We start from the raw sequence: 57,199 nt of genomic DNA on the forward strand, positions 1-57,199 counted from the left end.
GGATGTCGTACTGGTCGGCGACGCTCAGGCAATTGTCGATTGCCGCCGGCGTGGTGCCCCAGTCCTCGTGCAGCTTGAGGCCAATCGCGCCGGCCTTGACCTGCTCGATCAGCGGCTCGGGCAGCGAGACGTTGCCCTTGCCGGTGAAGCCGATGTTCATCGGGAAGGCGTCGGCGGCCTTGAGCATCATCGCCATGTGCCACGGCCCCGGGGTGACGGTGGTGGCGAAGGTGCCGGTGGCCGGGCCCGTGCCGCCACCGATCATGGTGGTGGTGCCGCTCATCAGGGCTTCTTCGATCTGCTGCGGGCAGATGAAGTGGATATGGGTGTCGATGCCGCCGGCGGTGAGGATCATGCCCTCGCCGGCGATCACTTCGGTGGCGCCGCCGATGGCGATGGTGACGTCGGGCTGGATGTCCGGGTTGCCGGCCTTGCCGATGGCGGCGATGCGTCCGCCCTTGAGACCGACGTCGGCCTTGACGATGCCCCAGTGGTCGATGATCAGCGCGTTGGTGATCACCGTGTCGACCACGTCCTTGGCGCACAGCTGGCTCTGGCCCATGCCGTCGCGGATCACCTTGCCGCCACCGAACTTCACTTCGTCGCCGTAGGTGGTGAAGTCTTTCTCCACCTCGACCCACAGGTTGGTATCGGCCAGGCGCACCTTGTCGCCGACGGTGGGGCCGAACATGTCGGCATAGGCTTGGCGGCTGATTTTCATCGGGACTCCTGAATTGATCCGTGCTCAATATCGCCCTCACCCCAGCCCTCTCCCGGGGGGAGAGGGGGCGTCCGGTGCGCTGGCTCATTCCCGCCGTGGCGGGTTGCATGTCTCCCTCTCCCCTTGGGAGAGGGCCGGGGTGAGGGGCCCTAAAGATCGCCCATCACCCGTCCGGCGAAGCCGAATACCCGGCGCTCACCAGCCAGCTCGACCAGCTCCACCTCGCGCGACTGCCCCGGCTCGAAGCGCACGGCTGTGCCGGCGGCGATATTCAGGCGCATGCCCCGTGTGGGCTCACGCTCGAAGGCCAGTGCGTCATTGGTCTCGAAGAAGTGAAAGTGCGAGCCGACCTGGATCGGCCGGTCGCCGCTGTTGGCCACGGTCACGCGCAGGGTGCGGCGGCCGACGTTGAGTTCGATCTCGCCGTCCTGGATCTGGTATTCGCCGGGAATCATGGCTGGGGCCTCGACAGGGTCTTGTAGTAGATGGCGTTGGCCCGGTAGGTACCGTCCGGGCCGCAGGCGTAGTCGGGCAGGCCGCCGATGCTGGTGTAGCCCAGGGCCTGGTAGAAGGGTTCGGCAGCGCTGCCGGCTTCGGTATCCAGATAGAGCAGGCCGCGCTTGAGTTCAGCGGCTTCGCCCTGCAGCTGGAGCATCAGCGCACGGGCGATACCACGCCGGCGGGCGCCGCTGTGTACCAGCAGCTTCTGCACCTCGGCACGGTTGCGGCCGTTGCGCTTCTGGCATAGGCCCAGCTGCACGCTGCCCAGTACGCGACCGTCAGCCACGGCGACCCAGAGCAGCAGCGAGCCATCACCCAGGCCGGCCAGCACCTGGTCGAAATAGGCGTTGGCCTCGGCCTGGTCGAGGTCGGCGAGAAAACCCACCGAGGCGCCATGGGCTACGGCATCCAGCAGCAGCTCGATCAGGCCGGCGCGATGGGCCGCGAAGTCGTGGACGCCGAGGCGCTGGATCAGCGGCATCATGGTGCGCTGCGCTCCGGGGTGAGGATCAGCTGCATGAAGGTCAGATCCAGCCAACGGCCGAACTTGCGGCCCACCTGTGGCATCTGCCCGGTGGTGACGAAGCCGAGGCGTTCGTGCAGGCGGATCGAGGCGGCGTTGCCGCTCTCGATGGCGGCGACCATCACGTGTTTGCCGCAGGCTTTGGCGCGCTCGATCAGCGCTCTCATCAGCAGCGGGCCGAGGCCATTGCCACGCTGATCGGCGCGCACGTAGACCGAGTGTTCGACGGTGTGGCAGAAGCCGTCGAAGGGGCGCCAGTCGCCGAACGAGGAGTAGCCGACCACTTCACCTGCGGCGTTCTCGGCCACCAGGATCGGGTAGCCCTGCTGGGCGCGGGCGGCGAACCAGGCCTGGCGGTTGGCCAGGTCGACCACGTTGTCCATCCAGATCGCGGTGGTGTTGAGCACCGCGTCGTTGAAGATGTCGCGCAGGGCGGGCAGGTCGGCCTCGGCTGCGTCGCGAATGATCATTCTTCAGGGTCTCCAGGAAGTCGTTCAAGGTCGTAGCGAGCGCAGCTCAGGCAAGGCGCAAGTCGGCGAGGATGCGCAGTTGACGTCTGTCAATGAGCAATCCGAGCCGGCTTGCAACGCAGCATGGGCAAGCGCAGTAGACATTGGACGATTTCCTCAGGCAATTGGTTGGTGGACGGTCACTAGCTTGGTGCCGTCGGGGAAGGTGGCTTCGATCTGGATTTCCGGAATCATTTCCGGCACGCCCTCCATCACCTGCTCGCGGCTCAGCAGGGTGGTGCCGTAATGCATCAGCTCGGCCACCGTGCGGCCGTCGCGGGCGCCTTCGAGCAGGGCGGCGGAGATCAGCGCCATGGCTTCCGGGTAGTTGAGCTTGACCCCACGGGCCAGGCGGCGCTCGGCCACCAGGCCGGCGGTGAAGATCAGCAGCTTGTCCTTCTCGCGGGGCGAAAGATCCATCAGGTACTCCAGATTCGCGGGGGCACGGCCTCACGGCCGAGCAGGGCAGGGCGCAACAGGCGCCAGAGTTCGATCAGCCAGGCGCGGGCGTGCAGCGCCTCGCTAGCCAGGCAGCGGCCGACCAGCAGGCCGGGCAATTGGCTGAGGTCGCCACGGCCGGCGCAGGGCAGCTCGCGGCAGCGTTCCAGCAGTTCGGCGTCGATCTCGCCGGTGATCAGCAGGGTGGCGAATACCGGCTGGCCGGCCAGGCCGATGGGTGAGTCGAGCAGGCCGTCGCCACCGACTACGCGCTGGCGCTCGTGCCACAGCAGCTGGCCGTCGCGGCGGATATCCAGGGCGGACTGGAAGTGGCCGAGGTCGAAGCGTTCGCAGGCTGCCGGACGGCCGAGGGCGACCATGTCCCAGTAGCACAGGCGCGCGTCGCCTTCGAGCTCGATGCGGGTGCTCAGCTCGGCCTGGGCGCCGGAATAGACGATGGTTTCCTGCGGCAGCCATTCCAGGGTGGCGCCGGCGGCCACGCGCAGCTGCACCTGCTGGTGCGCCGGGCAGGCGGCGCGGTACCACTTGGCGGCGCCGGGGCTGGTCAGCTGGGCCCAGGCCTGCTCACCGACGCTGGCGCTGATATTCAGGCTGTCGCCCCCGGCGATGCCGGCCGGAGGATGCACGATGATGTGCTGGCACACCTGTGGGCCTTCGGCGTGCAGGTGCTTCTGTACGCGCAGCGGGCCGAGGTGGCGGCGCAGGATCGGGCGCGTCCAGTCCTGCTGGCGGGCATAGGCCAGCTCCAGCTCGGCGTGCCAGGCGGGGGTAAAGAGAGTGGGGCTAACGGGGGCGTTCATCGAAGGCATCCAGCCGGGGCGAGCGGTGCGCCAGTGTATAGCGCGCTGACGAATGGCTGCATAGGTTCAGGCTGTAGGTGCCTGCAGCCATTGCCGCGGGCTGGTGTCGAACCAGCGGCGGAAGGCTCGGGAGAAGGCGCTGGTTTCCGAGTAGCCGAGCAGCGGCGCCAGTTCGCTGACCGGCAGGCGCCGGCGCAGGTAGTGCAGGGCCAGCTCGCGGCGTACCTGGTCGATCAGCGCCGAGTAGCTGAGGTTCTGTTCGCGCAGACGGCGCTGCAGGCCGGCGCCGCTGAGGCCGAGGCCGGCGGCGAGCTGCTCCAGGCCCGGTTCGCCCAGCGGCAGGGCGTCGCGCAGCAGGCCGCGGGCCTGGTCGACCAGGCTGTGGCTGTGCTGGCTCTGGGCGCCGAGGCGCTGGATGGCATCCTGCACCAGCATCAGCAACACCGGGTCGCGCTCGGGCATCAGCTGGCCGAGCAGGTCGCGCTTGGGCACCAGCAGGGCGTTGCACGGCTGGTCGAACAGCACCGGCGCGTCGAACACCTGCTGGTGCTCGCGCCAGCCTTCCGGCCGGGCATGCTCGAACAGCACGGCGCGCGGCGCCCAGCTCGGGCCCAGCACATGGCGCAGCAGGTTGAGCGCCATGCCCATGGTCAGTTCGGCGTCCTGGCGCTTGTCGAGGATCGCCGGATGCCGCACCTGGTAGTCGAAGCGGTAGCACTCGCCGATATCCACCAGGCGGATCAGGGTGTCGTGCTGGTGGAAGGGGAAGGCCTGGGCGAAGTTGCGCAGCGCCTGTTCCAGGGTCTCCGAGCACAGCCCGACATAGCCGAGCAGGCCGAGGGCGCGCGGCTGGAATTGCTGGCCGTAGTGCAGGCCGAAGTTGTCGCAGCCGGACTGCACCGCCGCTTCCTCAAGCACCTTGCAGTAGTTGCTCAGGCTCAGGCTGAGGGTCGGGTGCTGCAGCAGCTCGGGGTCGATACCGGCCACGCCGAAGATCCGATCCACATCGCCGCCATGCCGGCCGATGCATTGATCCAGGCCGCTGGCGGCAGCCGACAGCACGCCAAGGTTGGCGGCCGGATTGGCGCTCAGGGCCAGCGGATGGGCAATGTTCAGGGACATGCGCGGCGCGTCGTCGAGTGGAGATGAAGCTGACATAGCAATAGTCATGCCTCGACTTTGCGCCGCTCTGCCATCCGCCTCTTTCAGTTGGCACCGGATGATTCTGCATCGCCTTGGGGCGGGCTAGTCGCGGCTTGCACCGGGTTGGCGCAAAAGCCCGTCGCAGAGCGCTCTGCAGGCCGTTCGGCGACTTGACTCTGCAGCTGTGCGCGGAGTTTGCAAGGTCAAGTCTCGGCAGCAGGACGTTGGCTATCCTCGCCAAGCGATCGACGTTTGGTCTGTTCGAGCCGTGCGGCTCTCAACCGAGGAATTACTAATGACGACAGCGAAACTAAAACCAACCCTCGGCACTTTGCACCTCTGGGGCATTGCGGTGGGTCTGGTGATTTCCGGGGAATATTTTGGCTGGAGCTATGGCTGGGGTACGGCGGGCACCCTGGGCTTCCTGGTCACCACGCTGCTGGTGGCGACCATGTACAGCTGCTTCATCTTCAGCTTCACCGAACTGACCACGGCGATTCCCCATGCCGGCGGCCCCTTTGCCTACAGCCTGCGTGCCTTCGGCCCCACCGGCGGGATGATCGCCGGCCTGGCCACCCTGATCGAATTCGTTTTCGCCCCGCCGGCCATCGCCATGGCCATCGGCGCCTACCTCAACGTGCAGTTCCCCGGGCTCGACCCGAGGCTGGCGGCGGTAGGGGCGTACATCGTGTTCATGACCCTCAACATCCTCGGCGTCAGCATCGCCGCCACCTTCGAACTGGTGGTCACCGTGCTGGCGGTGGTCGAGCTGCTGGTGTTCATGGGCGTGGTCGCGCCGGGCTTCAGCTTCAGCAACTTCGTGCTCAACGGCTGGGCCGGTAGCGAAGTGTTCGGCATGCCGGCGGTGGCCGGGATCTTTGCCGCCATCCCGTTCGCCATCTGGTTCTTCCTCGCCATCGAGGGCGCGGCCATGGCCGCCGAAGAGGCGAAAGACCCGAAACGCACCATCCCGCGTGCCTATATCGCCGGCATCCTGACCCTGGTGTTCCTGGCCATGGGCGTGATGGTGATGGCCGGTGGCGTGGGCGACTGGAAGGCCCTGTCCGGGATCAACGACCCGCTGCCGCAGGCGATGAAAACCGTGGTCGGCGAAAGCTCCGGCTGGCTGCACATGCTGGTGTGGATCGGCCTGTTCGGCCTGGTCGCCAGCTTCCACGGCATCATCCTCGGCTACTCGCGCCAGTTCTTCGCCCTGGCTCGCGCCGGCTTCCTGCCGCCGGCCCTGGCCAAGCTGTCGCGCTTCCACACCCCGCACCGCGCCATCATCGTCGGCGGCCTGATCGGCATCGCAGCCATCTACAGCGACGGCCTGATCGCCCTGCAGGGCATGGGCCTGACCGCGGCGATGATCACCATGAGCGTGTTCGGCGCCATCGTCATGTACATCATGAGCATGCTCAGCCTGTTCAAGCTGCGTAAGAGCGAACCGAACCTGGAACGCAGCTTCAAGGCGCCGGGCTATCCGCTGGTGCCGGGTATCGCCCTGGTGCTGGCGCTGGTGTGCCTGGCCGCGATGGTCTGGTTCAACGGCACCATCGCCCTGCTGTTCCTCGGCCTGATGGCCGTCGGCATGGTGTACTTCCTGTTCACCGGTGCGCAGCGCAACTCGGTACCGGCCGACGCTTTGCTGCAACCTTGATCCACCCGCGCCCGCCGGCAACGGCGGGCGCCTGTTCGTGCAACACACCTGTTTCTGCAACAACTCTGTTTCTGTAACAACGAGGAGCCCAGTCATGGCCACTTTTGCTCATTCGGTAGGCCACCAGACCTGGCGTTTCGACAGTCTGCGCGAGGTCATGGCCAAGGCCGGCCCAGCCCGCTCCGGCGACTACCTGGCCGGTGTGGCTGCCGGCAGCGATGCCGAGCGCGTCGCCGCGCAGATGGCGCTGGCCAATATCCCGCTCAAGCATTTTCTGAATGAAGCCCTGATTCCCTACGAGAGCGACGAGATCACCCGGCTGATCATCGACACTCACGATACCGCCGCCTTTGCTCCGGTCAGCCACCTGACCGTCGGCGGCTTTCGCGACTGGCTGCTCAGCGAGCAGGCCGACGAAACCAGCCTGCGTGCCCTGGCCCCCGGCCTGACCCCGGAAATGGCTGCCGCCGTGTCGAAGATCATGCGCGTGCAGGATCTGGTGCTGGTGGCGCAGAAGATCCGCGTGGTCACCCGCTTTCGCAACACCATGGGCCTGCGCGGACGCATGTCGACGCGCCTGCAGCCCAACCACCCGACCGACGACCCGTCCGGCATCGCCGCCAGCATTCTCGACGGCCTGCTGTACGGCAACGGCGACGCCATGTTCGGCATCAACCCGGCCACCGACAGCCTGGGCGCGCTCACCGATCTGCTGAAGATGCTCGACGCGATCATCCAGCGCTACGAGATCCCCACCCAGGCCTGCGTACTGACCCACGTCACCAGCTCCATCGCCGCCATCGAGCGCGGCGCGCCGGTCGACCTGGTGTTCCAGTCGATCGCCGGCACCGAGGCGGCCAACGCCGGATTCGGCATCAACCTCAAGGTGCTGCAGGAAGGCTACGAGGCCGGGCTGTCGCAGAAGCGTGGGACGCTGGGCGACAACCTGATGTACTTCGAGACCGGCCAGGGCAGCGCTCTGTCGGCCAACGCCCACCACGGCGTCGACCAGCAGACCTGCGAGGTGCGCGCCTACGCGGTGGCGCGTCACTACCGGCCGTTCCTGGTGAATACCGTGGTCGGCTTTATCGGCCCGGAGTACCTGTACAACGGCAAGCAGATCATCCGCGCCGGCCTGGAAGACCACTTCTGCGGCAAGCTGCTTGGCGTGCCCATGGGCTGTGACATCTGCTACACCAACCACGCCGAGGCCGACCAGGACGATATGGATACCCTGCTGACCCTGCTCGGGGTGGCCGGGATCAACTTCATCATGGGTATCCCCGGCTCCGACGACGTGATGCTCAACTACCAGACCACCTCCTTCCATGACGCGCTCTACGCTCGCCAGACCCTCGGCCTGCGCCCGGCGCCGGAGTTCGAAGCGTGGCTGGAGCGCATGGAAATCCTTCACCAGCAGGGTGGCCAGGTACGCCTCGGCAGCAACCTGCCGCCGGCCTTCCGCCAGGCCCTGGCGCAACTCGGATAAGCCCTATGCACGATGACAAACCCGGCCCGGCCATTGCCAACCCCTGGCAGGAGCTACGGCGCCTGACCCCGGCGCGCATCGCCCTGGGCCGTGCCGGCACCAGCCTGCCGACGAGCGCGCAGCTGGACTTTCAGTTCGCCCATGCGCAGGCGCGCGATGCCGTGCACCTGCCGCTGGATTGCAGCGCACTGGCCGCCCAGCTGGCTGGCGATGGCCAGCAACCGCTACTGCTGCATAGCGCGGCGCCCGACCGGCATACCTACCTGCAGCGCCCGGATCTGGGCCGCCGGCTGGATGCCGCTTCGGCCGAACGGCTGCGCCAGCACCGCGAGCAGCATGCCGACGGCTACGACCTGGCCATCGTCATCGCCGACGGCTTGTCTGCGCTGGCCGTGCAGCGCCACAGCGCACCCTTCCTGCAGCGCCTGCGCGAACAGATGAGCGCGGATGGCTGGTCGCTGGCGCCGCTGTGCCTGGTGCAGCAGGGGCGGGTGGCGGTGGCCGACGAAGTGGCCGAGCTGCTCGGCGCGAAGATGGTGGTGATCCTGATCGGCGAGCGCCCCGGCCTGAGTTCGCCGGACAGCCTTGGCCTGTACTTCACCTACGCGCCCAGGGTCGGCCTCACCGATGCCTACCGCAACTGCATCTCCAATGTGCGCCTGGAGGGCCTGAGTTACGGCCTGGCCGCGCACAAGCTGCTGTACCTGATGCGCGAGGCCTGCCGGCGCCTGCTGTCCGGGGTCAGTCTCAAGGACGAGGCCGAGCTGCCCAGCCTGGGCGGCGAGCAGCCGGTGCGGCTGAATTTTCTGGTGGATTCGCTGCAGTAGGGACGGGGGCTACAGGCTTAACCCTTGTCATCCCCGCGAAGGCGGGGAGCCAGTTATCGGCAGTGCGGCAGGACTCCTGCTTTACTGTGCTGGCTGAGGCTTTCTGGGTTCCCGCCTGCGCGGGAACGACGGGGTAGGGCGGGTGGAACCCGCGTTGCGGATCACGCGGGTTGCACCCGCCCTACCTGCTCATGCGGCTCCGTGCTTGCCGCCTGCAGCCTGGGGCCGCTAGATCGCCACCAGCCCGCGCACGCCATCCGCCTCCATGGTTTCGCCACGGCCCTGCTGGATGATCTCGCCACGGCTCATCACCAGGTACTGGTCGGCCAGCTCGGCGGCGAAGTCGTAGAACTGCTCGACCAGCAGGATGGCGATGTCGCCGCGCGCGGCGAGCTTCTTGATGACGGCGCCGATCTCCTTGATCACCGAGGGCTGGATGCCTTCGGTGGGTTCGTCGAGGATCAGTAGGCGCGGCCGGCTGGCCAGGGCGCGGCCGATGGCCAGCTGTTGCTGCTGGCCGCCGGAGAGGTCGCCGCCGCGGCGATCCTTCATCTGCAGCAGCACCGGGAACAGCTCGTAGATAAAGGCCGGAACCACCTTGGCCTCGCTGCCGGGAAACCGCGACAGCCCCATCAGCAGGTTCTCTTCCACGGTCAGTCGCGGAAAAATCTCGCGCCCTTGCGGCACATAGGCGATACCGGCGTGCACCCGCTGGTGCGGCTTGTAGCTGTTGATCGCCTGGCCTTCCCAGGCGACCTTTCCTTCTTTGGCCGGAATCAGGCCCATCAGGCATTTGAGCAGGGTGGTCTTGCCCACGCCGTTACGCCCGAGCAGGCAGGTGACTTCGCCGACCTTGGCCTCGAACGACAGGCCGCGGAGGATATGGCTGCCGCCGTAGTACTGATGCAGTTGTTGGACTTGCAGCATGGTTCAGCGCCCCAGATAGACTTCGATAACCCGTTCGTTGGCCTGCACGTCTTCCAGTGCGCCTTCGGCCAGCACGCTGCCCTGGTGCAGCACGGTGACGTGGTCGGCGATCGAGCCGACGAAGCCCATGTCATGCTCCACCACCATCAGCGAGTGCTTGCGCGCCAGCGACTTGAACAGCTCGGCGGTGAACTCGGTTTCGGCGTCGGTCATGCCGGCCACCGGCTCGTCGAGCAGCAGCAGCTGCGGATCCTGTACCAGCAGCATGCCGATCTCGAGGAACTGCTTCTGGCCGTGGGACAGCAGCCCGGCCGGGCGATGCCGTGAGGCTTCCAGGCGGATGGTGCTGAGCACTTCCTCGATACGCTCCTTCTGCGCGCCGGAAAGCCGGGCGCGCAGGCTGACCCACACCGACTTGTTGGTCTTCAGCGCCAGTTCGAGGTTCTCGAACACCGACAACGCCTCGAACACCGTGGGCTTCTGGAACTTGCGGCCGATGCCGGCCTGGGCGATTTCCACTTCGCTCATCTGGGTCAGATCCAGCGTTTCGCCGAAGTAGGCGTGGCCGTTATCGGGGCGAGTCTTGCCGGTGATCACGTCCATCATGGTGGTCTTGCCGGCGCCGTTGGGGCCGATGATGCAGCGCAGTTCGCCAACGCCGATGTACAGGTTGAGGTCGGTCAGGGCGCGGAAGCCGTCGAAGCTGACGTTGATTCCTTCCAGGGTCAGGATGGTGCCGTGACGCACGTCCAGGCCCTTGCCGGCGGCGCTGCCGAGGCCGACCGCATCGCGGCTGGTGCCGGCGTCCTGGTTGGGGTTGTAGGCGGGTTCGAGCATGAAGTCGGGTACCGGGGTGGCGCGCATCATTGCTCTCCCTTCTTGCGTAGCAGGCCGATCACCCCTTTCGGCAGAAACAGGGTCACGACGATGAACAGGGCCCCCAGGGCGAACAGCCAGTACTCGGGGAAGGCTACGGTGAACCAGCTCTTCATGCCGTTGACCAGGCCGGCGCCGAGCAGCGGGCCGATCAGGGTGCCGCGCCCTCCGAGGGCGACCCACACGGCGGCCTCGATGGAGTTGGTCGGCGACATTTCGCTGGGGTTGATGATGCCCACCTGCGGCACATAGAGCGCCCCGGCCAGGCCGCACAACACGGCGCTCAAGACCCAGATGAACAGCTTGTAGCCGCGCGGGTCGTAGCCGCAGAACATCAAGCGGTTCTCCGCATCGCGCAGGGCGGTGAGCACCCGGCCGAACTTGCTCTTGGCCAGCTTCCAGCCCAGTAGCAGGCTGCCGACCAGGAGCAGCACGGTGGCCAGGAACAGGGTGGCGCGAGTGCCCGGCGCGGTGATCTCGAAGCCGAGGATGGTGCGGAAGTTGGTGAAGCCGTTATTGCCGCCAAACCCCGTTTCGTTGCGGAAGAACAGCAGCATGCCTGCAAAGGTCAGCGCCTGGGTCATGATCGAGAAGTACACGCCCTTGATTCGCGAGCGGAAGGCGAAGAAGCCGAACACCAGGGCCAGCAGGCCGGGCGCCAGTACCACCAGGCACAGGGCGTAGAGGAAGTTGCTGGTGCCGTACCAGTACCAGGGCAGCTCGCTCCAGGCGAGGAAGCTCATAAAGGCGGGCAGGCCGTCGCCGGCGCTCTGGCGCATCAGGTACATACCCATGGCGTAGCCGCCGAGGGCGAAGAACAGGCCATGGCCGAGCGACAGCAATCCCGCGTAGCCCCACACCAGATCCAGCGCCAGGGCGACTATGGCGTAGCAGAGGATCTTGCCGACCAGGGTCAGGCTGTAGGCCGAGATGTGCAGGGCGTGGTCGGCCGGCAGCAGGTGCAGCAGCGGCATGGCCAGCAGGATAAGCAGGATCAGCCCGCCGACCGCCAGCGAGGCCTGCGGGCCGATGGCGTTGCTGGCGCGGGCCAGCAGCGTTTGATTGAGTGGCATGGTCATCAGTCGATCACCCGTCCCTTGAGAGCGAAGAGGCCTTGCGGACGTTTCTGGATGAACAGAATGATCAGCGCGAGGATCAGGATCTTGCCGAGCACGGCGCCGATCTGCGGCTCCAGCAGCTTGTTGGCGATGCCGAGGCCGAAGGCGGCCATCACGCTACCGGCCAGCTGGCCGACGCCGCCGAGCACCACCACCAGGAAGGAGTCGATGATGTAGCTCTGGCCGAGATCCGGGCCGACGTTGCCGATCTGGCTCAGGGCCACGCCGCCGAGGCCGGCGATACCGGAGCCGAGGCCGAAGGCGAGCATGTCCACCCGCCCGGTCGGCACGCCGCAGCAGGCGGCCATGTTGCGGTTCTGCGTGACGGCGCGGACGTTGAGGCCGAGGCGGGTCTTGTTCAGCAACAGCCAGGTCAAGGCCACCACAAAGAGGGCGAAGCCGATGATCACCATGCGGCTGTAGGGCAGCACCAGGTTCGGCAGCACCTGCACGCCGCCGGACAGCCAGGCCGGGTTGGCCACCTCGACGTTCTGCGCACCGAAGATCACCCGTACCAGCTGGATCAGCATCAGGCTGATGCCCCAGGTGGCCAGCAGGGTTTCCAGCGGGCGGCCGTAGAGATGGCGGATCACCGTGCGCTCCAGGGCCATGCCGATGGCGGCGGTGACAAAGAAGGCGATGGGCAGCGCGGCCAGCGGATACAGCGCCAGGTAGCCGGGGGCGAAGTTCTGAAAGGCGATCTGCACCATGTAGGTGGTGTAGGCACCGAGCATCAGCATCTCGCCGTGGGCCATATTGATCACGCCCAAGAGCCCAAAAGTGATGGCCAGGCCGAGGGCGGCGAGCAGCAGGATGCTGCCCAGACTCAGGCCGCTGAAGGCCTGGCCGAGCAGCTCGCCGACCAGCAGGCGGCGCTTGACCTGGCCCAGGCTGGTTTCGGCGGCGGTGCGAACCGCGGCGTCGCTTTCCACACCTTCGGCGAGCAGGCCCTCGAGGCGAGTGCGAGCCTGCGGGTCGCCGCTCTCGCCGAGCAGGCGCACGGCCTTCAGGCGAATGGCCGGATCCTGGTCGACCAGCTGCAGGTTGGCCAGGGCCAGGGCCAGGGCGGCGCGCACTTCGTCGTTCACTTCGCTGGCGACGCGGCTGTTGAGCAGTTCCAGCTGCGCCGGCTTGGCGCTCTTCTGCAGTTGCTGGGCTGCGTTGAGGCGGCTGGCGACATCTTCGGCGAGCAGTTGCTGGCTGGCCTGGGCAATGGCCAGCAGGCCGCGCAGGCGGTTGTTCAGGCGCAGTTTTTTCGGCGCGCTGGCCGGTGTGGCAGTGCCTTCGGCGGCGACGAACTGGCCGTCCTGCTCGATAAAGGCGGTTTTGCCGCTGTCGGCGGCCAGGTGGCCGTTCTGCAGGGCATCGAGCAGCGGCTGGCGGGTGGGATCGGGTTGCGCGGCCCAGCTCTCGAGAAGCCTGGCCTGCTGCGCCGGGTTGGCGGCGACGAAATCATTGGCGTCGCCTGCCTGGGTGGTCAGCGGCACCACGAGCAGTGCCAGTGACAGCAGAAAGGGAATCAGGGCAGTGGGCATGTTGGAACAGTCCTTGGATTGCCGGTGCCCGGATTGCATCCGGGCTACGAGCCCGAGAGAGGTCGGTGTCGGCTGACACACCCTCTCCCCTGGCCCCTCTCCCGCAGGAGAGGGGAAGGTATGGCCTCGCGCCGTCACCCCTCTCCCCTTGGGAGAGGGGCAGGGGTGAGGGACTTCGGGCCACGCGAGCCGTCAGTTGGACTTCACCGCGTAGTCCGGCTTCTTGTCGTTGCCGGGGATGAACGGGCTCCACGGCTGGGCGCGCAGCGGGCCTTCGGTCTGCCAGACGATGGAGAACTGACCGTCTTCCTGGACTTCGCCGATCATCACCGGCTTGTGCAGGTGGTGGTTGGTCTTGTCCATGGTCAGGGTGTAGCCGCTCGGTGCGGCGAAGGTCTGCCCGGCCAGGGCTTCACGCACCTTGTCGACGTCGGTGGTGCCGGCTTTTTCTACCGCTTGCGCCCACATGTTGATGCCGACGTAGGTGGCTTCCATCGGGTCGTTGGTCACTGCGGTCTGGTAGTTCGGCAGGTTCTTGGCCTTGGCGTAGGCCTTCCACTTGCTGACGAAGGCGCTGTTGACCGGGTTGTCCACCGACTCGAAGTAGTTCCAGGCGGCCAGCTGGCCCACCAGTGGCTTGGTGTCGATGCCGCGCAGTTCTTCTTCGCCCACCGAGAAGGCCACCACCGGGATGTCGGTGGCTTCGATGCCCTGGTTGGCCAGTTCCTTGTAGAACGGCACGTTGGAATCGCCGTTGACGGTGGAGATCACCGCGGTCTTGCCGCCAGCGGAGAACTTCTTGATGTTGGCGACGATGGTCTGGTAGTCGCTATGGCCGAAGGGGGTGTAGACCTCTTCGATGTCCTTGTCGGCCACACCTTTGCTGTGCAGGAAGCTGCGCAGGATCTTGTTGGTGGTGCGCGGGTAGACGTAGTCGGTGCCGAGCAGGAAGTAGCGCTTGGCGGCGCCGCCGTCTTCGCTCATCAGGTATTCCACCGCCGGGATGGCCTGCTGGTTCGGCGCCGCGCCGGTGTAGAACACGTTCGGCGACATCTCTTCGCCTTCGTACTGCACCGGGTAGAACAGCAGGCCGTTGAGCTCCTCGAATACCGGCAGCACGGATTTGCGCGATACCGAAGTCCAGCAGCCGAAGACCACGTCGACCTTGTCCTGGGTCAGCAGCTGGCGCGCCTTCTCGGCGAACAGCGGCCAGTTGGAGGCCGGGTCGACCACCACCGGCTCGAGCTTCTTGCCGTTGACCCCGCCCTTGGCGTTGATCTCGTCGATGGTCATCAACGCCATGTCTTTCAGCGAGGTTTCGGAAATGGCCATGGTGCCGGACAGCGAGTGCAGGATGCCGACCTTGATGGTCTCGGCGGCCTGCAGGCTGTACGGGAACAAGCCGCTGAGCAGCAGAGCGCTGGCGGCGAGGGTGGACTTCAGAAATGGACGGCGTTTCATCTTGTTAGGGCTCCATGCGCATCAATGAGGACCGAAGGGGGTCGTCAGTCCTTTGGCAGCATCCGTGCCAAGCCCGGCAAAGCCTTGTACTTGAAAGGTTTGTCGACCTTTCGTCCGAATTTCGCGGGGAAGCTGCTGCACGCATGTGGTGCGCGAAAACCAGGGTGGAGCGGCTTTATTCGGGGCCTGCACCCTTTTGTGGCGGCCCTACTGCAGGTAGCCCTTGACCCCGGTGAAGATGATCTGCGCGGCCAGGGCACAGACGAACAGACCCATCAGCCGGCTGAGGATCTGCAGGCCCTGCTGACCGAGCAGGCGCTCGACCCGGTCGGACAGATAGAGCACGGCGCCCACCGTGGCACTGGCGATGGTGATGGCGAGGATGGCGGCCAGTTTGTCTTCCCACTGCGGCTGGTTGATGCCCATCACCAGCAGCGCACCGATGGTGCCGGGGCCGACGGTGAGGGGGATGGTCAGCGGCACTATGGTGACGTCCTGCTGCACGTTGTCGGCCTGCACCGCCGACTTGCCCTGGGCCATGCCCAGGGCGGAGATGAACAGCACGGAACCGGCGCCGATGCGGAAGGCGTCGGGGGTGATGCCGAAGATCTCGAAGATGGTCTGGCCGAACAGGTACAGCAGCACGCTGGCGATCAGGCTGCCCAGCGCCACTTTCCAGGCCAGCTTCTTGCGTTCCTTGACGCTGTAGCCGGGGGTCAGGCCGATGAAGCAGGACAACACGAAGAACGGGCTATAGAGCACCAGCATCTTCAGGTACACGGTGAACAGCAGGGAGAGCATGGGCAAGGCTCGTCAGAAAGCGATGGCGCAAGCATAGCGGCCTGCGCCAGGGGCGTCAGGAGGGCAGCACGTCGTGCTGGTCGCGGCGCTGCTTCTCGCCGACCCAGTGGGCGATCAGCTCGCGCAGCTGGGACATTTCCACCGGTTTGGACATGTGTCCGTCCATGCCGACCTGGCGCGCGCGCTCCTTGTGCTCGGCGAGGATGTGTGCGGTAAGCGCCACCACCGGGGTGCGGCTGCGCCGCTCGCGCTCTTCCCAGGCACGCAGCTGGGCGGTGGCGGAGAAGCCGTCGAGCACCGGCATTTCGCAGTCCATCAGCACCAGGTCGTACTGCTGCGCCTGCATCGCCTGCAGGGCTTCCTCGCCGTTGCTGGCGGTGTCCGGCTGCAGGTTGAGCTTGCTCAGCATGCCGCGGATGACCTTGGTGGAGATGCTGTTGTCCTCGGCCACCAGGATGCGGAAGTCCTCCGGCACCTGGATGGCGCCGTTGTCGCCAGCCAGGTTCGGCGACGGAGCGAGGCTGCCGCTGCTGCGCTGAGCCAGCTCGTCGGCGAGGGTGGTCTTGAGCGTGTAGCCGGCCACCGGCTTGGCCAGGATGCGCTTGATCCCGGCATTGCGCGCGATGATCTTGCTCGGCGCATTGCTGATGCCGGTGAGCATGATCAGCAGGATGTCGTGGTTGAGGCTGGGGTCTTCCTTGATCTTGGCCGCCAGTTGCATGCCGGTCATGCCGGGCATGTCCTGGTCGAGCAGCACCACGTCGAAGAACTCGCGCAGGTGCGCCTTGGTGCGCAGCAGGGCCAGGGCTTCCTTGCCGGAGGCCACGGCGCTGGCCTGCAGGCCCCAGGCGCCGCACTGCTGTACCAGCAGCTTGCGGCAGGTCTCGTTGTCGTCCACCACCAGCAGGCGCGCACCCTGCAGCGGGCTGTCGAGGTCGGCGGTGGGGTGCTCCAGGCGCTCGGGATCCAGCGGCAGGTTGAGCCACAGGGTGCTGCCCTGGCTGCCGCCGCTCTGGATGCCGAACTCGCCATCCATCAGGCGGATCAGCTGGCGAGCGATGATCAGGCCCAGACGCCCGCCGAGCTTGGTGGCGCTGAGGAAGTCGGTGCTGTGCAACTCGGTGTTGAGCAGTGCATCGCGCTCGCGCGCTTCCAGCGGGCGGCCGCTGTCCTGCACGGCGATGCGCAGGCGTGGGCTCTTGCCATCGTTGTCCAGCGCTACCACCAGCAGGATCTCGCCTTCGTCGGTCTGGCGGAAGGCGTTGTCGAGCAGGCTCATCAGCGCCTGGCGCAGGCGTGTCGGGTCGCCGCTGATCACTCGCGGGACTTGCGGCTGCATAAAGCTGATCAGCTCGACGCGCTGCTGCTCGGCCTTGGCGCGGAAGATGTCCAGGCAGTCGTCGACCAGGGCGTTGAGGTCGAACTGCACGTCGTCCAGCTCGATCTGCCCGGACTCCAGCTTGGAGATGTCGAGGATCTCGTTGATCAGGGTCAGCAGCTCGTTGCCGGCGCTGTGGATGGTCTGCACATGGTCGCGCTGCTTGGCCGACAGCGGCGTACCGAGCAGCAGCTCGGTCATGCCCAGCACGCCATTCATCGGGGTGCGGATCTCGTGGCTGATCTTGGCCAGGAATTCGGCCTTGGCCTTCAGCTCGGCGCTGGTGGCCGCTTCGCTGGTGCGCTGCTGCAGGGTGTCGCTCTGGATCAGGCGCTGGCGCTCGGCCAGGGCGATGCTGAGGATCAGGCCGCAGAGCATGGCCACGCTGAAGGCGCTCAGCACCAGCCAGCCGGGGTTGAGCTGGTCGAAGCCGAACAGCACCGGCACCAGGGCGCCGAAGCCGAGGTCGAAGATCAGCAGGGCGGCGACGATCAGCCGCGCCGGCTGGTAGCCGCGCAGCCAGTGCACGCAGGCTACGGCCGGCACGGTCACGGCGGTCATGATCACCAGGCTGTAGATCAGCCAGCTGTGCCAGAACAGGCCGGTGCTGATCAGTAGGGCGAACAGGCCGATCAGCAGGATCTCGCCGCGCAGCAGGTGGCGCAGCGGGCTGCGTTCGGCGGCGGTGTCGCGGAAGAAGCACAGGGTGAAGGCCAGCAGGCAGAGGGAGGTGGCGAGGGCTGCGAGGTCGGCGATCAGTGACTGGTTGTAGCTCTGCTCGGGCAGCCACACGGCCAGCAGGCCGATGTTACAGGTGGCCGACAGCGCCAGCCCGGCATGCATGCCGGCCAGCCACAGGCTGCTGGCGGTGGGCGAGTAGGCCATGCGCAGCAGGTTGAACAGGCACAGCAGGAGCAGGCCGCCGAGCAGGGCGCCGAACAGGTAGGCCGGTTTCTCCTGGGTCACCAGCTCGCGCTGGTCGATGACCTTGAACCACAGCATCAGCGCGTGGTTGGAGGTCATGCGCAGGTAGGCTACGCGCGGCTGGTTGTCGTTCGGCGTGGGAAACAGGTAGGAGCGCGACGGCAGTGGGCGCGAATCCATCGGCAGCGCTTCGCCGGTCTGCAGTTGCTGCTCCAGGGTGTCGCCCTGCAGCAGGTAGTAGTCCAGGTGCTGCACCCGCGGGGCGAACAGCCACAGCCAGTGCGGCTGCTGGTAGGCCGGCAGCTCGATGCGCAGCCAGGCGGCCTGGTTCGAGGCGGGGTAGGTGATGGCGCGGCGGTCGAGGGGCTGGAAGCGTGAAGTCTGGCTGCGGACTTCGGCGAAGGTCATGCGGGCGCTCTTGTCGAGCAGGATCGACCAGTTCTCCCTGCTGTCCGCGGCGGGTGCCGGGCTGGCCTGCGCTGGTGCCATTGCCAGACAAGACAGGCTGAACAACAGACTGACGAGGAGTCCTGTGGCGATCCTGAGCCGTCGCACGGGCGAAGTCCCTTCGATAGTGAATCCCCCGATTATAGCCATGGCTAATGCACAAAAGGCAGCCGCGAGGCTGCCTTTTGTGGGGGCTTTACCGGATATTTACCCGGCTATCACTCAGTTCTTACCCTGCTCGCGGGCAATGGCGCGGTAGCCGATGTCGCTGCGGTAGAAGCTGCCGTTCCAGCGGATCTGCTCGGCCAGGCGGTAGGCCTGCTGCTGGGCATCGGACACGCTGTTGCCGATGGCGGTGGCGCACAGCACGCGACCACCTGCGGTGACCACTTCACCGGCTGCGTTCAGCGCGGTGCCGGCGTGGAATACCTTGCCGTCGATCTTGGCGGCGGCGTCCAGGCCTTGGATCACGTCACCCTTGGCGTAATCGGCCGGGTAGCCACCAGCGGCGATCACCACGCCCACGGTCGGGCGCGGATCCCAGGTCGCTTCGACCTTGTCCAGCGCCTTGGCCAGGGCGGCTTCGACCAGCAACACCAGGGAGCTTTCCAGGCGCACCATGATCGGCTGGGTTTCCGGGTCGCCGAAGCGGCAGTTGAACTCGATGACCTTGGGCGCACCGCTCTTGTCGATCATCAGGCCGGCGTAGAGGAAGCCGGTGTAGACGTTGCCTTCGGCTGCCATGCCGCGCACGGTCGGGTAGATCACTTCGTCCATCACGCGCTTGTGCACGTCTGCGGTGACCACCGGGGCCGGCGAGTAGGCGCCCATGCCGCCGGTGTTGGGGCCGGTGTCGCCGTCGCCAACACGCTTGTGATCCTGGCTGGTGGCCATCGGCAGCACGTTCTCGCCGTCGACCATAACGATGAAGCTGGCTTCTTCGCCGTCGAGGAATTCCTCGATCACCACGCGGGCGCCGGCGTCGCCGAAGGCGTTGCCCGACAGCATGTCGCGTACGGCTTCTTCGGCCTCTTCCAGAGTCATGGCGACGATCACGCCTTTACCGGCGGCCAAACCGTCAGCCTTGACCACGATCGGTGCGCCTTTCTCGCGCAGGTAGGCCAGCGCCGGCTCGACTTCGGTGAAGTTCTGGTAGTCGGCAGTGGGAATCGCGTGACGCGCGAGGAAGTCCTTGGTGAAGGCCTTGGAGCCTTCCAGCTGGGCGGCTGCGGCGGTGGGGCCGAAGATGTCCAGCTTGCGCGAACGGAACAGGTCAACCACGCCTTTGACCAGCGGCGCTTCCGGGCCGACGATGGTCAGCTGCACGTTCTTCTCGGCGAAGTCGGCCAGCTGTTCGATGGCCAGCACGTCGATGGCGACGTTCTCGCACTTGGCTTCGGTGGCGGTGCCGGCGTTGCCCGGGGCGACGAAGACTTTCTCGACGCGCTTGTCCTGCGCCACTTTCCAGGCCAGGGCGTGCTCACGGCCGCCGCTGCCTATGATCAATACGTTCATGGGGTATCTCCTGACCGTAGCCCGGATGCAATCCGGGGCTTTTGAGTGGGGTGTCCCCGGATTTCATCCGGGCTACGACGCAAATCTTTCGGGCCGCGATGGAGCGGGTGGATGCTAGGCGCGGATGGCTTCGATAAGCGCAGTTGCCGACTGGCAATGAGCATTAGCGAAGTCGTCCGCAACAACGCAGACGCCTGCTACAGCGCGGCCATGCCAATCAATGGCGGAAGTGGCGCATGCCGGTGAAGACCATCGCGATGCCAGCTTCGTCGGCTGCGGCGATGACTTCCGCATCGCGCATCGAGCCGCCCGGCTGGATCACCGCGGTGATGCCGACCTTGGCCGCATTGTCCAGGCCGTCGCGGAACGGGAAGAAGGCGTCGGAGGCCATGACCGAACCGGCGACCTGCAGGCCGGCGTGCTCGGCCTTGATCGCGGCGATACGCGCGGAGTTGACGCGGCTCATCTGGCCGGCGCCGACGCCGATGGTCTGGCGGCCCTTGGCATAGACGATGGCGTTGGATTTGACGAACTTGGCCACTTTCCAGGCGAAGATCAGGTCATGGATTTCCTGCTCGCTCGGCGCACGCTTGGTCACGATCTTCAGGTCTTCGGCCTTGATCATGCCGATGTCGCGGCTCTGCACCAGCAGGCCACCGTTGACGCGCTTGAAGTCCCAGCCAGCGGCGCGTTCGGCCGGCCACTCGCCGCACTCGAGCAGGCGCACGTTGGCCTTGGCAGCGACCACGGCACGGGCTTCGGCGCTGATTTTCGGGGCGATGATCACTTCGACGAACTGGCGGTCGACGATGGCCTTGGCGGTCTCGCCATCCAGCTCGCGGTTGAAGGCGATGATGCCGCCGAAGGCCGACTCGGTGTCGGTGGCGTAGGCCAGGTCGTAGGCCTTGCGGATGCCGCCTTCGGCGTCGGTGGCCACGGCCACGCCGCACGGGTTGGCGTGCTTGACGATGACGCAGGCCGGCTTGACGAAGCTCTTCACGCACTCCAGCGCGGCGTCGGTGTCGGCCACGTTGTTGAACGACAGTTCCTTGCCCTGCAGCTGGATGGCAGTGGCGACGCTGGCCTCGCCTTTCTGTGCTTCCACGTAGAACGCCGCGCTCTGGTGCGGGTTCTCGCCGTAGCGCATTTCCTGGGCCTTGATGAACTGGCTGTTGAAGGTGCGCGGGAAGGCGCCACGCTCTTCAGTGGACAGGGTGTCGCGGCTCTGGTCGATGGTGCCCAGGTAGTTGGCGATCATGCCGTCGTAGGCAGCGGTGTGCTCGAAGGCCTTGAGGGCCAGGTCGAAGCGCTGGGCGTAGCTCAGGCCGCCGGCTTTAAGCGATTCGACGATGCCGGCGTAGTCGCTGGCGTTGACCACGATGGCCACGTCTTTGTGGTTCTTCGCAGCGCTGCGCACCATGGTCGGGCCGCCGATGTCGATGTTCTCGATGGCGTCGGCCAGGTCACAGCCCGGCTTGGCCACTGTGGCGGCGAAGGGGTAGAGGTTGACCGCGACCAGGTCGATCGGCTTGATGCCGTGCTGCTCCATCACGTCGCCGTCGAGGGCGCGACGACCGAGGATGCCGCCGTGGATCTTCGGGTGCAGGGTCTTCACGCGACCGTCCATCATTTCCGGGAAGCCGGTGTAGTCGGCGACTTCCACCGCGGCCACCCCGTTGTCCTTGAGCAGCTTGTAGGTGCCGCCGGTGGAGAGGATTTCCACGCCCAGGGCGACGAGCTCGCGGGCGAACTCGAGGATGCCGGTCTTGTCGGAGACGCTGATCAGGGCGCGGCGAACGGGGAGGCGGGTGGTCTGGTCGGTCATTGCAAAGTCCATCAGAGCTGGGAAATTCAGTAAAAAAGGGCGGCTTGTGCAGGCCGCCCTTTTCCAGGCATTCGATTGATTACAGCAGATCGTATTGCTTGAGCTTCTTGCGCAGGGTGCCGCGGTTCAGGCCGAGCAGCTCGGAAGCCTTGGTCTGGTTGCCCTTGACGTAGTTCATCACGGTTTCCAGCAGCGGCGCCTCGACCTCGTTGAGCACCAGGTTGTAGACGTCGGTGACGTCGGCACCTTCCAGGTGAGCAAAATAGTTGTGCAGCGCTTTTTCCACGCTACCGCGCAGGGTCTGACCCTCTTCGCTGGGCGTGGTCAGGTGCTGCTTCAGGTTGGTGTTGTCGCTCACGGGTACTGCCCCATCAAAAGCTGATTGATCAAAAAAAGGCTCGGTCATCCTCGTCATGCGGCCACCTCGGTTTCCTTGTTATGGCGTTCGGCGAAAAACTGCCGAACGGCGGTGTACTGCGTGTCCGTACCATCCAGACGATTGAACTCGGCGCGAAACTCCCTGGCGCCGGGCAGGGTGGCGAGATACCAGCCAACATGCTTGCGAGCGATGCGCACACCCATCACATCGCCATAGAAGGCGTGCAGGGCGGCCAGGTGCTCCAGCAGAATCCGTTCGACTTCATGCAGCGCTGGTGCCGCCAACTCCGTGCCGGTCGCCAGGAAGTGGGCGATCTCGCGGAAGATCCACGGCCGCCCTTGCGCCGCACGGCCGATCAGCAGGGCATCGGCGCCGGTGGCGTCGAGCACGGCCTTGGCCTTGTGCGGCGAATCGATGTCGCCATTGGCGAACACCGGAATGGATACCGCCTGCTTGATGGCGGCGATGGTGTCGTACTCGGCCTCGCCGGTGTACAGGTCGGCGCGGGTGCGGCCGTGTACGGCGAGGGCGGCGATGCCGGCCTGCTCGGCGATCTTGGCCACGTTCAGGCCGTTCTTGTTGCTGCGATCCCAGCCGGTGCGGATCTTCAGGGTGACCGGTACGTCGACTGCCTTGACCACGGCGTCGAGGATGGCGCCAACCAGATCTTCGTCTTTCATCAGCGCCGAGCCGGCGGCCTTGTTGCAGACCTTTTTGGCCGGGCAGCCCATGTTGATGTCGATGATCTGGGCGCCCATTTCCACGTTGCGGCGGGCGGCTTCGGCGAGCATCTCGGGGTCGCCGCCGGCGATCTGCACCGAGCGTGGCTCGGGATCGCCGCTGTGGATCATGCGCAGGCTGGACTTGCGGCTGTTCCACAGGCGCACATCGCTGGTGACCATCTCCGATACCACCAGGCCCGCGCCGAGGCGCCGGCACAGCTGCCGGAACGGCTGATCGGTGACGCCCGCCATGGGGGCGAGGATCAGCGGGTTGGGCAGTGTGTAAGGGCCGATGCGTACCACCGGTGGTCTTCCCTGTCTTGTGGTTAGGTTCTGGACGAACAGTGCCTGGGCTCGGTGCTACTGCGTTAACCGCAGGAACCACCTTCGCTCGGCGACTTTTCGTGCAGATTCCGTGAAGTCGTCAGGGAAAGGCGTGGCCAGCCTGTGCTCGAAACGGCTTCATGGGAGTGCGAAAAAGGGAGGGCATGATACCCGCTCTCGGTGACCGGATAAAGGCTGTTTTGAACAAATTATGAGCAGCTGACGGGTTATCGCCGTTGGTGCGGACGTATGGGGGAGGTGCCGGAAATCCGCCGCCTGCAGGCTATTCCGGCGAGTGGAAACTTAGGCTGTAGTTGACGGCCTTGGTGCCCGGATCGCTGATTTCCAGAGACACGTGGATCGGCGTCTGCGGCGGCATTTCCGCCTGGCCGGCAAGCTCGCCACCGAGGTACTGGCTGGGCTTGAAGCGGCTGCTGGCGAGCAGCTGGCCATTGATGTCGGCGAAGCGCAGTTCCAGCAGGGGGAAGGGCTGGGCGAAGGGGGCGCGGTTGTAGATGATCGCGTCGACCATCAGCGCGTTCATGTAGTCCGGGTGGCTGCGTACCACCAGGTTGGTGCTCTTGATCTGCTCGATGTCGACCTTGGATGGCAGGCTGCAGCCCAGCTCCGGACACAGCTGCTCGAACCAGGGGCGGTATTCGTCCTGGCGCGCCAGTTCCTCGAAGTGGTAGAGCACGTACTGGCTGGTCAGGGCACCGGCGGCCAGCAGGTTGAGCAGGCCCCAGCCGATCCAGCGGCCCCAGGGTTTGCGCGCTTCCTGCCAGTCGAGCTGCAGAGGTTCTTCGGCCAGTTCGAACAGGCTGTCGTCGCGCAGAGCCGGCTCGCTGCGAGCCGGCGCGGCGGGCGTAGCGCTCAGGCGGGCATAGTTGGCGTCGTCGATTTCGTCGATTTCGTCGGCGGCAGGCTCATCGTCGGCATCCAGGGCGCTGAACGACGGCTCCTCGCGCGGGGGCAGAACGCTGCTGGCGGCTGGGCTGCCCAGCGCCGGTTCGCGGCGAGGTGCGACGGGCGCTGGCGCTTCGCTGGCAGCCAGGGTGTCGCTGGCGCGCGCCACCAGTGGTGCGCTCACAGGCGCCTCGACGGGCGGGCGTGGCGCCGGTACGGGCGTCGGTGCGCTACGCGGCTTGGCGTCGTCCTTGAGCAGGGACTCGGCCCAGCTCTCGTCGTGGCGGTCGCGCTCTTCGGTGGGGCGATGGAGCAGGCTCTCGCCGGGCTGTGGGGCGCGGTCGAGTGCGAGGAAATCCTTGGAGAGCTGCATCTCCTGTTCTTCCAGTTTGGCCAGTTCCTCATCGAGGTCGAGGCTGTCGAGATCGAGGTCGTCGTGGATCCACAGGGTGTCGACGGACTTCTTCTCGCTGGCCGGCGCAGCGCTCAGGCTGGCCGCTGGAGCTGGAACTGGAGCTGCCCGGGGCTCGACTGCCGGCGCTGGCGGAGCAGTCGGGCGGGCGGGCGCTGCGCTGGCTGCAGGGGCCGGGTGCGGCTGTGGCATGGCCGGGGCGCTTGGCGCGGGGGCGGCCGGTTTGCTGGCGCGCGACTGATCCACCAGCAGCTGCTGGGCCGCATTGAACACGTGCAGGCAGGCCCCGCAGCGCACCACGCCATGGGCTGCGCCCAGCTGGCCGCGACTGATGCGGAAGCTGGTACGGCAATGGGGGCACTGGGTGACGAAACTGTCGGTCATGCGGGGATCCGGGTAAACGAGGGGCTAGTTTACCCAAGCACAGGGTGGAAAGCACAGGCTTGGCGCCGCGCAGGGGCTGAACCTGCTGCATGATCCCCGGTTCGCGAGGTCATGCAGCGACTTCTTAGCGCCGCACGCCGCTGATGCGTACCCAGCCGTCCTTGGTCGCGGTCGGGTCGAGGTCGAAGGCGTCCTGGTAGGCGGCGCGCACTTCTTCGGCCTGCTCGGCGAGGATGCCGGACAGCGCCAGGCGCCCGCCGGCCTTGACCAGGGCGGTGATCTGCGGAGCCAGCGACACCAGCGGGCCGGCGAGGATATTGGCGACCACCACGTCGGCGGCCTGCTGCGGCAGGTCTGCCGGCAGGTAGACCGGGAAGCGGGCCGGGTCGATGCCGTTGCGCGAGGCATTGTCGCGCGAAGCCTCCAGGGCCTGCGGGTCGATGTCGGTGCCGACCGCCTGCGGGGCGCCGAGCAGCAGGGCGGCGATGGCCAGGATGCCGGAGCCGCAGCCGAAATCCAGCACGCTGCAGTTGTCCAGCGCCTGGCCGTCCAGCCATTCCAGGCACAGGGCGGTGGTCGGGTGGGTGCCGGTGCCGAAGGCCAGGCCCGGGTCAAGCAGCAGGTTGACCGCCTCCGGCTCCGGTGCGGCATGCCAGCTCGGCACTATCCACAGGCGGCGGCCGAAACGCATGGGCTGGAAGTTGTCCATCCAGCTGCGCTCCCAGTCCTGGTCGGCGATCTGCTCGATCTGGTGCTCGGGCAGCGGGCCGCCGGTCAGCAGTTCCAGGTGGGCGACCAGGTTGCTGGCATCGGTGTCGGCCTCGAACAGGGCCAGCAGGTGGGTATGCGACCACAGCGGGGTGGTGCCCAGATCCGGCTCGAAGATCGGCTGGTCTTCGGCGTCCATGAAGGTCACCGATACGGCGCCGACGCCGAGCAGGGCGTCTTCGTAGGTTTCCGCCTGATCCGGGGTGATGGCGATGCGGACTTGTAACCAGGGCATGGGAAACCTCGTGGACGATGGGGCGCTAGTGCAATTGGCCGCGCAGCTTACTTGAGGGGCGCCGCGGCTGCCACCGCAGGCGCCAGCCGGAAACGACAAGGGCCGCCCGTGGGCAGCCCTTGTCGATGCGCCAAGCCGCAGCTTAGTGCTTGTCCATACCCAGTTTCTTTTCCAGGTAGTGGATGTTCACGCCACCCTTGGCGAAACCCTTGTCGCGGGTCAGGTCGCGGTGCAGCGGGATGTTGGTCTTGATACCGTCGACCACCAGCTCGTCCAGGGCGTTGCGCATGCGTGCCATGGCCTCGGCGCGATCCTTGCCGTAGGTGATCAGCTTGCCGATCAGCGAGTCGTAGTTCGGCGGTACCGAGTAGCCGCTGTACAGGTGCGAGTCGACCCGCACGCCATTGCCGCCCGGAGCGTGGTAATGCTTGACCTTGCCCGGGCAGGGCATGAAGTTGTCCGGGTCTTCGGCGTTGATCCGGCACTCCAGGGCGTGACCGCGGATGACCACGTCGCTCTGCTTGATCGACAGCTTGTTGCCGGCGGCGATGCTGAGCATTTCCTTGACGATGTCGATGCCGGTAACCATCTCGGTGACCGGGTGCTCGACCTGCACGCGGGTGTTCATCTCGATGAAGTAGAAGCGGCCGTCTTCGTAGAGGAACTCGAAGGTGCCGGCGCCACGGTAGCCGATCTCGATGCAGGCATCGACGCAGCGTTGCAGCACTTCGGCGCGGGCCTTCTCGTCGATGCCCGGGGCCGGCGCCTCTTCCAGTACCTTCTGGTGGCGGCGCTGCAGCGAGCAGTCGCGGTCACCCAGATGCACGGCGTGGCCCTGGCCGTCGGAGAGTACCTGGACTTCCACGTGGCGCGGGTTGCCGAGGAACTTCTCCAGATAGACCATCGGGTTGCCGAACGCGGCACCGGCTTCGGTGCGGGTCAGCTTGGCCGACTTGATCAGGTCTTCTTCCTTGTGCACCACGCGCATGCCGCGACCACCGCCGCCGCCGGCGGCCTTGATGATCACCGGGTAGCCGACTTCGCGGGCAATCGCCAGGGCGGTTTCCTCGTCTTCCGGCAGCGGGCCGTCGGAGCCCGGTACCACCGGAACGCCGGACTTGATCATGGCGTTCTTGGCGGAAACCTTGTCGCCCATCAGGCGGATCACGTCGCCGGTGGGGCCGACGAACTTGAAGCCGGACTTCTCGATCTGCTCGGCGAAGTCGGCGTTCTCGGCGAGGAAGCCGTAGCCCGGGTGGATCGCCGTGGCGCCGGTGACTTCGGCGGCGGCGATGATCGCCGGGATGTTCAGGTAGGACTTGGCGCCCGGCGCCGGGCCGATGCACACGGTTTCGTCGGCCAGGCCCAGGTGCATCAGGTCGCGGTCGGCGGTGGAGTACACGGCCACCGTCTTGATGCCCATTTCCTTGCAGGCGCGCAGGATGCGCAGGGCGATTTCGCCACGGTTGGCGATCAGGACTTTTTCCAGCTGCATCGCAGGTTCCCCGCGCATCAAACGATGGTGAACAGGGGCTGGTCGTATTCCACCGGCTGGCTGTTATCGACCAGGATGGACTCGATCACGCCGCTGGCTTCGGCCTCGATGTGGTTCATCATCTTCATCGCTTCGACGATGCACAGGATGTCGCCTTTCTTCACGCTCTGGCCCACTTCGACGAAGTTGCCCGAGGTCGGCGAAGCGGCGCGGTAGAAGGTGCCGACCATCGGCGAGCGCACCACGTGGCCGTTCAGCTTGGCAGCGGCCGGAGCGGCTTCGGCAGCGGCCGGAGCGGCGGCAGCAACCGGGGCGGCGGCCGGGGCTGGCGCGGCGGCGTAGACCGGCTGGGCAGCATAGGCCGGCTGCTTGCTGTGACGGCTGATGCGCACGGACTCTTCGCCCTCGCGGATCTCCAGTTCGTCGATACCGGACTCTTCCAGCAGCTCGATCAGTTTTTTGACTTTACGGATATCCATAGCTTTGCAACTCCCAAGGTGAGGTCGTCAGGGGCGTTCTAATTGTTCCAGGGCAGCCTCCAGAGCCAGCCGGTAACCGCTGGCGCCAAGGCCGCAGATCACTCCCACGGCAACATCGGAAAAGTAGGAGTGATGGCGGAATGCTTCACGTTTGTGCACGTTGGACAGGTGCACTTCGATGAATGGGATGCTCACTGCCAGCAATGCGTCACGTAAGGCGACGCTGGTATGAGTGAAAGCGGCCGGATTTATCAGAATAAAGTCGACACCTTCGCCTTTTGCGGCGTGAATGCGCTCGATCAGTTCGTACTCGGCATTGCTCTGCAGGTACTGCAGATGGTGGCCGGCGGCGCGGGCGCGCTGCTCCAGATCCTGGTTGATCTGGGCCAGGGTGGTGGCGCCATAGACGCCGGGTTCGCGGGTGCCCAGCAGGTTGAGGTTGGGGCCGTGCAGCACCAGAAGGGTGGCCATGCGCGCTGTCCTTGTTATGTCCTGGGAATGGCCGGGACTATGCCGAATGCGCTGCACACTGTCCAGTTACCGGCAATAGTCGGCACGATGGCCGAAATTTGCGGCAGAAATATGACGATCTCAGTTCTGGCGGGCGTGCGCGCGGGTCAGGCGTTCGGCAAAGTCGGCGGCGCCGATCTCACCTACGACACGCAAATCGGCGATTTCGTCACCGCTGCTGGCAAAGAACAGGATCGCCGGCGGGCCGAACAGCTGGTAGCGATCAAGCAGGGCGCGCTGATCGGCGCGGCTTTCGGTGATATCGAAACGGATCAGTCGGTAGTCGCCCAGCTGAGCCGTTACCTCGGGTGCGCTGAACACTTCGCGCTCAATCACCTTGCAGCTGATGCACCAGTCGGCATACCAGTCCAGCAGCAGGGGGTGGCCGGCGTTCTTCGCCGCAGCCAGGGCGGCGTCCAGCTCGGCCGGGCTGGTCACGGTCTGCCAGCTGGCGCTGGCCGGCGCGGCTGCTGTAGCGCTGCTGGTCGCGAGCTGCCCGAGCGGGCGCAGTGGGTCGCTGTGGCCCTGCAGGGCGCCGAACCAGGCGGCGATGGCGTAGATCAGCAGCGGCAAGCCGAGCAACTGGGCGAATTTCTGGTGATGGGTCTTCGGCGTCAGTTCCAGTGCGCCCAGCCACAGAGCCACGCCGGCGGCCAGCAGGCCCCACAGGGCGAGGGCGACCGGGCCTGGCACCACCCGTTCCAGCAGCCATACCGCGACGGCCAGCAGCAGGGCGCCGAACAGGTTGCGCACGCCGATCATCCAGTTGCCGGACTTCGGCAGCAGGGCGCCGCCGCCAACGGCGAACAGCACCAGCGGGGTGCCCATGCCCAGGCCGAGGGCCAGCAGCTTGAGGCTGCCGCCGAGGGCATCGCCGCTGCTGCTGATATAGAGCAGGGCACCGGCCAGCGGGGCGGACACGCAGGGCGATACCAGCAGGCTGGAGAGCACGCCGAGGGCTGCCGCACTGAGCAGGGTGCCGCCGTGCAGGCGCTGGCTCAGGCGTTGCAACGGGCCGTCGATGGCGGCCGGCAGGCGCAGTTCGAGGAAGCCCAGGCTGGCGGCGCCGAACAGGGCGAAGAAAATCGCGAATGGCACCAGTACCCAGGGTGACTGCAGGCGTGCCTGCAGGTTGAGCTCGGCACCGAACAGGCCCATCAGCGCACCGAGGATGGCGAAGCTGATCGCCATCGGCAGCACATAGGCCAGCGCCAGCACCAGGCCGCGCAGGCCCCCGGGCTGGCCACGCAGCACCACGCCGCTGAGGATCGGCAACATCGGCAGCACGCAAGGGGTGAAGGCCAGGCCCAGGCCGCCGAGGAAGAACAGCGCCAGCTCCTTCCAGTTCCAGCCGGCTGTGCTCGGTGCGGCGGGAGTGGTGGTAGTGCCGGTCGTTGCGCTGGTCGCCGGGGCGGCGGCATTTTCGCCGCTACCCGCCACTTCCAGGCGTTCGGTTTCCGGCGGATAGCACAGGCCCTTGTCGGCACAGCCCTGGTAGGTGACGTGCAGGGTCAGCGGCAGGCCGATGGGGTTGTCCAGCGGCAGCTCGACATCGAGGATGCCGTGGTACACCTCGACATCGCCGAAGTATTCGTCGTGCTTGGCTTCGCCGGCCGGCAGCACGGCCGCGCCCTTGGCCAGGTCGCTCGGTTCGATGCGGAACTGGAAGCGGTGGCGGTAGAGGTAGTAGCCCTCGGCGGCGATGAAGCGCAGCTTCACCGTTTTGGCATCGCTGCTGACCAGGCTCAGGCGGAAGGCCTCGCGCACCGGCAGGAAGTCCGCACTGTTGTTCAGCGGTGCGCCCAGCGGCGCATCGGGCAGCTTGTCGAACAGCCCGGCCAGGGCCGGCAGGGTGAACAGCAGCAGGAACAGCGGTAGCAGACGGCGCATGGCGGGCTCGCACAACGGACTTGGCGGGCATCATACCCAAGTCGGCGGGGCGACCCCAGAAGGCCGCATGCCGCAGGGTGTCAGCGGATATTGCCGGGCGACCGCCGGTCGTTTGGCCTAGGCCACGCGAAACGCCTGCACCGCCGTATGCAGCTGGCTGCCGAGCTGCAGCAGCTGTTCGCCCTGCTGGCGGCCTTCGCCGATGCGTGCCAGGTTGTCGCCGCCGAGGCGGTGGATGCGCTCGCTGTGGCCGCGGATCTCGCTGGCCGCGCCGCCTTGCTGGGCGGTGGCCTCGGCGATGCGCTCGGCCATGCTGGCGATGGTGCGGATCGAGGTGACCACCGCATCCAGCGCGCCATCGGCCTGTTCCGCCTGGCTGGCGGTGGTTTCGGCATGCTCGACCTGGGCGCGCATGGCCGCCACCGACTGCTGCGCGGCCTGCTGCAGGCGGGCGATCAGCTGCTGGATTTCCTCGGTGGCGCCGCTGGTGCGCTGGGCCAGCGAACGCACTTCCTCGGCGACCACGGCAAAACCGCGGCCCATCTCGCCGGCGCGGGCGGCCTCGATGGCGGCGTTCAGGGCCAGCAGGTTGGTCTGTTCGGCAACACCGCGGATCACCGTCAGCACCTGGCCGATGGTGGCAGTTTCGCTGGCCAGCTGTTCGATCGACTGGGCGTTGCCCTGTACTTCACCGACCAGCGCATGCAGGCCGGTGAGACTCTGTTCGATCACCCGCTGGCCCTGTTCCACCGCGCTGCTGGCCGAGCGGCTGGCATCGGCGGCCTGGCTGGCGTCGGCGGCGACCTGGGCGATGGTGCCTTCCAGCTCGCCGAGGGCATCGCGGATCTGTGCGGTGTCGGCCAGCTGGCGCTCGGCGCCGCCGTGCAGGCCCTGGCTGAGATCGGCCAGGGTGCGGCTGCTGCCAGCCACTTCGCCGGCATGGTGGTGGATGGTGCCGACCAGCTCCACCAGGTAGCGGCGCAGGTGGTTCAGCGAGTCCTCGATATCGCGCATCTCGCGGGTGCGGGCCTGCACGCCGATATCGGCGGCGAAGTCGCCGGCGGCCCAGCGCGACAGTGCCGGTACCAGGCGCCCGAGGACGTTGCTCAGGCGCCGCTGGATCTGGTCGAGGGTCAGGGCGATCAGCAGGATCAGGCCGATCATCAGTCCCTGGATCAGGCGTACTTCGCCCTGGATGCGCGCATGCTCGGCGAGTACCGCCGGCTGCAGGGCTGCCAGCGCTTGCTGCAGGCTGGCTACCTTGGCCTCACTGCTGCGTGCCAGGGCATTGCGTTGCTCGATCAGGGCGCGGGTGCGTTCCAGCTCGGCGGGGTAGCGCTTGAGCAGGCTGGCGAAGTCGCGCTTGAGGGCAATGCCCTGGTCTTCCGCCTGCTGTGCGCTGTCGTCACTGGCCAGGCCCATCATCGCGGCAAAGTTGTCGGCGCCGGATTCGCTGCTGCTGGTTACGCCGAGCAGCGGCAGGGCGGCAAGGCTGGCGGCCTGCTGGTCGAGGGCGTTCAGTTCGCGCTGCACGTCCTGCAGCAGTTCGCTGCGGCCGCTGCTGGCCAGCTTGGCGCGGGCATGGGCCAGGCGGGTCAGGTGCTGGGCGGCGTTGAACAGCGGGGCCTGGTAGGCGGCGGCCGCCGGGTTGTCGCTGTGCGCGTACTGGGCCAGCTGTTCGAGGGCGCCAGCCATCTCGCGTTCGGCCTGTAGCAGCAGGCCCTGCGGATCGCCGGCCAGCTTGCCGGCGGCGAGCAGTTCGCCGGCGCTGAAGCGGCTCAGTTCGTCGAGGCTGGGGCGCAGGTCGTCACGCAGTTGTGGCGGCAGTTCGCCGAGGGCCTGTTCCAGTTCGTCGATGGCCTGGCTGGCCTGCTTGTGGCGCACGGCATCGCCGCTGGCCAGGTAGGCCTGGATATTGCCGGCGACCTGGTGCTGGAACTGCTGCGACAGGCTGAGGTAGTCCTGCATCAGGCGGTAGGGGCGCTCCAGCGCCTGCTCCGACCACCACAGCGTGCCGGCCAGGGCCAGGCAGGCGCTGATCAGGAGGGCAGTGGACAGGTTGGTAAGCAGCTTGAGACGCATGACAGAGGCACCGGGGTTCTGGGACGGTGCATCCGAGGTTATTGCGGTTTGGTTGCAGGAATGTGACGACGTGATGCCGTTCACACCGCGGTGGCGTCAGCCCAGATGGATTTCCACCCGGTTACGGCCGCCGCGCTTGGCCAGGTACAGGGCCTCGTCGGCCTGCTTGGACAGGGTGTTGCAGTCCATGTCCGCGCTCAGTTCGGCGATACCGCAGCTGAAGGTGCAGGACAGGTCGGCCGGTTGCGCCGGGTAGTGGATCTCGGCGAAGCGCCGGCGGATCTCGTCGAGCACCTTGGCCGCGGTCGGCGCGTCGGTGTCCGGCAGCACCACGGCGAATTCCTCGCCACCGTAACGGCCGATATGGTCGGTCTTGCGCAGGCGCTGCTTGAGGAACAGCGCCAGGCTCTTGATCACCCGGTCGCCCATGGGGTGGCCGTAGGTGTCGTTGACCTTCTTGAAGTGGTCGATGTCGATCATCGCGAAGGTCAGTGGCTGGCCGTCGCGGCGGGCGCGGAAGCGTGCATCCTCCAGCAGCTGCAGTGTGTGGGTGTGGTTGAACAGCCCGGTGAGGCTGTCGCGCACCATGCGGGCGCGCAGGTTGCGTGCCCGCGCCGCACGGTTGCGTACGGTGGCGATCAGGTGGCGCGGCTTGATCGGCTTGGTCAGGAAGTCGTCGCCGCCCTCGCTCATGGCGTCGAGCTGCTTGTCCAGGTCGTCCTCGGCGGACAGGTAGATGATCGGCACGCTGACATAGCGGTCGTTGTGGCGGATCACCTTGGCCAGCTCGGTGCCGTGGCAGTCGGGCATGTACATGTCGAGGATGATCAGGTCGGGCTGGAATTCGGCCAGCTCGGCCATGGCCTGGATCGGCTCGGTGAGGGTACGGGTGACGATGCCGGCGCTGTTCAGCACGCGCTCGGTATGGGTGGCCTGGGCCCGCGAGTCGTCGACGATCAGCACCTTGTACGGCTCGTAGTGCATGACGTTGGTGAGGATCTCGATGCGCTCGATCAGGCTGGAGGCGTCCAGGCTGCCGGTGAAGAATTCCTCGCCGCCGGCACGCACGGCGGCCAGGCGGGTCGGGGTGTCGACGTCGGCATGGCTGAAGAACAGCAGCGGCAGCTTCTGCTCCAGGCCCTGCTGGGCCTCGCTGGCCAGTTCCAGGCCGCGGCCCGGGCCGGCGAAGTCAACTTCCATCAGGATCGCCGCCGGATGGCGCTCGGCCATGGCCGCGCGGAAGGCATCGGCGCTGGTCAGGGCCTGGGCGTAGAGACCGAAGAATTCCAGCTGCTGGGCCAGGCGCTCGGCCCGCTCGAGATCCTGCAGGGCCAGGTAGATCGGCTTGCGCAGCGGCGGCAGGAAGGTCTGCTCGAACTGGTCACCATGGCGCAGGCCGGTGCGCGACAGGCGCTGCATCAGCAGGTTGAGCTCGGTGATCAGGTGGCTGGTGAGGCGCCCGCGGTTGTTCTCCACGGCTTCCAGGCAGTTGCCCACGGCGCGGGCCAGCTGCACATGCACTTCCTGCTCGAAGCGTTCGGCATAGCGCAGCAGGCCGAGGTTGGCCTCGACCAGTTCGGCCATGATCACGCCATTCCACTCGCCCTGCTGCAGGCGCTGCCAGACCTCCAGAACCTGGCGGGCCTGGTAGATCACGCGCTTGGCAAAGTGCTGCTTGAGGCGGTCGCGGCTGGGGTCTTCTGGCTCGATCATGGCTACAGTCGTTCTCTGACCAGCCTAAAGGCTGGATGATGGCTCGATGCTACCACTGGAAGGGCTAAGTGCTATAACCATCGGTCAAATGACGTCAAATTTCCAGCATTTGGCGGTTTTGCCCGCTTCTGCCAGCAGCATACTGGACTTGGGCGCTGCGTAGCGGATGCGCTTCACTTATAGTGCAAGCCAGCAACTCTCGGCCCTCTGGGGGGTCGATACCGACGTATGCACTCAAGGACACTGCCATGCTGGACTGGAAGAAACGCGCGGGCGAACTGCGCGACAACGTCGACGACTCGGTGGATGACGTGCGCAGCTACTTCGGTGGCCTGTGGCTGAGCCGAACCCTGGGCACCCTGTTGGCCCTCTATCTGCTCGGTGCCATGGGCATCGGCTGGTTCTGGAGCCAGGAGCCCGAGCTGTTCCCGGTGCAGCAGAATGCCCAGGCCGCGGCCGAGAAGGCCCAGCGCAAACTGGTCAGCGGCTACACCACGGTGGAAACCCTGAAGCAGATTTCCAGCACCCTGCTGAACAAGCCAGGCGGCTACCTCTCCAACGACCTGGCGCCGCCCGGCCTGTGGCTGGACAACATGCCGAGCTGGGAGTACGGCGTGCTGGTGCAGGTGCGCGACCTGTCCCGCGCCCTGCGCAAGGACTTCGCCCGCTCGCAATCGCAGTCCACCGAAGACCCGGATCTGGCCAAGGCCGAGCCACGCTTCAACTTCGACAACAAGAGCTGGGCCTTGCCGGCTTCGGAAAGCGAATACGCCGAGGGCATCCACTCGCTGGATCGCTACCTGGCCCGCCTGGCCGACCCGGGCCAGCCGAATGCGCAGTTCTATGCCCGCGCCGACAACCTCAACAACTGGCTGGGTGATGTCGCCACCCGTCTCGGCTCGCTGTCCCAGCGGCTGTCCGCCAGTGTCGGCCGGGTACGCCTGAATACCGATCTGCAGCATGACCAGGTGGTGCCGGAGGGCGAAGTGGTGCCGGTGCGCGAGGAGGAGGTGAAGACTCCCTGGCTGCAGATCGACAACGTGTTCTACGAGGCCCGTGGCCAGGCCTGGGCGCTGTCGCACATGCTGCGTGCCATCGAGGTGGACTTCGCCGACGTGCTGGCGAAGAAGAACGCCACCGTCAGCGTGCGGCAGATCATCCGCGAGCTGGAGGCGGCCCAGGAGCCGCTGTGGAGCCCGATGGTGCTCAACGGCAGCGGCTACGGTGTACTGGCCAACCACTCGCTGGTGATGGCCAACTACATCTCCCGCGCCAACGCCGCGATCATCGACCTGCGCACCCTGCTGAGCCAGGGCTGAGGCATGCCGGTCGTGCCTGACGAGGCGGCCCACCGCGCCGCCTCGGATGCCGAGCGCATCGCCTGGGTCGACGAGCACGACCAGTTGCTCGGCGGCCTGCCGCGCGCCGAGCTGCGCGAGCGCGGGCTGATCGGCCGCGGTACCTTCATCCTGCTGTTCAACTCCCGTGGCGAGCTGTGCGTGCACCGGCGCACCCTGAGCAAGGCCATCTACCCCGGCTACTGGGACGTGGCGGCCGGCGGCATGGTCGACGAGGGCGAGAGCTACGCCGCCTGCGCCGCCCGCGAGCTGGGCGAAGAGCTGGGCATAACCGGGGTGACGCTGCGCGAGCATGGGCGCTTCTTCTTTGACCGGCCGGGCAACCGCCTGTGGTGCGCAGTGTTTTCGGCAGTGTCGGATGCGCCGCTGGTGCTGCAGCCCGAGGAAGTGCTGGAAGCGCGTTTCCTGCCACTCGATCAGGTGCCCGGCGAGGTTGCCGGCAAGCCGTTCTGTCCCGACTCGCTGGAGGCCTTGCGCCTTTACCAGGCGGCGCAGGGCTAACCCCTCTCCCGCAGGGATAGGGGGGCTGGAACCCGCGCCGGGCGCGGTTTTGTGCAGTATTCCCGTGCGTCTTGTGCATGATGCCGCACGAGGTCGCCAATCCATCGGTCAATGGCGCAATTTCGTTCTTAGCAGCGGGCTTTTTTGCCTATACACTGCGCCACCTCCAATGCCAGGCTCCCCCGCCTGGCTGCGCTGCCCCTGCCTGAGTGGGGCTTCGCGGTCGGCACCCTGCCGGCCAGTCGCTGTCCTGACCCCTACGAGGAAAAGCCGGTGGTCAAGAAAGCTGCTTCGTTTGCCGCCCTGGGCGGACTCGTCTATTCCACCGACGCCGGTCGGCATTGCCCCGACTGCAGTCAGCCGGTGGACGCCTGCATCTGCAAGAAATCGGTGATTCCCGCCGGCGACGGCATCGCCCGTGTGCGCCGGGAAACCAAGGGCCGTGGCGGCAAGACCGTCACCACGGTGACCGGCGTGCCGCTGGCCGAAGCCGAGCTGAAGGAGCTGGCCAGCGCGCTGAAGAAACGCTGCGGCTGCGGTGGCGGTTTCAAGGACGGCGTCATCGAGATCCAGGGCGACATGGTCGACCTGCTCCTCGAAGAACTGGGCAAACGCGGCTTCAAGGCCAAGAAGTCCGGCGGCTGACCGGGCTTTTCCTAAACTTCTGCACAGGCTCGTGGGTCAATCCCAGGGGCAGGCTGTCGGCTTGTCGCAAGTCGGCGCCAGCAATCGTCATTTATCCGCTCTAACCTGTCGCCGCCGGTGACAGTTTGACTCGCAACAGGGAGACCTCGATGGCCGCACGACGTACACGCAAAGATGACGGTAGCCAATGGACAGTGGCCGATAGCCGCAGCGTCTATGGCATTCGCCACTGGGGCGCCGGTTACTTCGCGATCAACGACGCCGGCCGCGTCGAAGTCCGGCCGAACGGCCCGGACAGCACGCCGATCGACCTCTACGCGCAGCTCGACGGTCTGCGCGAAAGCGGCCTGTCGCTGCCGCTGCTGGTGCGCTTCCCCGGCATCCTGCAGGATCGCGTGCGCCAGCTGACCGGCGCGTTCGACGCCAACATCGCGCGCCTGGACTACCAGAGCAAATACACCGCCCTGTACCCGATCAAGGTCAACCAGCAGGAAGCGGTGGTGGAAAGCATCATCGCCACGCAGAACGTCTCCATCGGTCTGGAAGCCGGCTCCAAGCCCGAGCTGCTGGCCGTGCTGGCGCTGGCGCCCAAGGGCGGCACCATCGTCTGCAACGGCTACAAGGATCGCGAGTTCATCCGCCTGGCGCTGATGGGGCAGAAGCTCGGTCACAACGTGTTCATCGTCATCGAGAAAGAGTCCGAGGTGCAGTTCGTCATCGACGAGGCGGCCGAGCTCAAGGTGGTGCCGCAGGTCGGCCTGCGCGTGCGCCTGTCGTCGCTGGCGTCCTCCAAGTGGGCCGACACCGGTGGCGAGAAGTCCAAGTTCGGCCTGTCCGCCGCGCAGTTGCTGTCGGTGGTCGAGCGCTTCCGCGCGGCCAAGCTGGATCAGGGCATCCGCCTGCTGCACTTCCACATGGGCTCGCAGATCGCCAACCTGGCCGACTACCAGCACGGCTTCAAGGAAGCCATCCGCTACTACGGTGAGCTGCGTGCCCTCGGCCTGCCGGTCGATCACGTCGATGTCGGCGGCGGTCTGGGCGTGGACTACGACGGCACCCACTCGCGCAATGCCAGCTCGATCAACTACGACATGGACGACTACGCCGGCGTGGTGGTCGGCATGCTCAAGGAGTTCTGCGACGCCCAGGGCCTGCCGCATCCGCACATCTTCTCCGAGAGCGGCCGTTCGCTGACCGCGCACCACGCGGTGCTGATCGTGCAGGTCACCGACGTCGAGAAGCACAACGACGAGGTGCCGCTGATCGAGGACAAGGCCAGCCTGCCGGAAACTGTGCAGTGGCTGGTCGACCTGCTCGGCCCCACCGATATCGAGATGGTTACCGAGACCTACTGGCGCGCCACCCACTACATGAGCGACGTGGCCGCGCAGTACGCCGACGGCAAACTGAGCCTGACCGAGAAGGCCCTGGCCGAGCAGTGTTACTTCGCCGTGTGCCGGCGCCTGCACAACTCGCTGAAGGCCCGTCAGCGTTCGCACCGCCAGGTGCTCGACGAGCTCAACGACAAGCTGGCCGACAAGTACATCTGCAACTTCTCGGTGTTCCAGAGCCTGCCGGACACCTGGGCCATCGGCCAGATCCTGCCGATCCTGCCGCTGCACCGCCTCGACGAGGAGCCGCTGCGCCGCGCCGTGCTGCAGGATCTGACCTGCGACTCGGACGGCAAGATCAACCAGTACGTCGACGAGCAGTCGATCGAGACCAGCCTGCCGGTGCACGAAGTGCGCGAAGGCGAGGACTACCTGCTGGGCGTGTTCCTGGTCGGTGCCTACCAGGAGATTCTCGGCGACATGCACAACCTGTTCGGTGACACCGACTCGGTGAACATCTACCAGAACGCCGACGGCAGCGTGTACCACGCCGGCATCGAGACCCACGACACCATCGAGGACATGCTGCGCTACGTGCACCTGTCGCCCGAGGAGCTGATGACCTACTACCGCGACAAGGTGGCCGGGGCCAAGCTCAGTGCCCGCGAGCGTACTCAATACCTGGATGCGCTGCGTCTGGGCCTGACCCGCTCCTCGTACCTGGCGTCCTGAGCCGTAGGGCGGGAGCAACCCGCGAGTTGGCTGGCGCGGGTTTCACCCGCCCTTTCGCTGATTAGTGCCTGGCCTACCGCGTACTTGCCAGCACTGGATGATTCCCCTTCGGGCCAGCGCAAGCGCTGTTCAGCGATGGAGCTGCTGTCCCGCCTTCGCGGGGATGACGGTATAAAAAAGTTCGAGCTGAGGGTACAACAAACTATCAGCCCGTATGGCTCCAGTGTCCTGTCGTTTGGCCTTACTTATCACCTTGTCATGGGAATCCAGGGGGCAGGCTGACGATTGAGCTCAAGCACTTCCGATCCAGACATCGCGCATAAAAAAGCCCGGCATTGGCCGGGCTTTTTTATGCGCGCAGATTACTCGCCGAACATGCCGACGCCGCGGGCCATCAGGCTGGCGAGGACGGGCAGGCAGACCAGCAGCAACAGCTGCAAGCGAATCACCAGGATAGTGCGCCTGGCCGTGGCCGGGCTGATCTGCGGCACCTTGCCGGCCAGCAGGTCGTTGCGCCAGCCGAAGAAGGTCAGGGTGGGGATGATCGACAGCAGGCCGATCAGGATGAACAGGCTGACCTTGGCGAGAAACACCCAGTTGTGCAGGTAGTAGTCCAGGCCCTTGCCGAACCACAGCACCCGGGCGGCGCCGGTAAACAGCACCAGGCCGGCGCTGGCGCCGTAGGCCATGTCGATACGCAACAGGCTGCGGGCGCGCTCAAGCTCCATGACCGGCTTGAACAGCACGTGCTCGCTGGTGAGCAGGGCGAACAGGACGAAGATCGACAGATAGTGCAGGCTGGCGGCGATGGCGTCGGCCATTGGTGGCTCCTTGTCAGGGGTGTCCATTGTGGTGAATGCAGCGATTACGTCCCGACTGCTTGGCGCGGTACAGGGCCTGGTCGGCACGCTCCAGCAGGTCGGCCTGGCTCTCGCCGGACTCGGCCAGTGCGGTGCCGATACTGGTGCTGACGCTGTGGGTCTGTTTGCCGACCTTCATCGGCTCGCTGCCAATAGCCAGGCGTATGCGTTCGGCGATATGGCCCAGCTCCTCGGCATCATGAACCGCGGTCAGGGCGACGAACTCCTCGCCACCCAGGCGCACCAGCAGATCGTCCGGGCGCAGTGCCGCGCTCATGCGTCGGGCGCTTTCCCACAGGATCTGGTCGCCGCCGGCGTGGCCGAACTGATCGTTGACCTGCTTGAAGTGATCGAGGTCGCTGTAGATGGCCCCCAGGCGCAGGCCGTTGTCGCGGGCGTTGCCGAGTTCGCGGGCGAAGAATTGGTTGAGCGCCGCGCGGTTCCATAACTGGGTCAGCGGGTCGATCAGTGCCTTGCGCTGTTCGCGATCCACCGCCTGGCGCAGGCGCTGGGTCTGCTGGCTCATGCTGCGCAGCTGCAGATAGCCTTCGACCAGGATGCCGAGGTCACGTAGATGAAAGCGCTCCTGCTGGTTCAGCGTGCGAGGCTGCGGATCGAGTATGCACAGGGTACCGATCGGCTGGCTGTCGCGGCTGTACAGCGGCTGGCCGGCGTAGAAACGGATGAAGGGCGCGCCGGTGACCAGCGGGTTGTCGGCGAAGCGCGGGTCGTTCAGTGCGTTCTCCACCACCAGCGGGCTACGTGCCGCCACGGCATGGGCACAGAAGGACACATCGCGGCCGGTCTCCGAGGCGTCCAGGCCGATGCGTGCCTTGAACCACTGGCGGTCGTGATCGATCAGGCTGATCAGCACGGTTTCCACCTGGAACAGTTCGCGGGTCAGGCGTACCAGGGTGTCGAGGTAGTGCTCGGCCGGGGTGTCGAGCAGATCGAGCTCGTCCAGTGCCTGCTGGCGGCTGGGTTCGTCGGATGGGCAGGGCGGGCTGAGCATGTCCGTCTCCGTCAGGGGTGGTCGGCGATCCACGCATCCCGGCGCTGCAGGCGCCAGGCAATGAGCGCCAGGCTGGTTCCGCGTAACAGCATAAAGCATAGAAAAGATAGCCACAGGCCGTGGTTGCCGAGGCCGCGCAGCAACCAGGCCAGCGGCAGGGCCAGGGCCACGCTGGCGAGCATGGCGTTGCGCATCTCGCGGGCGCGGGTGGCGCCGATGAACAGGCCGTCGAACAGGTAGCTCCACACCGCGATCAGCGGCAGCACGGCGAGGTAGGGCAGGTACACATAGGCCACTGCGCGCACCGCGGCGATATCGCTCTGCAGGTCGACGAACAGCCGGCCGCCGAGCAGGAACAGCAGGGCGAACAGCAGGCTGCCGAGCAGCGACCAGCCGCCGGCGACCACCAGCGAGCGCTGCAGGGTGAGGCGGTCGCGAGCACCGATGGCATGGCCGCACAGGGCCTCCACTGCATGGGCCAGGCCGTCGAGGGCGAAGGCAGCGAGCAGCAGGCCGTTGAGCAGCAGGGCGTTGGCCGCCACCGTGGCATCGCCCAGGCGGGTGCCCTGCACGGTGATGAGGAAGAACACCAGATGCAGGGCCAGGGTGCGCAGGAGAATGTCGCGGTTGACCGCCAGCAGGGCGATCCAGTTGCGCCAGCGGCCCAGCAACGCCAGCGGCAGTTGTCCGGGATGACGGCGCAGGGCACGTGCCACCAGCGCCAGGCCGAGCAGGGCGCCGCACCATTCGGCGAGCACCGAGGCGCGCGCCGAGCCGAGCACGCCCCAGTCCAGACCGAGAACGAACCACAGGTTGAGCAGCACGTTGAGCAGGTTGGTGGTCAGCAGCACCGCCAGGGCGCCGCGGGCACTCTGCGTACCCAGCAGCCAGCCGACCAGGGCCGAGCCGGCCAGGGTCGCCGGCAGGCCGAACAGGCGAGTGTGAAAGAACGCCCGGGCCTGCTCATCGAGCTCGGCCGAGGGCTGCATCAGGCCCAGGGCCAGGCCGCTCAGGGGTACCGCCAGCAGGCCGATCAGGATGGCCAGGGCGGCGGCCAGCAGCAGGCTCTGCAGCAGTACCAGGCGCAGCGCACTGCCATCGCCGCGGCCGTGGGCCTGGGCGGTGAAGCCGGTGGCGCTCATGCGCAGGATGCCGAAAACCCCCACCAGCATGGCGTACAGGCTGCTGCCGACGGCCACCGCGCCGAGCTGGTGGGCATGCGGCAGGTGACCGATCACCGCGCTGTCGACCAGCGCCACCAGCGGTACCGAGAGGTTGGAGAAGATCATCGGCACGGCCAGCGCCCAGACCCGTTGGTGGGTCGGCGCATGGCGCCAGGCGGCGAGCAGGGCGGACATGGGCATCCTCGGCAAAAGTCCGATTATAGGCACCTCGGCATAGTGCCAGGCCATCTAACGGCAGGCGCTGCATAGCAGCAACTGTAAAGCCGGCGCCAGGGGGCCGGGGCTAGACTGAGAATGAGCTAGGTGCCGCAGCAGGTCGCGGCCGAGGAGGTGGATCATGCGCATGGCTGAAACCGTGGCCCGGAGTCTGCAACGGGCCGACTGTCACTACGATCTGGTCGAGCACGATCATTCGGCGACCAGCCTGGAATCGGCGCGCAAGGCCCGTATCCCGGCCGAGCGCATGGCCAAGTCGGTGGTGCTCGATGATCGCCGCGGCCATTACCTGATGGCCGTGCTGCCGGCCAACCGCCAGCTTGACCTGGACAAGGTGCACAAGGGCCCCTGGCGTTGGCAGCTGACCCGTGAGCAGAGCCTCGGTGGCCTGTTCAAGGACTGCGAGCGCGGCGCCATTCCCGCCATCGGTGAGGCTTATGGCATGGGCATGCTGATCGACCCGGCGCTGACCCGCCAGGCCGATATCTACCTGGAGGCCGGCGACCACGAGAGCCTGATCCGCATGCCGGTGGAGGAGTTCTTCAAGCTGGCGCCCAATGCGCAGCTGTGCGAGTTGAGCCGCTAGCGGGGGCCGTTCAGAACCTGCTCAAAGGCTCGCGAGCTAGAGCCAGGCTAGGAAAAAACAGGCGAGGGTGCGGAGTTTTCTCGTGGTAAATGAGCAGCCCGAGCCTGTTTTTAACGACGCATGGCCGACGCGCAGCAGACTTTGAAGGTTCTCAGGCGACGATCAGGCTCAGCAGCCACAACCCCAGCAGGCCGTAGATCACCATGCGCACGAAGGCCTTGCGCAGGCCGGCGCGCACTGCCGCGTAGAGCAGGAGCAGGCCACAGACCATGGCCACCAGGCTGAGCAGGCCGATGTCGGTGCCCAGGGCGCTGGCCAGGCCGTTGAGGAAGCTGCGCCCGGCGTCGGCGAACAGCCCGAAGAAACCGCTCAGGGCTTCGACCAGCACGCGGATCAGGCTGCCGAGCGCGTGGCCCAGCCATTGGAATACGTCTTCGACGAACATGTGCTCCGCCTGCTGGGCGGCTCCTGCTGTGGCTCAAGAAAGCTGCCAGGCAGCATGCCACAGCCGGATACGCCCCGCACGGGCGGCGCAGTGCCGCCCGTAATCTGGCAGGCCTAGGCGCTCAACTGGTGCTCCTCGCCGGCGAACAGGCTGTTCACATAGTCGCTGCCGCTGGTGGCGTAGTTGCTCAGGGTGACCAGGTTGGTGAACTGGGCGCCGTTGTTCGCGCCGTCGACATCCACCTGCACCGTGATGTCGGCGCCGGACTGGGTCAGCCTGACGAAGTCCGAGACCTGGCTACCGGCGGTGAAGTTGGCGTCCAGCAGGGCCGAGAGGTCGAGGGCATCCCCCTCGCTGGCGTTGAAGTCGAGGATGCTGTCGCCGCCGTCGTCCTGGCTGAGGTAGGCGAACACGTCGGCACCGGCGCCACCGCTGAGCACATCTTCGCCACCCCGCCCGGCGAGCACGTCGTTGCCGGCCCCGCCGTGGAGTGTGTCGGCGCCCATGCTGCCGACCAGCGTGCCGCTGGCCGCGCCCTGGTAGCCCACCTGGGTGCCGCTGGCCGCCGCGCCCAGCTGGAAGTCCGCCTCGCTGTAGTGGCCCAGCAGGTTCACCGTGGCGTTATGCACGCCGTCGTCCAGGGTCAGCCGGCCGCCGCTGCCGAGGCTGTTGGCGGTGTAGCTGAACTGGGTGTCGGGGCCAAAGGCAACATCGCCGAACACCAGCATGTCGTTGCTTTCCAGGCCGAGAATGCCGACCAGCGAACCGGCGTCGGCGGCGTGCTCGACCACCAGGGTGCCAGCGCCGTCGCCGAGGAAGGCCACCGAGGTGTGCGCGGCCCCGCCGAAGCTCAGGCTGGCGTCGCCCGAGAGGCTGGCGCTGCCGTTGCCCGTGACATCCTCCAGCAGACGCAGGTCGCCGCCGTTGGCCCAGAGGTGGCCGCTGTTGTCGAGCGCGCTGGCTACCGTCATGCCGCCCGCCCCGGTGGACTCCAGGGTGCCGCTGTTGCTGATGGTCGTGGTGCCGGTGTCCAGCACCAGGGCGTTGGCGCCGCTGGCCAGGATCAGGCCGGCGTTGAGCAGGGTCATCTGCCCGCCACCGATCTGCCCGGCGCCGGAGATAGTGTTGTTCTCGTTGAGCAGACGGGCCGTGGCGGCGCCGCCGATGATCAGGTTGTTGGCATTATCGGACAGGGTCAGCTGGCCGCCGCCGCGCAGGGTGAGGCTCTCCACCAGCACTTCGAGCTGGCTGGTGGCGCTGCCGGCGTCGAGCAGAATGCTGCCGCTGTTGTCGACCACCCCGCCGAGCGGCAGCACGGCGCCATCGTGGATGACCAGGGTGCCGCTGTTGCTCAGCGTTGGCTCCAGGTCGAAGACGAAGTTCGCTGCGCCCAGTTCACTGGCATCCACCCCGCGCAGGGTGATGCTCGAGCTTTCGCCCAGGGTGATGACGGCATTGCCGCTAGCATCGTTGGCGATCTGCAGGCTGGCGAAGTCGAGGCCGCTGCCGAAGCCGATCAGGTCGAGGCGGTCGGCTGCCACATCGAAGTCGAAGACCTGGTTGTGGGCAATCGGCTGGGCGAACACGAACAGGTCGGCGCCACTGGAGGCGGTCAGGTTGTCGTCACTGGACAGGGCGAAGATCGGCGAGCCGGCAGCGTAGGCTTCCACGTTGTCGGCGACGGTCAGTACACCATGGCTGCCGTCGGTATTGACCCAGTCAAGGGTAATGCTCAGCACCGCTGCCCCGAGGAAATCGCTGGGGGTGGTCACGGTCAGGCTGCTCAGATCCCCGGTATGGGCTACCCAGCTGCCATCGGCGAGGCGAGTCGCGCCATTGATGATCCAGTCGCCTGGCACATTGTTCAGCGTGGCCGTTATCGAACCGTCCAGTTGTGCCGCCGGGTTGCTGAGCCCCAGGTTGATCGGTTCGCCAGCGATGCCGGCGGGGGCCGTGGCGACGCCAAAGGCAAAGTCTCCGGCGTTGAGGTTACCCAGGCTGGTCAGTGTGGTGAGGTTGTCGAGGTCGGCCACCAGCACGGCGCCCCCCGCCACGCTGGGGTTGGGGTCGTAGTAGACCTGGGCATGGCCCACGGTCGAATTGAGGAATACGAAGAGTGCACCGCTGGTGATGTTGCTGAAGCCGTTGATCGTGGCCTGGATATTGGCCGTGGCCACTGCCGCATCGGTTTTGATGGCTACTTCAGTCCCGGCAAGGTTGAGTGCCGCATTGTTGCCGGTGCGGAAGTTCTCGACGATGGCATCGAGGTCGCCAAGCGCAAAGCGGCTGGCGGTGACGGTGAACTCCAGCTTGTCGACTGTGGTGGTGTTGGTGCCGGCTTCGAAGTCGGTAATGTGATCACCGACATCGTCCAGGGCCAGGTTCACGAAGGTATCGTTGTTGGCGCCGGAAGCGGTACCGCCGGTCAGGGTGTCGGCGCCGAAGCCGCCGACGATGCGGTCATTGCCTTTGCCGCCATCGATGGTGTCGGTGCCGCTGCCGCCATACAGCGAGTCGTTGTTGTCGCTGCCGTTTAGCGTGTCGTTGCCGCTGCCGCCGTAGAACACCACGGTGGAGCTGTTCTTGGAGATCATCGTGTCGTTGCCGGTACCGGCGTAGTAGGTGCCGCTATTCAGGTTGCTTTGCGAGTCGTTGCCTGCGGTGAATGGGCTGGCAACCGAGGGGTCGTTGTCGTTGGGGTCTGCCGTGTCGTTGATATCGCTGACACCGATCACGAAGCTGGTGCTGTTGCTCGAGCCATCGGCACTGGTGGCCAGCACGGTGATGTTGTGGCTGGTGGCGGTTTCGTAGTCGAGCGCTCCCGCTACTGTGACCACGCCGGTGCTGCTGTTGATGGCGAAGCGGCCGCCGGCGTTGTCGCTCAGCGTGTAGGTGATGGCCTGGCCACCGGCATCGGCGTCGCTGGCCTGAGCGGTGATGCCGACGCTGGTACCGATGGCGGCGTTTTCCGCCACCGAGTTGGCGGCAGCGTTGCCGTCGACCGGGCCGACCACTGGGTTGTCATTGAGGTTGCTGACATTGATGGTGAAGCCGGTACTGTTGCTCGAGCCATCGGCGCTGGTGGCCAGCACCGTGATGTTGTGGCTGGTGGCGGTTTCGTAATCAAGCGCCCCGGCCACGGTGACCACACCGGTGCTGCTGTTGATGGCAAAGCGTCCGCCGGCGTTGTCGCTCAGCGTGTAGGTGATGGCCTGGCCGCCGGCATCGGCGTCGCTGGCCTGAGCGGTGATGCCGACGCTGGTGCCGATTGCAGCATTTTCCGCTACCGAGTTGGCGGCGGCGTTGCCGTCGACCGGGCCGACCACCGGATTGTCGTTGAGGTTGCTGACGTTGATGGTGAAGGACGAGCTGTTGCTCGAGCCGTCGGCGCTGGTGGCCAGTACCGTGATGTTGTGGCTGGTGGCGGCCTCGTAGTCGAGCGCCCCGGCCACTGTGATCACACCGGTGCTGCTGTTGATGGCGAAACGGCCGCCGGCGTTGTCGCTCAGCGTGTAGGTGATGGCTTGGCCGCCGGCATCGGCGTCGCTGGCCTGGGCGGTGATGCCGACGCTGGTACCGATGGCGGCGTTTTCCGCCACCGAGTTGGCGGCAGCGTTGCCGTCGACCGGGCCGACCACTGGGTTGTCGTTGAGGTTGCTGACGTTGATGGTGAAGGACGAGCTGTTGCTCGAGCCGTCGGCGCTGGTGGCCAGCACGGTGATGTTGTGGCTGGTGGCGGTCTCGTAATCGAGCGCCCCGGCTACTGTGACCACGCCGGTGCTGCTGTTGATGGCATAGCGTCCGCCGGCGCTGTCGCTCAGCGTGTAGGTGATGGCTTGGCCGCCGGCATCGGCGTCGCTGGCCTGAGCGGTGATGCCGACGCTGGTGCCGATTGCAGCATTTTCCGCTACCGAGTTGGCGGCGGCGTTGCCGTCGACCGGGCCGACCACCGGGTTGTCGTTGAGATTGTTGATGGCGATGCTGAAGGTCTGCGCGGCGGTAGAGCCATCGGCGCTAGTGGCAGTGACTTCGATATTCACACTGGCGCCGAGGGCTTCGCGGTCGATGGCGGCAGCGGTGGTCACTACGCCGGTATTGGCGTCAATCGCGAATAGGCCACCTGGATTGCTGCTCAGGTTGTAGGTGACGCCGTTGGTGGTAGCGTCGGCATCGCTGGCGAAGGCAGTGATACCTACTTCGGTGCCGATCGAGACATTTTCGTTAACGGCATTGGCCGCGCCGTTGCTGTCGATCGGCGTGCTGACATCGAACTCGTCGACATCATTGATAGCGATGCTGAAGGTCTGTGCGGCGGTCGAGCCATCAGCACTGGTGGCAGTGACTTCGATGTTGAGGCTACTGCCCAGCAGTTCACGGTCGATGGCGGCGGCTGTGGTCACCACGCCAGTATTGGCATCAATGGTGAACAGGCCACCAGCGTCATCGCTCAGTGAATATGTAACGCCGTTGGTTGTGGCATCGCTGTCGCTAGCAAAAGCCGTAACGCCCACTTCGGTGCCGATGGCGATGTTTTCATCGATGGCATTGGCGCCGGCGTTGGTGTCGGTTGGAGTGCTGACATCAAACTCATCGACATCGTTGATAGCGATGCTAAAGGTCTGCGCGGCCGTGGAGCCATCGGCGCTAGTGGCGGTGACTTCGATGTTGAGGCTGCTGCCCAACGCCTCGCGATCAATAGCGGCAGCGGTGGTGACCACGCCGGTGTTGGTATCGATCGCGAATAGGCCACCTGGGTTGCTACTCAGGCTGTAGGTGACGGTATTGGTGGTGGCGTCGCTGTCGCTAGCAAAGGCCGTGATGCCCACTTCGGTGCCGATAGTGACGTTCTCGTCGATGGCATTAGTTGCGGCATTGCTGTCGACCGGGGTGCTGACATCAAACTCATCGACATCGTTGATGGCGATGCTGAAGGTCTGCGCAGCGGTGGAACCGTCAGCGCTGGTAGAGGTGACCTCAATATTCACGCTGGCGCCTAGCGCCTCACGGTTGATGGCAGCCGCGGTGGTGACCATGCCGGTATTGGCGTCGATGGCGAACAGCCCACCTGGATTGCTGCTCAGGCTGTAGGTGACGCCATTGGTAGTGGCGTCGGCATCGCTGGCGAACGCAGTGATACCGACCGCAGTGCCCACCGAGGCATTTTCGTTGACCGCGTTGGCGGTACCGTTGCTGTCCACCGGAGTGCTGACATCGAATTCGTCGACATCGTTGATTGCAATGCTGAAGGTTTGCGCGGCCGTGGAACCATCAGCACTGGTGGCAGTGACTTCAATGTTAAGGCTGCTACCCAACGCCTCGCGATCAATAACGGCAGCGGTGGTCACCACGCCGGTGTTGGCATCGATAGCGAACAGTCCACCTGGATTGCTACTCAGACTGTAGGTGACGCCATTGGTGGTGGCGTCACCATCGCTGGCAAAGGCTGTGATGCCCACTTCGGTACCGATGGCGGTGTTCTCGTCGATGGCATTGGCGGCGGCATCGCTGTCGATAGGCGTGCTGACATCGAACTCGTCGACATCGTTGATGGCGATGCTGAAGGTCTGCGCAGCGGTTGAACCATCGGCACTGGTGGCAGTGACTTCGATGTTGAGGCTGCTGCCCAGAAGTTCACGGTCGATGGCGGCGGCGGTGGTGATCATGCCGGTGTTGGCATCGATGGCGAATAGACCATCCGGATTGCTACTCAGGCTGTAGGTGACGGTATTGGTGGTGGCGTCGCTGTCGCTGGCAAAAGCCGTAACTCCCACTTCGGTGCCGACTGCGACGTTTTCATCGATGGCATTTGCAGCACCATCGCTGTCGATAGGCGTGCTGACATCGAACTCGTCGACATCGTTGATGGCGATGCTGAAGGTCTGCGCAGCGGTGGAACCATCAGCACTGGTGGCAGTGACTTCGATATTCACACTGGCGCCTAGCGCCTCACGGTTGATGGCAGCCGCGGTGGTGACCATGCCGGTATTGGCGTCGATGGCGAACAGCCCACCTGGATTGCTGCTCAGGCTGTAGGTGACGCCATTGGTAGTGGCGTCGGCATCGCTGGCGAACGCAGTGATACCGACCGCAGTGCCCACCGAGGCATTTTCGTTGACCGCGTTGGCGGTACCGTTGCTGTCGACCGGGGTGCTGACATCGAATTCGTCGACATCGTTGATAGCGATGCTGAAGGTCTGCGCAGCGGTTGAACCATCGGCACTGGTGGCGGTGACCTCGATGTTGAGGCTGCTGCCCAACGCCTCGCGATCAATAGCGGCAGCGGTGGTGACCACGCCGGTGTTGGTATCGATCGCGAATAGGCCACCTGGGTTGCTGCTCAGGCTGTAGGTGACGGTATTGGTGGTGGCGTCGGCATCGCTGGCAAAGGCTGTGATGCCCACTTCGGTACCGATGGCGGTGTTCTCGTCGATGGCATTGGCAGCGGCATTGCTGTCGACCGGGGGGCTGACATCGAATTCGTCGACATCATTGATGGCGATGCTGAAGGTCTGCGCAGCGGTAGAACCATCGGCGCTGGTAGCAGTGACCTCGATGTTGAGGCTGCTGCCCAGGAGTTCACGGTCGATGGCGGCGGCTGTGGTCACCACGCCAGTATTGGCATCAATGGTGAACAGGCCACCAGCGTCATCGCTCAGTGAATATGTAACGCCATTGGTCGTGGCGTCGCTGTCGCTGGCAAAGGCGGTAATGCCGACCTGGGTGCCGACTGCGACGTTTTCATCGATGGCATTGGCAGCGGCATTGCTGTCGACCGGGGTGCTGACATCGAACTCGTCGACATCATTGATAGCGATGCTGAAGGTCTGCGCAGCGGTAGAGCCGTCAGCGCTGGTAGCGGTGACCTGGATATTCACACTGGCACCGAGCGCTTCGCGGTTGATGGCCGCAGCGGTGGTGACCACGCCGGTGTTGGCATTGATGGCGAACAGTCCGCCCGGATTGCTAGTCAGGCTGTAGGTGACGCCATTGGTAGTAGCGTCACCATCACTGGCGAAGGCGGTGATACCGACCGCAGTGCCCACCGAGACATTCTCGTTGACCGAGTTGGCGGTGCCGTTGCTATCGATCGGCGTGCTGACATCGAACTCGTCGACATCATTGATGGCGATGCTCAGGGTCTGGTCATCGAAGGCGCTGCCATCGGAGACGCGCACCACCACTTCATAGGTGCTGTCGCCGTTGCTGTCGTTCGGGCTTTCCCGGTTGGGGGCGCTGATGAAGGTCAGGGCGCCGGTATTGGCGTCTATGGCGAAGCGCCCGGAGTCGGCGCCGCCCACTATGGAGTAGGTCAGCAGCGCACCGGAGTCCGGGTCGCTGGCCGTCACCGTGGTGACTGCGGTGTTGTTTTCGTTGATGGCCAGGGCTGCCGTGCTGCCACCACCGTTGGAGGTGATGGTGGGGCCGTTGTTCTGCACGCCAAGGAAGTCGGTGTTGCTCAGATCCTTGAGCCCGTCGAGCCGAATCACCAGGTCGGCCTTGCCATCGCCTGTGGTGTCGGCCTTGACGTAGGTGGCGTTCTGGCTGGCGTTCTGCTCGTACCAGACGCCGTTGACCGTGGCGCTGGTGCCGCCCCATTTCAGATCGGCAGCGCCCAGTAGCGGGCGCAGGTCGAGCTTGTCGTTGTCCGGGTTGCTGTCGCGCACGCCAGAGAAGTCGCGGATGGTGTCCATTTCGCTAGCGTTGGACTCGGCCGCGCTCTGGTAGACGAAGGTGTCGTTACCGCTGCCGCCGCTCAGCACGTCGGCGCCGTTGCCGCCCTGGATGGTGTCGTTGCCACCCTCGCCGTAGATGGTGTCGTTGCCGTTACCGGCATAGATGGTGTCGTTGCCGCCGCTCGCCCCGCCATCGCCGTTGTCGCCGTAGATGGTTTCCGAGCCGTTGCCGCCGTAGATGATGTCGTCGCCGACCAGCGCCCGGGTCTGCTGCCGGTAGTCGTCCCAGCCGTCACCGTAGATGACGTCGTTGCCGTTCTCGCTGTTGATCAGCGAGGTGCCGATGATGTCGTTGCCGGAGCCGCCATAGATCAGATCCTGGCCGTTGCCGCCGGATATCTGGTCGTTGCCGGTACCACCGTAGAGCGTGTCGTCGCCATTGCCACCCTGCAGGTTGTCATTGCCGCTGCCGCCATCGACGATGTCATTGCCGTTGCCGGCATCGACGCTGTCGTCTCCTGCTCCCGCAATCAGCGTGTCGTTCTTGTTGGTGCCATTGAGGCTGTCGTTGCCACTGGTTCCGGTCAGGTCGGCCATAGCGGGATTCCTTCAGAGAAATGCAAGGTGAAGGTGGCTCTGCGGCTGTGCCAAGGGCTGGCGCCGAGCTTGCAGAACGCAGGGTGGTGGGTGGTCGGAAGTGGCCAGGCGCCGTTCTGGGCGGGCGCGGGCTGGCCATACGCGGCGAGCGGAGGGTTCGAAATGGACTGCTATCCCGTACATCTGCGGGACTCCTGAAATCGATGGTGCCGCCGCAACTGCCCCGCGCAGGAGCAGTTGTGTGATGTCAATGTGATATTGGTTTAGGCGCGAGGGGGGAGGCTGTAAATAGGGGGAAACTGGAAGAGTGGTTGAATGGCCATTATTTAGACGAATGGATTGAAAGTGGTCATTTTATTGACTGCTGCTTTTCGATCACTCATGGCCAAACCGGTATTCGCGCTTCTGCCGGCGCCAGGAGCTTGGCGTGCGCAGGGCAGGAGCAGGCCGGCGATTGCCTACTCGGCGAGGCTCAATTGGTGCACGGTGCTGGCCACCCGGTCGGCTATGTCCGGCAGCATGGCCGCCGGCTCAGTCGCAGTCGGCCAGCACCAGGCGGTCGCGGCCCTGGGCCTTGGCCCGGTACAGCGCGTCGTCGACCCGCTTGAAGAAGGCTTCGGGGCTGGCGTCGCGGCTGGCGTCGAAGCAGCCCAGACCGAGGCTGGTGGTCAGCGGATGGTGCTGGCCGTCGATCTCCAGGCCATGCTCGGCCAGGTCGAGGCGGAACTGTTCGGCCAGTTCCTGGGCCTGCGCCAGCGGCGTGTCGGCCATCAGCACGCCGAACTCCTCGCCACCCAGGCGCAGCAGGGCATCGCTGTCGCGGCGGAAGATCCGTCGCATGCGCTGGGCGAAGGCATTCAGGCAGGCGTCGCCCAGTGCATGGCCGTGCTCGTCGTTGATGCGCTTGAAAAAGTCGATATCCAGCAGCACCAGCGACAGCGGGCTGCCCTGGCGCTGGGCACGGGCGATCAGCGCTGGAAACAGGTTGTTGAACTGCAGGCGGTTGCCCAGCTGGGTCAGGCTGTCGGTACGGCTGAGCTGGTCGAAGCGCTCGCGCTGCTCGAGCAACTGCTGCTCCAGGGCCAGGGTGGCGCGGTATTCGCGGTGGCTGCGGTTAAGCGCCAGCAACAGATAGCTGAGGTAGAAGGCCAGGGTCACCAGCAGGGCATGCTGACTGTCGCCAAGCTGACTCAGGGCCAGCAGTCCCGGCAGATAAAGCAGCAGAATGGCGGCGATGCAGCGGCCTTTGCGCATCGAGAAGTTGAACGCCATGGCGGTGCTGAAGGCCACCGTGCTGAGGGTGGCGATCAGGCGGGATGGGGCGAACTCCGGGCGATACAGGGCCCAGGCATGGGCCAGGCCCCAGCCCAGCGAGGTGATGAAGATCAGTCCCCAGTGGCGGTCAATCCAGCTCTGCAGGCAGGCGTTGGTTTGCTGGATCGGCGGACGGTGCAGCCAGCGCAGGGCCAGCATCAGGGCAAAGAAGGCGGAGGCCAGTGAACCGAGGATCGGCATCGCTGCCGGGGTAGTGCTGAAGCCCCAGGTCAGCAACCAGGCCAGCAGGTAGTAGATGCCGCCGAGACGGGTGCGTACGCGGGTGTCCTGCGCCTCGCGCCAAAGGGCGAAGGTAGTGGCTTGGCGGGGGAGCTCGGAATCGGTCATGTGCTGTGATCACAAATACGGCCAGACCAAGCATAGTCCCTGGCGAAGCCGCTTTGCTACCAGAATGCCAGTAGGCCTGGCACCGCCGGTCAGCCGATCACCTAGGGCAGATCCCGCCCTCAGCCGCGGCGGATCAGCCACACCCCGCCGATGATCAGCAGCAGGCCGGCGGCCTTGCCAAGGGTGAGCGGTGCTTCGCGAAAGCCCACCCAGCCGTTGTGGTCGAGCAACAGGGCCATGCCCAGCTGGCCGGCCAGTACCAGCACCATGAACAGCAGGGCGCCAATGCGCGGTCCGGCGAAGGCGGCGGTGGCGATGAAGAATGCGCCGAGCAGGCCGCCACTCCAGTGCCACCAGCTGAGGCCCTTGAGTGCCGCGAGGCTGGGCACGTCACGCTGGTAGGCAACGATGGCGATCAGGGCGACGGTGCCGACCAGAAAGGAGGTCAGCGCGGCCGCCATCACGCTGGACAGGTGCCTGGCCAGTTGACCGTTGATACCGGCCTGCAGCGGCATGACGGCGCCGGCCAGCAGCGGCAGGGCAAGGAGCCACCAGTTGGGCATGCTCGTCTCCGGATGAAAAATGGGCGCGTATTATGCGCCTTCTTGCCTGTGCGGTCAGCTTTGCTCGAGCGACTTGACCAGGTGCAGCAGGGCCACGCGCTGATCCGCGCCGCGCTGGCGCTCGACCACTTCGCGTACCTGGTAGCCGAGGCGGGTGTACAGCAACAGACCGGCACTGTTGCCATTGAAGCAGGAGGCGCGCAGCTCGCGGGCCAGAAACTCGCGAGCGGCGAGGTGCTCCATCACCCCGATCAGGTACTGCGCCACGCCCTGGCCACGGGCCCAGGGGGCGATCATCAGGTTGCCCAGGGCGCAGAACTCGCCGGCCTGGCTCTGGTAGAAGTTGGCGAAGCCGGCGGGGCGGCCGTCGAGCAGCACCAGGGTATTGCCCTGGCGCTCGGCCCAGGCAGCGCCCAGCTGCGCCCGGCACAGCGGCCAGTGGGCACGGGGGAAGGCGTAGAACAGTTCGTCGGCGGAGCGCACGAAGCCGACCACGCTGTCGAGGTCGCTTTCCAGGGCCGCACGGTGGCTGAGGTACTGGTCGCTCATTGCGGCGGATACTGGCTGAGCACCCGGGTCAGGGTCTGGCGGATCGCCGCTTCGCGTTCGCTGGGCGTTTGCGGCGGCGAGCGCAGGCTCTGCTCGGCGCTGCCGCGCCACACCAGCTTGCCGTCGCGGGCGTCGAACAGGTCGACCTGCAGGGTCGCGACCTGATAGTCGACGGTACGGGTTTCGGTGAGGGCCGGGCCGCCCCAGTAACCATTCCAGCCGCCCCAGTAGCCGCCACCGTAGCTGGTGCTGACCTGATCCTGGCGCTGGTCGACCACCAACCAGGCCTGCACCTTGAGGTCGCCGGTGCTGCCGGCCGGAGCCTGGCGCAGGCCGCGCTGATCCAGTTGCTCGCTGAGTACCTGGCGGATGCGCTGCTCGGTGAGGTCGCTGTGCAGGCGCGGGTCGTCCGGGCGGTATTGCAGGGCCGGCTCCTGCCAGCTCCAGCTGCGATAGGCGGCGAAGTCGCGGCTGGCATCGTAGTCGCGCTCGACCTGCGGGCCCTGGCAGGCAGCCAGGCCGAGCAGCAGGGGGAGCCATAACAGGCGGGCGAACATGAGCGGATCTCCTGGGTGATGCTTCTATCCAACTCCATTGCCGCCTGCTCGGCAAGTGCCGGGCCAGGGCCTGCCGCGCTTTTGTCGCGGTGGCGCACGAGTGGCAGCGGGACGTCCGTTATTCCTGCGCAGGCGGGAATCCAGCAGCGGCAGCTTCGGGGCTATTTGTACTGCCCCGACCTTGCGTCAGCCCGGGCCACCGTGGCATCTGGGCCCCGCCTGCGCGGGAGCGACATTGGTGGCGGGCACAGCGTGGCACAGGCTTAGCGCGGCGGATAGGCGTCGAGGGCCTTGGCGACGGCCTGGCGCAGAGCCGTGCTGCGCTCGGACTGGCTGCCAGAGCTGCTCTGGGTCTCGGCGCTGCCGCTCCATACCGGCAGGCCGCTGTGGCCGTCGAACAGCTCGATATGCACCACCGCCACTTCCACTTCGTAGGTGCGCACCAGTGGCACGCTGCCGTACATGCCGTAGTGGTCGCCGTAGGGGCCGTTGCCGTAGTAGCTGCCGACGTCGTCGCGGGTCTGGTACTGGCGGCGCTCCAGGTGCACTTCGGCACTGACCTGCAGGTCGGCGCTGGCCCCCTGGGCCGGACGCAGGCCGCGCTGGTCGAGGCCGTTGCCGACGGTTTCCGCCAGCAGGGCGCCATCGGCCCAGGCGCTGCCGGCGGGCAGCTGGCCGTCACGCCAGACCCAGTTGCGGTAGCGCGAGTAGTCGAGCGGGGCGCTTGGGTAGGCGCTGCGATCGAAGTGCTCGGCGGCGCCGGGCGGGGCCGGCGGCAGCGGGCGACTGTCGGCCTGGTAGGGATTGCTGGTCTGGCAGGCGGCCAGCACGGGCAGCAGAAGCAGGCACAGCAGTGGTTTCATGGTGCGACTCCGAACTATCCGCATCAGGTGTAGGGCGGGTGTCACCCGCGTGCAAGCAGTCTAGAGCGGCCGGCAGACCCAGTGCAGGTAGCGCCCGAGACCGGCGAAAGTCGGGTGGCGGCGGTGCGCCAGCTCCATTTCCAGCAGGTCGGCGAGCTCGGCCTTGGCCTGGAACTCGCCGGGCATGTAGTCGTGGAACACCCGTACGCCGCTCTGGCTTTCGACCGTCCAGTGCCCGGCGAGTTGCGCCGCCAGCTCGCGCGGGTCGAGCGGGCGCTGCGGGGTCAGGCTCTGCCCTTCGCCGGCGAAGCGCGCCTTGCGCAGCTTGCGGAAGTGGCCCTTGAGCAGGTTGCGGTAGATCAGCGCGTCCTTGTTGTAGAAGGCCAGCGACAGCCAGCCGCCGGGGGCGCAGAGCTGGTGCAGCACCGGCAGGATGGCATGCGGCTCGGCCAGCCATTCGAGCACCGCGTGGCACAGCACCAGGTCGTAGGGCTGGTTGAGCTGGCCGAGCAGTTCCTGCCAGGGGGCCTGGATAAAGGTTGCCTGCGCGCCGGCTTCGGCGAAGCGCTGGCGGGCGCCTTCGAGCATCGGCTCGGCTGGCTCGGCGAGGGTCACGTCGTGGCCGCGCTGGGCCAGCCACAGGCTCATGTGGCCGAGGCCGGCGCCGATATCCAGCACCCGCAGCGGGCGTTCCGGCAGGGCTTCCTTGAGGTCGGCCTGGAGCACGGCCAGGCGGATCGCGCCCTTGGCGCCGCCGTAGATCTTCTCGGCGAAACGCGTAGCCAGCTCATCGAAATGGCGATCGGTCATGGCTGGAAGCGCCTCTCGTTGTCGGCCAGCTTGGCGCGTACCGCCTGCTCCAGGTCGATGCCCAGCTCGCTGCACAGCAACAGCAGGTACAGCACGATATCGCCGACTTCCTGGCCAGCATGCTCCAGCTGCGCCGGGGCAAGCTGGCGCGACTGCTCTTCGGACAGCCACTGGAAGATTTCCACCAGCTCGGCCATTTCCACGCTGGCGGCCATGGCCAGGTTCTTCGGGCTGTGGAAGGGGCGCCAGTCGTTGTTGTCACGAATGGCGTGCAGGCGTTGGGTGAGTTCGGCGAGGTTCATGCTACGGCTCCGTTCAGGCCGCATAGCTTCGGCCCGAAGGCCTGGTGCCGCAAGCCCTGAACGCTGTGGCGAGGAATGACGCACCGTGCATCTGTAGGAGCGAGCCCTGCTCGCGAAGCTTTGCGCTGCCGGTGTTCGCGGGCAGAGCTCGCTCCTACGATGTGGGTTCCGCCTCGCTCTCGAGCAGCGCCTGCTTGCGCGCCACGCCCCAGCGGTAGCCGGTGAGGGCGCCGCTGGCGCCGATCACGCGATGGCAGGGCACCAGCAGGCCCAGCGGATTGCTGGCGCAGGCGCGGGCCACGGCGCGGGCGTGGCTGCCGAGCTGTGCGGCCAGCTCGCCATAGCGGCGCGTCTGCCCCGGCGGGATGGCGCGCAGGGCCTGCCACACCTGTTGCTGGAAGGCAGTGCCGCGCATGTCCAGCGGCAGGTGGGCGGCCCGCGCCGGCTCGGCGATCTGCGTCAGCACCTCGCTCAGCCAGTCCTGCAGGCCGGCCTGGTCGTGCTGCAGCTCGGCGGCGGCGAAGCGCTCCCGCAGTTCCGCCAGCAGGCTCGTGGCGTCGTCGCCGAACAACAGGGCGCAGGCGCCACGCGGACTGGCGGCGAGCAGCAGGAAGCCGAGCGGGAAGGGCGCGATGGCATAGCGCAGGGTTTCGCCGGCACCGCGCTGGCGGCGCTGTGCCGGGCTCAGGGCGGCCGGCTGCTCGTACAGGGCGCGGGTGCCGGAGTAGCCGGCGTCCAGCGCCGCCTGCAGCACCGAGTCGGCCTGCCCGAGGCCGGCGTCCAGGCGCTCGCGGCGGCGGACGGCGACCCAGGCGCGTGGGGTCAGGCCGGTGCGTACCTTGAAGGCGCGCGCCAGGTGCGAGGCGGACAGGCCGATGCGCGCGGCCAGCTGCTCGAGGGTCAGGTTCTGTTCACTGTCTTCCAGCAGCCGGCAGGCGGCGATCACCAGGGCATCGAGCTGCTCGGCCGGGCTCTGCCCCTGTGGCGAGCAGCGCTTGCACGGGCGGAAACCGGC

At 66.2% G+C, this 57,199-nt stretch carries 47 protein-coding genes (2 of these 47 only partly in view); 8 read left to right on the forward strand and 39 right to left on the reverse strand.

Annotated features, from left to right (window positions below; genetic code table 11):
• The 7 genes from ureC to qhpR form a co-directional block, all read right to left on the reverse strand.
• Window positions 1-721, reverse strand: partial view of an urease subunit alpha gene (gene ureC, locus A9179_RS04290; RefSeq protein ID WP_187804615.1) — the 5' portion only. 980 nt of this gene lie to the left of the window's left edge; 721 of the gene's 1,701 nt are visible here — the first part of the coding sequence; its start codon is at window positions 719-721; the stop codon falls past the left edge of the window.
• 149 nt (window positions 722-870) lie between these two features.
• Window positions 871-1,176: an urease subunit beta gene (locus A9179_RS04295; protein WP_187804616.1), complete on the reverse strand. Its 306-nt coding sequence runs from the start codon at window positions 1,174-1,176 to the stop codon at window positions 871-873.
• On the reverse strand, window positions 1,173-1,706 hold the full coding sequence (locus A9179_RS04300) for a GNAT family N-acetyltransferase (protein WP_187804617.1): 534 nt from the start codon (window positions 1,704-1,706) through the stop codon (window positions 1,173-1,175). The genes A9179_RS04295 and A9179_RS04300 overlap by 4 nt, the downstream gene beginning before the upstream one ends.
• A complete protein-coding gene (locus A9179_RS04305) occupies window positions 1,703-2,215 on the reverse strand; it encodes a GNAT family N-acetyltransferase (protein WP_187804618.1) in 513 nt (170 codons plus the stop codon). The genes A9179_RS04300 and A9179_RS04305 overlap by 4 nt, the downstream gene beginning before the upstream one ends.
• Window positions 2,216-2,371: 156 nt before the next feature.
• Entirely contained in the window at window positions 2,372-2,674 is a 303-nt protein-coding gene (gene ureA, locus A9179_RS04310) for an urease subunit gamma (protein ID WP_187804619.1), read from the reverse strand.
• On the reverse strand, window positions 2,674-3,513 hold the full coding sequence (locus A9179_RS04315; RefSeq protein ID WP_187804620.1) for an urease accessory protein UreD: 840 nt from the start codon (window positions 3,511-3,513) through the stop codon (window positions 2,674-2,676). The genes ureA and A9179_RS04315 overlap by 1 nt, the downstream gene beginning before the upstream one ends.
• 66 nt (window positions 3,514-3,579) lie before the next feature.
• Window positions 3,580-4,635 carry an AraC-like transcriptional regulator QhpR gene (qhpR, locus tag A9179_RS04320; protein WP_187804621.1) on the reverse strand — a complete coding sequence of 352 codons (1,056 nt, stop codon included), beginning with the start codon at window positions 4,633-4,635 and terminating at the stop codon, window positions 3,580-3,582.
• Window positions 4,636-4,951: 316 nt separating this feature from the next.
• Here qhpR and eat point away from each other — a divergent pair, with 316 nt between their 5' ends.
• The 3 genes from eat (at window position 4,952) to eutC (ending at window position 8,632) form a co-directional block, all read left to right on the forward strand.
• Window positions 4,952-6,316 (forward strand): ethanolamine permease, encoded by a 1,365-nt coding sequence (eat, locus tag A9179_RS04325; RefSeq protein ID WP_187804622.1) that lies wholly within the window; start codon window positions 4,952-4,954, stop codon window positions 6,314-6,316.
• 94 nt (window positions 6,317-6,410) lie between these two features.
• Entirely contained in the window at window positions 6,411-7,805 is a 1,395-nt protein-coding gene (locus A9179_RS04330) for an ethanolamine ammonia-lyase subunit EutB (protein ID WP_187804623.1), read from the forward strand.
• Between the two features lie 5 nt (window positions 7,806-7,810).
• Window positions 7,811-8,632, forward strand: a complete 822-nt coding sequence (eutC, locus tag A9179_RS04335) for an ethanolamine ammonia-lyase subunit EutC (protein ID WP_187804624.1) — start codon at window positions 7,811-7,813, stop codon at window positions 8,630-8,632.
• 228 nt (window positions 8,633-8,860) lie between these two features.
• Here eutC and urtE read toward each other — a convergent pair whose 3' ends face one another.
• The 19 genes from urtE to A9179_RS04430 form a co-directional block, all read right to left on the reverse strand.
• On the reverse strand, window positions 8,861-9,559 hold the full coding sequence (gene urtE / locus A9179_RS04340; protein WP_187804625.1) for an urea ABC transporter ATP-binding subunit UrtE: 699 nt from the start codon (window positions 9,557-9,559) through the stop codon (window positions 8,861-8,863).
• A gap of 3 nt (window positions 9,560-9,562) precedes the next feature.
• Window positions 9,563-10,423: an urea ABC transporter ATP-binding protein UrtD gene (gene urtD, locus A9179_RS04345; RefSeq protein ID WP_187808498.1), complete on the reverse strand. Its 861-nt coding sequence runs from the start codon at window positions 10,421-10,423 to the stop codon at window positions 9,563-9,565.
• Window positions 10,423-11,514 (reverse strand): urea ABC transporter permease subunit UrtC, encoded by a 1,092-nt coding sequence (urtC, locus tag A9179_RS04350; protein WP_187804626.1) that lies wholly within the window; start codon window positions 11,512-11,514, stop codon window positions 10,423-10,425. The genes urtD and urtC overlap by 1 nt, the downstream gene beginning before the upstream one ends.
• Window positions 11,514-13,088, reverse strand: coding sequence for an urea ABC transporter permease subunit UrtB (urtB, locus tag A9179_RS04355; protein ID WP_187804627.1), 1,575 nt, complete (start codon window positions 13,086-13,088; stop codon window positions 11,514-11,516). The genes urtC and urtB overlap by 1 nt, the downstream gene beginning before the upstream one ends.
• Before the next feature lie 192 nt (window positions 13,089-13,280).
• Window positions 13,281-14,549, reverse strand: coding sequence for an urea ABC transporter substrate-binding protein (gene urtA, locus A9179_RS04360; RefSeq protein WP_187804628.1), 1,269 nt, complete (start codon window positions 14,547-14,549; stop codon window positions 13,281-13,283).
• A 207-nt stretch (window positions 14,550-14,756) separates the two neighbouring features.
• The gene (locus A9179_RS04365) at window positions 14,757-15,350 is read right to left on the reverse strand and encodes a MarC family protein (RefSeq protein WP_187804629.1); all 594 of its coding nucleotides are present in this window, start codon (window positions 15,348-15,350) and stop codon (window positions 14,757-14,759) included.
• Between the two features lie 55 nt (window positions 15,351-15,405).
• Window positions 15,406-18,207, reverse strand: a complete 2,802-nt coding sequence (locus A9179_RS04370) for a hybrid sensor histidine kinase/response regulator (protein WP_187804630.1) — start codon at window positions 18,205-18,207, stop codon at window positions 15,406-15,408.
• Window positions 18,208-18,321: 114 nt separating this feature from the next.
• Window positions 18,322-19,614 carry a phosphoribosylamine--glycine ligase gene (purD, locus tag A9179_RS04375; protein ID WP_187804631.1) on the reverse strand — a complete coding sequence of 431 codons (1,293 nt, stop codon included), beginning with the start codon at window positions 19,612-19,614 and terminating at the stop codon, window positions 18,322-18,324.
• A 217-nt stretch (window positions 19,615-19,831) separates the two neighbouring features.
• Window positions 19,832-21,439 (reverse strand): bifunctional phosphoribosylaminoimidazolecarboxamide formyltransferase/IMP cyclohydrolase, encoded by a 1,608-nt coding sequence (gene purH / locus A9179_RS04380; RefSeq protein ID WP_187804632.1) that lies wholly within the window; start codon window positions 21,437-21,439, stop codon window positions 19,832-19,834.
• Between the two features lie 79 nt (window positions 21,440-21,518).
• A complete protein-coding gene (gene fis / locus A9179_RS04385) occupies window positions 21,519-21,854 on the reverse strand; it encodes a DNA-binding transcriptional regulator Fis (RefSeq protein WP_394354699.1) in 336 nt (111 codons plus the stop codon).
• On the reverse strand, window positions 21,851-22,843 hold the full coding sequence (dusB, locus tag A9179_RS04390) for a tRNA dihydrouridine synthase DusB (RefSeq protein ID WP_316851814.1): 993 nt from the start codon (window positions 22,841-22,843) through the stop codon (window positions 21,851-21,853). Before dusB ends, fis begins: the two co-directional genes overlap by 4 nt.
• A 304-nt stretch (window positions 22,844-23,147) precedes the next feature.
• Window positions 23,148-24,566, reverse strand: coding sequence for a DUF3426 domain-containing protein (locus A9179_RS04395; RefSeq protein ID WP_187804633.1), 1,419 nt, complete (start codon window positions 24,564-24,566; stop codon window positions 23,148-23,150).
• Between the two features lie 124 nt (window positions 24,567-24,690).
• Window positions 24,691-25,569, reverse strand: coding sequence for a 50S ribosomal protein L11 methyltransferase (gene prmA / locus A9179_RS04400; protein WP_187804634.1), 879 nt, complete (start codon window positions 25,567-25,569; stop codon window positions 24,691-24,693).
• A 142-nt stretch (window positions 25,570-25,711) separates the two neighbouring features.
• Complete coding sequence (accC, locus tag A9179_RS04405) at window positions 25,712-27,064, reverse strand: acetyl-CoA carboxylase biotin carboxylase subunit (RefSeq protein ID WP_187804635.1); 1,353 nt, start codon at window positions 27,062-27,064, stop codon at window positions 25,712-25,714.
• 17 nt (window positions 27,065-27,081) lie between these two features.
• Window positions 27,082-27,543 carry an acetyl-CoA carboxylase biotin carboxyl carrier protein gene (gene accB / locus A9179_RS04410; protein ID WP_187804636.1) on the reverse strand — a complete coding sequence of 154 codons (462 nt, stop codon included), beginning with the start codon at window positions 27,541-27,543 and terminating at the stop codon, window positions 27,082-27,084.
• 27 nt (window positions 27,544-27,570) lie between these two features.
• On the reverse strand, window positions 27,571-28,014 hold the full coding sequence (gene aroQ / locus A9179_RS04415) for a type II 3-dehydroquinate dehydratase (protein ID WP_183086993.1): 444 nt from the start codon (window positions 28,012-28,014) through the stop codon (window positions 27,571-27,573).
• Between the two features lie 120 nt (window positions 28,015-28,134).
• Window positions 28,135-29,943: a protein-disulfide reductase DsbD gene (gene dsbD / locus A9179_RS04420; protein ID WP_187804637.1), complete on the reverse strand. Its 1,809-nt coding sequence runs from the start codon at window positions 29,941-29,943 to the stop codon at window positions 28,135-28,137.
• Between the two features lie 117 nt (window positions 29,944-30,060).
• The gene (locus tag A9179_RS04425; protein ID WP_187804638.1) at window positions 30,061-32,025 is read right to left on the reverse strand and encodes a methyl-accepting chemotaxis protein; all 1,965 of its coding nucleotides are present in this window, start codon (window positions 32,023-32,025) and stop codon (window positions 30,061-30,063) included.
• Window positions 32,026-32,121: 96 nt separating this feature from the next.
• A complete protein-coding gene (locus A9179_RS04430) occupies window positions 32,122-33,738 on the reverse strand; it encodes a response regulator (RefSeq protein WP_187804639.1) in 1,617 nt (538 codons plus the stop codon).
• A 248-nt stretch (window positions 33,739-33,986) separates the two neighbouring features.
• On the opposite strand from A9179_RS04430, the gene A9179_RS04435 reads away from it, so the two are divergent.
• From A9179_RS04435 to speA, 4 genes are all read left to right on the forward strand, one after another.
• Entirely contained in the window at window positions 33,987-35,057 is a 1,071-nt protein-coding gene (locus tag A9179_RS04435) for a DUF2333 family protein (RefSeq protein ID WP_187804640.1), read from the forward strand.
• A 3-nt stretch (window positions 35,058-35,060) separates the two neighbouring features.
• Window positions 35,061-35,597 carry an NUDIX hydrolase gene (locus tag A9179_RS04440; RefSeq protein WP_187804641.1) on the forward strand — a complete coding sequence of 179 codons (537 nt, stop codon included), beginning with the start codon at window positions 35,061-35,063 and terminating at the stop codon, window positions 35,595-35,597.
• A gap of 273 nt (window positions 35,598-35,870) precedes the next feature.
• Window positions 35,871-36,242, forward strand: coding sequence for a translation initiation factor Sui1 (locus A9179_RS04445; protein WP_187804642.1), 372 nt, complete (start codon window positions 35,871-35,873; stop codon window positions 36,240-36,242).
• Window positions 36,243-36,391: 149 nt separating this feature from the next.
• Complete coding sequence (gene speA, locus A9179_RS04450; RefSeq protein WP_187804643.1) at window positions 36,392-38,305, forward strand: arginine decarboxylase; 1,914 nt, start codon at window positions 36,392-36,394, stop codon at window positions 38,303-38,305.
• A 362-nt stretch (window positions 38,306-38,667) separates the two neighbouring features.
• Here the strand turns inward: speA and A9179_RS04455 are convergent, their stop codons facing one another.
• Genes A9179_RS04455 through A9179_RS04465 form a run of 3 tightly spaced genes read right to left on the reverse strand, consistent with a single transcriptional unit; the run spans window position 38,668 to window position 41,535 of the window.
• A complete protein-coding gene (locus tag A9179_RS04455) occupies window positions 38,668-39,126 on the reverse strand; it encodes a DUF2214 family protein (RefSeq protein WP_187804644.1) in 459 nt (152 codons plus the stop codon).
• 13 nt (window positions 39,127-39,139) lie between these two features.
• Entirely contained in the window at window positions 39,140-40,177 is a 1,038-nt protein-coding gene (locus tag A9179_RS04460) for a sensor domain-containing diguanylate cyclase (protein ID WP_187804645.1), read from the reverse strand.
• Window positions 40,178-40,188: 11 nt separating this feature from the next.
• Window positions 40,189-41,535, reverse strand: a complete 1,347-nt coding sequence (locus A9179_RS04465) for an MATE family efflux transporter (protein ID WP_187804646.1) — start codon at window positions 41,533-41,535, stop codon at window positions 40,189-40,191.
• Window positions 41,536-41,698: 163 nt separating this feature from the next.
• Between A9179_RS04465 and A9179_RS04470 the strand changes: the two genes are divergently transcribed.
• Window positions 41,699-42,163 (forward strand): aminoacyl-tRNA deacylase, encoded by a 465-nt coding sequence (locus tag A9179_RS04470; protein ID WP_187804647.1) that lies wholly within the window; start codon window positions 41,699-41,701, stop codon window positions 42,161-42,163.
• Window positions 42,164-42,314: 151 nt separating this feature from the next.
• Here the strand turns inward: A9179_RS04470 and A9179_RS04475 are convergent, their stop codons facing one another.
• The 10 genes from A9179_RS04475 to ada all read right to left on the reverse strand — a co-directional run.
• Entirely contained in the window at window positions 42,315-42,608 is a 294-nt protein-coding gene (locus A9179_RS04475) for a hypothetical protein (RefSeq protein WP_187804648.1), read from the reverse strand.
• A 113-nt stretch (window positions 42,609-42,721) separates the two neighbouring features.
• On the reverse strand, window positions 42,722-50,878 hold the full coding sequence (locus A9179_RS04480) for a cadherin domain-containing protein (RefSeq protein ID WP_187804649.1): 8,157 nt from the start codon (window positions 50,876-50,878) through the stop codon (window positions 42,722-42,724).
• Window positions 50,879-51,409: 531 nt separating this feature from the next.
• Complete coding sequence (locus tag A9179_RS04485; protein ID WP_187804650.1) at window positions 51,410-52,540, reverse strand: GGDEF domain-containing protein; 1,131 nt, start codon at window positions 52,538-52,540, stop codon at window positions 51,410-51,412.
• A gap of 119 nt (window positions 52,541-52,659) precedes the next feature.
• On the reverse strand, window positions 52,660-53,103 hold the full coding sequence (locus tag A9179_RS04490; protein WP_187804651.1) for a DMT family transporter: 444 nt from the start codon (window positions 53,101-53,103) through the stop codon (window positions 52,660-52,662).
• A 54-nt stretch (window positions 53,104-53,157) separates the two neighbouring features.
• Window positions 53,158-53,652, reverse strand: coding sequence for a GNAT family N-acetyltransferase (locus A9179_RS04495; RefSeq protein ID WP_187804652.1), 495 nt, complete (start codon window positions 53,650-53,652; stop codon window positions 53,158-53,160).
• Window positions 53,649-54,209, reverse strand: coding sequence for a DUF4136 domain-containing protein (locus A9179_RS04500; RefSeq protein WP_187804653.1), 561 nt, complete (start codon window positions 54,207-54,209; stop codon window positions 53,649-53,651). Before A9179_RS04500 ends, A9179_RS04495 begins: the two co-directional genes overlap by 4 nt.
• A 263-nt stretch (window positions 54,210-54,472) precedes the next feature.
• Complete coding sequence (locus A9179_RS04505; protein WP_187804654.1) at window positions 54,473-55,072, reverse strand: DUF4136 domain-containing protein; 600 nt, start codon at window positions 55,070-55,072, stop codon at window positions 54,473-54,475.
• Window positions 55,073-55,132: 60 nt separating this feature from the next.
• Complete coding sequence (locus A9179_RS04510; protein ID WP_187804655.1) at window positions 55,133-55,882, reverse strand: methyltransferase domain-containing protein; 750 nt, start codon at window positions 55,880-55,882, stop codon at window positions 55,133-55,135.
• Window positions 55,879-56,184 (reverse strand): nucleotide pyrophosphohydrolase, encoded by a 306-nt coding sequence (locus tag A9179_RS04515; protein WP_187804656.1) that lies wholly within the window; start codon window positions 56,182-56,184, stop codon window positions 55,879-55,881. The genes A9179_RS04510 and A9179_RS04515 overlap by 4 nt, the downstream gene beginning before the upstream one ends.
• 154 nt (window positions 56,185-56,338) lie before the next feature.
• Window positions 56,339-57,199: the 3' portion of a bifunctional DNA-binding transcriptional regulator/O6-methylguanine-DNA methyltransferase Ada gene (gene ada / locus A9179_RS04520; RefSeq protein WP_187804657.1), read on the reverse strand. It continues 174 nt past the right edge of the window; only the last 861 of its 1,035 coding nucleotides appear in the window; the start codon falls outside the window, past its right edge; its stop codon occupies window positions 56,339-56,341.

Origin of the sequence: Pseudomonas alcaligenes (assembly GCF_014490745.1) — a bacterium.
In the GTDB taxonomy this organism is placed as follows: domain Bacteria; phylum Pseudomonadota; class Gammaproteobacteria; order Pseudomonadales; family Pseudomonadaceae; genus Aquipseudomonas; species Aquipseudomonas alcaligenes_C.

Bases quoted from the DNA above. Each gene is read 5' to 3' on its own strand.
- A9179_RS04295 (WP_187804616.1), bottom strand. From the start codon at position 1,176: ATGATTCCCGGCGAATACCAGATCCAGGACGGCGAGATCGAACTCAAC.
- A9179_RS04300 (WP_187804617.1), bottom strand. From the start codon at position 1,706: ATGATGCCGCTGATCCAGCGCCTCGGCGTCCACGACTTCGCGGCCCAT.
- A9179_RS04305 (WP_187804618.1), bottom strand. From the start codon at position 2,215: ATGATCATTCGCGACGCAGCCGAGGCCGACCTGCCCGCCCTGCGCGAC.
- ureA (WP_187804619.1), bottom strand. From the start codon at position 2,674: ATGGATCTTTCGCCCCGCGAGAAGGACAAGCTGCTGATCTTCACCGCC.
- A9179_RS04315 (WP_187804620.1), bottom strand. From the start codon at position 3,513: ATGAACGCCCCCGTTAGCCCCACTCTCTTTACCCCCGCCTGGCACGCC.
- qhpR (WP_187804621.1), bottom strand. From the start codon at position 4,635: ATGTCCCTGAACATTGCCCATCCGCTGGCCCTGAGCGCCAATCCGGCC.
- eat (WP_187804622.1), top strand. From the start codon at position 4,952: ATGACGACAGCGAAACTAAAACCAACCCTCGGCACTTTGCACCTCTGG.
- A9179_RS04330 (WP_187804623.1), top strand. From the start codon at position 6,411: ATGGCCACTTTTGCTCATTCGGTAGGCCACCAGACCTGGCGTTTCGAC.
- eutC (WP_187804624.1), top strand. From the start codon at position 7,811: ATGCACGATGACAAACCCGGCCCGGCCATTGCCAACCCCTGGCAGGAG.
- urtE (WP_187804625.1), bottom strand. From the start codon at position 9,559: ATGCTGCAAGTCCAACAACTGCATCAGTACTACGGCGGCAGCCATATC.
- urtD (WP_187808498.1), bottom strand. From the start codon at position 10,423: ATGCGCGCCACCCCGGTACCCGACTTCATGCTCGAACCCGCCTACAAC.
- urtC (WP_187804626.1), bottom strand. From the start codon at position 11,514: ATGACCATGCCACTCAATCAAACGCTGCTGGCCCGCGCCAGCAACGCC.
- urtB (WP_187804627.1), bottom strand. From the start codon at position 13,088: ATGCCCACTGCCCTGATTCCCTTTCTGCTGTCACTGGCACTGCTCGTG.
- urtA (WP_187804628.1), bottom strand. From the start codon at position 14,549: ATGAAACGCCGTCCATTTCTGAAGTCCACCCTCGCCGCCAGCGCTCTG.
- A9179_RS04365 (WP_187804629.1), bottom strand. From the start codon at position 15,350: ATGCTCTCCCTGCTGTTCACCGTGTACCTGAAGATGCTGGTGCTCTAT.
- purD (WP_187804631.1), bottom strand. From the start codon at position 19,614: ATGAACGTATTGATCATAGGCAGCGGCGGCCGTGAGCACGCCCTGGCC.
- purH (WP_187804632.1), bottom strand. From the start codon at position 21,439: ATGACCGACCAGACCACCCGCCTCCCCGTTCGCCGCGCCCTGATCAGC.
- fis (WP_394354699.1), bottom strand. From the start codon at position 21,854: ATGACGAGGATGACCGAGCCTTTTTTTGATCAATCAGCTTTTGATGGG.
- A9179_RS04395 (WP_187804633.1), bottom strand. From the start codon at position 24,566: ATGACCGACAGTTTCGTCACCCAGTGCCCCCATTGCCGTACCAGCTTC.
- prmA (WP_187804634.1), bottom strand. From the start codon at position 25,569: ATGCCCTGGTTACAAGTCCGCATCGCCATCACCCCGGATCAGGCGGAA.
- accC (WP_187804635.1), bottom strand. From the start codon at position 27,064: ATGCAGCTGGAAAAAGTCCTGATCGCCAACCGTGGCGAAATCGCCCTG.
- accB (WP_187804636.1), bottom strand. From the start codon at position 27,543: ATGGATATCCGTAAAGTCAAAAAACTGATCGAGCTGCTGGAAGAGTCC.
- aroQ (WP_183086993.1), bottom strand. From the start codon at position 28,014: ATGGCCACCCTTCTGGTGCTGCACGGCCCCAACCTCAACCTGCTGGGC.
- dsbD (WP_187804637.1), bottom strand. From the start codon at position 29,943: ATGCGCCGTCTGCTACCGCTGTTCCTGCTGCTGTTCACCCTGCCGGCC.
- A9179_RS04425 (WP_187804638.1), bottom strand. From the start codon at position 32,025: ATGCGTCTCAAGCTGCTTACCAACCTGTCCACTGCCCTCCTGATCAGC.
- A9179_RS04430 (WP_187804639.1), bottom strand. From the start codon at position 33,738: ATGATCGAGCCAGAAGACCCCAGCCGCGACCGCCTCAAGCAGCACTTT.
- A9179_RS04435 (WP_187804640.1), top strand. From the start codon at position 33,987: ATGCTGGACTGGAAGAAACGCGCGGGCGAACTGCGCGACAACGTCGAC.
- A9179_RS04440 (WP_187804641.1), top strand. From the start codon at position 35,061: ATGCCGGTCGTGCCTGACGAGGCGGCCCACCGCGCCGCCTCGGATGCC.
- speA (WP_187804643.1), top strand. From the start codon at position 36,392: ATGGCCGCACGACGTACACGCAAAGATGACGGTAGCCAATGGACAGTG.
- A9179_RS04455 (WP_187804644.1), bottom strand. From the start codon at position 39,126: ATGGCCGACGCCATCGCCGCCAGCCTGCACTATCTGTCGATCTTCGTC.
- A9179_RS04460 (WP_187804645.1), bottom strand. From the start codon at position 40,177: ATGCTCAGCCCGCCCTGCCCATCCGACGAACCCAGCCGCCAGCAGGCA.
- A9179_RS04465 (WP_187804646.1), bottom strand. From the start codon at position 41,535: ATGTCCGCCCTGCTCGCCGCCTGGCGCCATGCGCCGACCCACCAACGG.
- A9179_RS04470 (WP_187804647.1), top strand. From the start codon at position 41,699: ATGCGCATGGCTGAAACCGTGGCCCGGAGTCTGCAACGGGCCGACTGT.
- A9179_RS04475 (WP_187804648.1), bottom strand. From the start codon at position 42,608: ATGTTCGTCGAAGACGTATTCCAATGGCTGGGCCACGCGCTCGGCAGC.
- A9179_RS04480 (WP_187804649.1), bottom strand. From the start codon at position 50,878: ATGGCCGACCTGACCGGAACCAGTGGCAACGACAGCCTCAATGGCACC.
- A9179_RS04485 (WP_187804650.1), bottom strand. From the start codon at position 52,540: ATGACCGATTCCGAGCTCCCCCGCCAAGCCACTACCTTCGCCCTTTGG.
- A9179_RS04490 (WP_187804651.1), bottom strand. From the start codon at position 53,103: ATGCCCAACTGGTGGCTCCTTGCCCTGCCGCTGCTGGCCGGCGCCGTC.
- A9179_RS04495 (WP_187804652.1), bottom strand. From the start codon at position 53,652: ATGAGCGACCAGTACCTCAGCCACCGTGCGGCCCTGGAAAGCGACCTC.
- A9179_RS04500 (WP_187804653.1), bottom strand. From the start codon at position 54,209: ATGTTCGCCCGCCTGTTATGGCTCCCCCTGCTGCTCGGCCTGGCTGCC.
- A9179_RS04505 (WP_187804654.1), bottom strand. From the start codon at position 55,072: ATGAAACCACTGCTGTGCCTGCTTCTGCTGCCCGTGCTGGCCGCCTGC.
- A9179_RS04510 (WP_187804655.1), bottom strand. From the start codon at position 55,882: ATGACCGATCGCCATTTCGATGAGCTGGCTACGCGTTTCGCCGAGAAG.
- A9179_RS04515 (WP_187804656.1), bottom strand. From the start codon at position 56,184: ATGAACCTCGCCGAACTCACCCAACGCCTGCACGCCATTCGTGACAAC.